This window comes from Lysinibacillus sp. RC46, assembly GCF_041262385.1.
GTDB lineage: Bacteria > Bacillota > Bacilli > Bacillales_A > Planococcaceae > Lysinibacillus.
This window is the reverse complement of record NZ_JBGCCF010000012.1, coordinates 1-57,671: the sequence shown is the minus strand read 5'-3', so window position 1 is coordinate 57,671 and position 57,671 is coordinate 1. Positions and strand designations below refer to the sequence as shown.

At 36.5% G+C, this 57,671-nt stretch carries 64 protein-coding genes, 1 pseudogene and 3 riboswitches (1 of these 68 running past the window's edge); of the genes and pseudogenes, 44 read left to right on the top strand and 21 right to left on the bottom strand.

Annotated features, from left to right (window positions below):
- A protein-coding gene (locus ABH966_RS12735; protein WP_370078947.1) for an ATP-binding protein crosses the window boundary here: on the bottom strand, positions 1-1,438 show its 5' portion. Its footprint begins 755 nt before the window's first position; only the first 1,438 of its 2,193 coding nucleotides appear in the window; the start codon lies at positions 1,436-1,438; its stop codon lies off the left edge, out of view.
- Positions 1,439-1,646: 208 nt separating this feature from the next.
- Here ABH966_RS12735 and ABH966_RS12730 point away from each other — a divergent pair, with 208 nt between their 5' ends.
- Together ABH966_RS12730 and ABH966_RS12725 are read left to right on the top strand one after the other, a co-directional pair.
- The gene (locus ABH966_RS12730) at positions 1,647-2,567 is read left to right on the top strand and encodes a hypothetical protein (protein WP_370078945.1); all 921 of its coding nucleotides are present in this window, start codon (positions 1,647-1,649) and stop codon (positions 2,565-2,567) included.
- A gap of 73 nt (positions 2,568-2,640) precedes the next feature.
- Positions 2,641-3,618, top strand: a complete 978-nt coding sequence (locus ABH966_RS12725) for a thymidylate synthase (protein ID WP_370078943.1) — start codon at positions 2,641-2,643, stop codon at positions 3,616-3,618.
- A 210-nt stretch (positions 3,619-3,828) separates the two neighbouring features.
- Here the strand turns inward: ABH966_RS12725 and ABH966_RS12720 are convergent, their stop codons facing one another.
- The 4 genes from ABH966_RS12720 to ABH966_RS12705 are packed head-to-tail and all read right to left on the bottom strand — an operon-like array spanning position 3,829 to position 5,439.
- Entirely contained in the window at positions 3,829-4,386 is a 558-nt protein-coding gene (locus tag ABH966_RS12720; RefSeq protein WP_370078942.1) for a hypothetical protein, read from the bottom strand.
- Positions 4,319-4,717, bottom strand: a complete 399-nt coding sequence (locus ABH966_RS12715; protein ID WP_370078940.1) for a hypothetical protein — start codon at positions 4,715-4,717, stop codon at positions 4,319-4,321. The genes ABH966_RS12720 and ABH966_RS12715 overlap by 68 nt, the downstream gene beginning before the upstream one ends.
- A gap of 18 nt (positions 4,718-4,735) precedes the next feature.
- Complete coding sequence (locus ABH966_RS12710; protein WP_370078938.1) at positions 4,736-5,068, bottom strand: hypothetical protein; 333 nt, start codon at positions 5,066-5,068, stop codon at positions 4,736-4,738.
- A complete protein-coding gene (locus ABH966_RS12705; RefSeq protein ID WP_370078936.1) occupies positions 5,065-5,439 on the bottom strand; it encodes a hypothetical protein in 375 nt (124 codons plus the stop codon). The genes ABH966_RS12710 and ABH966_RS12705 overlap by 4 nt, the downstream gene beginning before the upstream one ends.
- 295 nt (positions 5,440-5,734) lie before the next feature.
- On the opposite strand from ABH966_RS12705, the gene ABH966_RS12700 reads away from it, so the two are divergent.
- The 6 genes from ABH966_RS12700 to ABH966_RS12675 all read left to right on the top strand — a co-directional run bounded on the left by ABH966_RS12700 (position 5,735) and on the right by ABH966_RS12675 (position 10,745).
- Positions 5,735-5,947: a hypothetical protein gene (locus ABH966_RS12700; protein ID WP_370078934.1), complete on the top strand. Its 213-nt coding sequence runs from the start codon at positions 5,735-5,737 to the stop codon at positions 5,945-5,947.
- Between the two features lie 45 nt (positions 5,948-5,992).
- A complete protein-coding gene (locus ABH966_RS12695; protein ID WP_370078932.1) occupies positions 5,993-6,199 on the top strand; it encodes a thymidylate synthase in 207 nt (68 codons plus the stop codon).
- A gap of 113 nt (positions 6,200-6,312) precedes the next feature.
- Entirely contained in the window at positions 6,313-6,723 is a 411-nt protein-coding gene (locus ABH966_RS12690; protein ID WP_370078930.1) for an Rrf2 family transcriptional regulator, read from the top strand.
- A 76-nt stretch (positions 6,724-6,799) separates the two neighbouring features.
- Positions 6,800-7,429, top strand: coding sequence for an NAD(P)-dependent oxidoreductase (locus tag ABH966_RS12685; protein ID WP_370078928.1), 630 nt, complete (start codon positions 6,800-6,802; stop codon positions 7,427-7,429).
- Positions 7,430-7,877: 448 nt separating this feature from the next.
- A complete protein-coding gene (gene aspA / locus ABH966_RS12680; protein WP_370078926.1) occupies positions 7,878-9,296 on the top strand; it encodes an aspartate ammonia-lyase in 1,419 nt (472 codons plus the stop codon).
- A 198-nt stretch (positions 9,297-9,494) separates the two neighbouring features.
- The gene (locus ABH966_RS12675; protein WP_370078924.1) at positions 9,495-10,745 is read left to right on the top strand and encodes a methyl-accepting chemotaxis protein; all 1,251 of its coding nucleotides are present in this window, start codon (positions 9,495-9,497) and stop codon (positions 10,743-10,745) included.
- A gap of 118 nt (positions 10,746-10,863) precedes the next feature.
- Here ABH966_RS12675 and ABH966_RS12670 read toward each other — a convergent pair whose 3' ends face one another.
- Together ABH966_RS12670 and ABH966_RS12665 are read right to left on the bottom strand one after the other, a co-directional pair.
- Entirely contained in the window at positions 10,864-11,289 is a 426-nt protein-coding gene (locus tag ABH966_RS12670) for a DUF4181 domain-containing protein (RefSeq protein ID WP_370078922.1), read from the bottom strand.
- Between the two features lie 45 nt (positions 11,290-11,334).
- A complete protein-coding gene (locus tag ABH966_RS12665) occupies positions 11,335-12,012 on the bottom strand; it encodes a hypothetical protein (RefSeq protein ID WP_370078920.1) in 678 nt (225 codons plus the stop codon).
- Between the two features lie 201 nt (positions 12,013-12,213).
- On the opposite strand from ABH966_RS12665, the gene ABH966_RS12660 reads away from it, so the two are divergent.
- The 3 genes from ABH966_RS12660 to ABH966_RS12650 all read left to right on the top strand — a co-directional run bounded on the left by ABH966_RS12660 (position 12,214) and on the right by ABH966_RS12650 (position 15,157).
- Positions 12,214-13,686 carry an amidase family protein gene (locus tag ABH966_RS12660; RefSeq protein WP_370078918.1) on the top strand — a complete coding sequence of 491 codons (1,473 nt, stop codon included), beginning with the start codon at positions 12,214-12,216 and terminating at the stop codon, positions 13,684-13,686.
- A gap of 94 nt (positions 13,687-13,780) precedes the next feature.
- Positions 13,781-13,995, top strand: a riboswitch (cobalamin riboswitch).
- A 76-nt stretch (positions 13,996-14,071) separates the two neighbouring features.
- Positions 14,072-14,950 (top strand): hypothetical protein, encoded by an 879-nt coding sequence (locus ABH966_RS12655; RefSeq protein ID WP_370078916.1) that lies wholly within the window; start codon positions 14,072-14,074, stop codon positions 14,948-14,950.
- An 81-nt stretch (positions 14,951-15,031) separates the two neighbouring features.
- Positions 15,032-15,157 (top strand): hypothetical protein, encoded by a 126-nt coding sequence (locus ABH966_RS12650; RefSeq protein WP_370078915.1) that lies wholly within the window; start codon positions 15,032-15,034, stop codon positions 15,155-15,157.
- Between the two features lie 419 nt (positions 15,158-15,576).
- Here the strand turns inward: ABH966_RS12650 and ABH966_RS12645 are convergent, their stop codons facing one another.
- On the bottom strand, positions 15,577-15,696 hold the full coding sequence (locus ABH966_RS12645; protein ID WP_370078913.1) for a YjcZ family sporulation protein: 120 nt from the start codon (positions 15,694-15,696) through the stop codon (positions 15,577-15,579).
- Positions 15,697-15,802: 106 nt separating this feature from the next.
- Between ABH966_RS12645 and ABH966_RS12640 the strand changes: the two genes are divergently transcribed.
- From ABH966_RS12640 to ABH966_RS12600, 9 genes are all read left to right on the top strand, one after another.
- Positions 15,803-16,246 (top strand): hypothetical protein, encoded by a 444-nt coding sequence (locus tag ABH966_RS12640; protein WP_370078911.1) that lies wholly within the window; start codon positions 15,803-15,805, stop codon positions 16,244-16,246.
- Positions 16,247-16,430: 184 nt separating this feature from the next.
- Positions 16,431-16,614: riboswitch (cobalamin riboswitch) on the top strand.
- Between the two features lie 112 nt (positions 16,615-16,726).
- Positions 16,727-17,638 carry a tyrosine-type recombinase/integrase gene (locus ABH966_RS12635; RefSeq protein ID WP_370078909.1) on the top strand — a complete coding sequence of 304 codons (912 nt, stop codon included), beginning with the start codon at positions 16,727-16,729 and terminating at the stop codon, positions 17,636-17,638.
- Between the two features lie 800 nt (positions 17,639-18,438).
- The gene (locus ABH966_RS12630; RefSeq protein WP_370078907.1) at positions 18,439-18,765 is read left to right on the top strand and encodes a hypothetical protein; all 327 of its coding nucleotides are present in this window, start codon (positions 18,439-18,441) and stop codon (positions 18,763-18,765) included.
- A 248-nt stretch (positions 18,766-19,013) separates the two neighbouring features.
- On the top strand, positions 19,014-20,012 hold the full coding sequence (locus ABH966_RS12625) for a hypothetical protein (protein WP_370078905.1): 999 nt from the start codon (positions 19,014-19,016) through the stop codon (positions 20,010-20,012).
- A 12-nt stretch (positions 20,013-20,024) separates the two neighbouring features.
- The gene (locus ABH966_RS12620) at positions 20,025-20,252 is read left to right on the top strand and encodes a hypothetical protein (RefSeq protein WP_370078903.1); all 228 of its coding nucleotides are present in this window, start codon (positions 20,025-20,027) and stop codon (positions 20,250-20,252) included.
- A gap of 75 nt (positions 20,253-20,327) precedes the next feature.
- On the top strand, positions 20,328-20,768 hold the full coding sequence (locus ABH966_RS12615) for a hypothetical protein (RefSeq protein ID WP_370078901.1): 441 nt from the start codon (positions 20,328-20,330) through the stop codon (positions 20,766-20,768).
- Positions 20,769-20,830: 62 nt separating this feature from the next.
- Complete coding sequence (locus tag ABH966_RS12610; RefSeq protein ID WP_370078899.1) at positions 20,831-21,706, top strand: SU10 major capsid protein; 876 nt, start codon at positions 20,831-20,833, stop codon at positions 21,704-21,706.
- Positions 21,707-21,972: 266 nt separating this feature from the next.
- Positions 21,973-22,647 carry a hypothetical protein gene (locus ABH966_RS12605; RefSeq protein WP_370078897.1) on the top strand — a complete coding sequence of 225 codons (675 nt, stop codon included), beginning with the start codon at positions 21,973-21,975 and terminating at the stop codon, positions 22,645-22,647.
- A gap of 956 nt (positions 22,648-23,603) precedes the next feature.
- Positions 23,604-23,870 carry a hypothetical protein gene (locus ABH966_RS12600; RefSeq protein WP_370078895.1) on the top strand — a complete coding sequence of 89 codons (267 nt, stop codon included), beginning with the start codon at positions 23,604-23,606 and terminating at the stop codon, positions 23,868-23,870.
- A gap of 240 nt (positions 23,871-24,110) precedes the next feature.
- Here the strand turns inward: ABH966_RS12600 and ABH966_RS12595 are convergent, their stop codons facing one another.
- On the bottom strand, positions 24,111-24,500 hold the full coding sequence (locus ABH966_RS12595; protein ID WP_370078893.1) for a spore coat protein: 390 nt from the start codon (positions 24,498-24,500) through the stop codon (positions 24,111-24,113).
- Positions 24,501-25,000: 500 nt separating this feature from the next.
- A riboswitch (cobalamin riboswitch) is annotated at positions 25,001-25,184 on the top strand.
- A gap of 30 nt (positions 25,185-25,214) precedes the next feature.
- Between ABH966_RS12595 and ABH966_RS12590 the strand changes: the two genes are divergently transcribed.
- Both ABH966_RS12590 and ABH966_RS12585 read left to right on the top strand, forming a co-directional pair.
- Positions 25,215-25,340, top strand: a complete 126-nt coding sequence (locus tag ABH966_RS12590) for a hypothetical protein (protein WP_370078891.1) — start codon at positions 25,215-25,217, stop codon at positions 25,338-25,340.
- Positions 25,341-25,427: 87 nt separating this feature from the next.
- A complete protein-coding gene (locus tag ABH966_RS12585; protein WP_370078889.1) occupies positions 25,428-26,192 on the top strand; it encodes a hypothetical protein in 765 nt (254 codons plus the stop codon).
- Positions 26,193-26,445: 253 nt separating this feature from the next.
- Here ABH966_RS12585 and ABH966_RS12580 read toward each other — a convergent pair whose 3' ends face one another.
- Positions 26,446-28,386 (bottom strand): GTP-binding protein, encoded by a 1,941-nt coding sequence (locus ABH966_RS12580; protein WP_370078887.1) that lies wholly within the window; start codon positions 28,384-28,386, stop codon positions 26,446-26,448.
- 318 nt (positions 28,387-28,704) lie between these two features.
- Here ABH966_RS12580 and ABH966_RS12575 point away from each other — a divergent pair, with 318 nt between their 5' ends.
- The 10 genes from ABH966_RS12575 (at position 28,705) to ABH966_RS12530 (ending at position 38,533) form a co-directional block, all read left to right on the top strand.
- Complete coding sequence (locus ABH966_RS12575) at positions 28,705-29,706, top strand: LacI family DNA-binding transcriptional regulator (RefSeq protein WP_370078885.1); 1,002 nt, start codon at positions 28,705-28,707, stop codon at positions 29,704-29,706.
- Between the two features lie 39 nt (positions 29,707-29,745).
- On the top strand, positions 29,746-30,708 hold the full coding sequence (locus ABH966_RS12570; RefSeq protein WP_370078883.1) for a nucleoside hydrolase: 963 nt from the start codon (positions 29,746-29,748) through the stop codon (positions 30,706-30,708).
- Positions 30,709-30,730: 22 nt separating this feature from the next.
- The gene (locus ABH966_RS12565; protein WP_370078881.1) at positions 30,731-31,330 is read left to right on the top strand and encodes an ECF transporter S component; all 600 of its coding nucleotides are present in this window, start codon (positions 30,731-30,733) and stop codon (positions 31,328-31,330) included.
- A 59-nt stretch (positions 31,331-31,389) separates the two neighbouring features.
- Positions 31,390-32,133: an energy-coupling factor transporter transmembrane component T family protein gene (locus ABH966_RS12560; protein WP_370078879.1), complete on the top strand. Its 744-nt coding sequence runs from the start codon at positions 31,390-31,392 to the stop codon at positions 32,131-32,133.
- Complete coding sequence (locus tag ABH966_RS12555; RefSeq protein ID WP_370078877.1) at positions 32,130-32,996, top strand: energy-coupling factor ABC transporter ATP-binding protein; 867 nt, start codon at positions 32,130-32,132, stop codon at positions 32,994-32,996. The genes ABH966_RS12560 and ABH966_RS12555 overlap by 4 nt, the downstream gene beginning before the upstream one ends.
- Positions 32,989-33,798, top strand: a complete 810-nt coding sequence (locus ABH966_RS12550) for an energy-coupling factor ABC transporter ATP-binding protein (protein ID WP_370078875.1) — start codon at positions 32,989-32,991, stop codon at positions 33,796-33,798. Before ABH966_RS12555 ends, ABH966_RS12550 begins: the two co-directional genes overlap by 8 nt.
- Positions 33,799-33,816: 18 nt before the next feature.
- Complete coding sequence (gene rbsK / locus ABH966_RS12545; RefSeq protein WP_370078873.1) at positions 33,817-34,704, top strand: ribokinase; 888 nt, start codon at positions 33,817-33,819, stop codon at positions 34,702-34,704.
- Between the two features lie 180 nt (positions 34,705-34,884).
- Positions 34,885-36,873, top strand: coding sequence for a S9 family peptidase (locus ABH966_RS12540; RefSeq protein WP_370078871.1), 1,989 nt, complete (start codon positions 34,885-34,887; stop codon positions 36,871-36,873).
- A gap of 275 nt (positions 36,874-37,148) precedes the next feature.
- The gene (locus ABH966_RS12535; protein WP_370078869.1) at positions 37,149-37,937 is read left to right on the top strand and encodes a hypothetical protein; all 789 of its coding nucleotides are present in this window, start codon (positions 37,149-37,151) and stop codon (positions 37,935-37,937) included.
- Positions 37,938-38,104: 167 nt separating this feature from the next.
- Positions 38,105-38,533 carry a DUF3888 domain-containing protein gene (locus tag ABH966_RS12530; protein ID WP_370078867.1) on the top strand — a complete coding sequence of 143 codons (429 nt, stop codon included), beginning with the start codon at positions 38,105-38,107 and terminating at the stop codon, positions 38,531-38,533.
- Between the two features lie 172 nt (positions 38,534-38,705).
- On the opposite strand, the gene ABH966_RS12525 is transcribed toward ABH966_RS12530, so the two are convergent.
- The 3 genes from ABH966_RS12525 to ABH966_RS12515 form a co-directional block, all read right to left on the bottom strand.
- Complete coding sequence (locus ABH966_RS12525; RefSeq protein ID WP_370078865.1) at positions 38,706-39,248, bottom strand: GNAT family N-acetyltransferase; 543 nt, start codon at positions 39,246-39,248, stop codon at positions 38,706-38,708.
- Positions 39,249-39,658: 410 nt separating this feature from the next.
- Entirely contained in the window at positions 39,659-40,855 is a 1,197-nt protein-coding gene (locus ABH966_RS12520; protein ID WP_370078863.1) for a class I SAM-dependent rRNA methyltransferase, read from the bottom strand.
- Positions 40,856-40,918: 63 nt separating this feature from the next.
- Complete coding sequence (locus ABH966_RS12515) at positions 40,919-41,836, bottom strand: alpha/beta hydrolase (RefSeq protein ID WP_370078861.1); 918 nt, start codon at positions 41,834-41,836, stop codon at positions 40,919-40,921.
- A 177-nt stretch (positions 41,837-42,013) separates the two neighbouring features.
- Between ABH966_RS12515 and ABH966_RS12510 the strand changes: the two genes are divergently transcribed.
- The 3 genes from ABH966_RS12510 to ABH966_RS12500 all read left to right on the top strand — a co-directional run bounded on the left by ABH966_RS12510 (position 42,014) and on the right by ABH966_RS12500 (position 44,038).
- The gene (locus ABH966_RS12510; protein WP_370078859.1) at positions 42,014-42,493 is read left to right on the top strand and encodes a dihydrofolate reductase; all 480 of its coding nucleotides are present in this window, start codon (positions 42,014-42,016) and stop codon (positions 42,491-42,493) included.
- A 169-nt stretch (positions 42,494-42,662) separates the two neighbouring features.
- A complete protein-coding gene (locus tag ABH966_RS12505; protein ID WP_370078857.1) occupies positions 42,663-43,496 on the top strand; it encodes an alpha/beta fold hydrolase in 834 nt (277 codons plus the stop codon).
- Positions 43,497-43,543: 47 nt separating this feature from the next.
- Positions 43,544-44,038 carry an HIT family protein gene (locus ABH966_RS12500; protein WP_370078855.1) on the top strand — a complete coding sequence of 165 codons (495 nt, stop codon included), beginning with the start codon at positions 43,544-43,546 and terminating at the stop codon, positions 44,036-44,038.
- A gap of 43 nt (positions 44,039-44,081) precedes the next feature.
- Here the strand turns inward: ABH966_RS12500 and trhA are convergent, their stop codons facing one another.
- Positions 44,082-44,717, bottom strand: a complete 636-nt coding sequence (gene trhA, locus ABH966_RS12495) for a PAQR family membrane homeostasis protein TrhA (RefSeq protein ID WP_370078853.1) — start codon at positions 44,715-44,717, stop codon at positions 44,082-44,084.
- Between the two features lie 274 nt (positions 44,718-44,991).
- Here trhA and ABH966_RS12490 point away from each other — a divergent pair, with 274 nt between their 5' ends.
- The 5 genes from ABH966_RS12490 to msrB all read left to right on the top strand — a co-directional run bounded on the left by ABH966_RS12490 (position 44,992) and on the right by msrB (position 48,493).
- Positions 44,992-45,834 (top strand): DegV family protein, encoded by an 843-nt coding sequence (locus ABH966_RS12490; RefSeq protein ID WP_370078851.1) that lies wholly within the window; start codon positions 44,992-44,994, stop codon positions 45,832-45,834.
- A gap of 179 nt (positions 45,835-46,013) precedes the next feature.
- Positions 46,014-46,946: a GDSL-type esterase/lipase family protein gene (locus tag ABH966_RS12485; RefSeq protein ID WP_370078849.1), complete on the top strand. Its 933-nt coding sequence runs from the start codon at positions 46,014-46,016 to the stop codon at positions 46,944-46,946.
- A 4-nt stretch (positions 46,947-46,950) separates the two neighbouring features.
- The gene (locus tag ABH966_RS12480) at positions 46,951-47,526 is read left to right on the top strand and encodes a YpmS family protein (protein WP_370078847.1); all 576 of its coding nucleotides are present in this window, start codon (positions 46,951-46,953) and stop codon (positions 47,524-47,526) included.
- A 12-nt stretch (positions 47,527-47,538) separates the two neighbouring features.
- Positions 47,539-48,072: a peptide-methionine (S)-S-oxide reductase MsrA gene (gene msrA, locus ABH966_RS12475; protein ID WP_370078845.1), complete on the top strand. Its 534-nt coding sequence runs from the start codon at positions 47,539-47,541 to the stop codon at positions 48,070-48,072.
- Positions 48,065-48,493, top strand: a complete 429-nt coding sequence (gene msrB, locus ABH966_RS12470) for a peptide-methionine (R)-S-oxide reductase MsrB (protein ID WP_370078843.1) — start codon at positions 48,065-48,067, stop codon at positions 48,491-48,493. The genes msrA and msrB overlap by 8 nt, the downstream gene beginning before the upstream one ends.
- Before the next feature lie 249 nt (positions 48,494-48,742).
- On the opposite strand, the gene ABH966_RS12465 is transcribed toward msrB, so the two are convergent.
- The 4 genes and pseudogenes from ABH966_RS12465 to ABH966_RS12450 all read right to left on the bottom strand — a co-directional run bounded on the left by ABH966_RS12465 (position 48,743) and on the right by ABH966_RS12450 (position 51,265).
- Entirely contained in the window at positions 48,743-48,889 is a 147-nt protein-coding gene (locus tag ABH966_RS12465) for a hypothetical protein (protein WP_370078841.1), read from the bottom strand.
- A 55-nt stretch (positions 48,890-48,944) separates the two neighbouring features.
- Positions 48,945-49,082, bottom strand: a pseudogene (locus ABH966_RS12460) (formylglycine-generating enzyme family protein); the annotation flags it as partial.
- On the bottom strand, positions 49,064-49,282 hold the full coding sequence (locus ABH966_RS12455) for a hypothetical protein (RefSeq protein WP_370078839.1): 219 nt from the start codon (positions 49,280-49,282) through the stop codon (positions 49,064-49,066). The pseudogene ABH966_RS12460 and the gene ABH966_RS12455, both read right to left, overlap by 19 nt.
- A 144-nt stretch (positions 49,283-49,426) precedes the next feature.
- Positions 49,427-51,265, bottom strand: coding sequence for a methyl-accepting chemotaxis protein (locus tag ABH966_RS12450; protein ID WP_370078837.1), 1,839 nt, complete (start codon positions 51,263-51,265; stop codon positions 49,427-49,429).
- 259 nt (positions 51,266-51,524) lie between these two features.
- Between ABH966_RS12450 and ABH966_RS12445 the strand changes: the two genes are divergently transcribed.
- Positions 51,525-51,743 (top strand): YozE family protein, encoded by a 219-nt coding sequence (locus ABH966_RS12445; RefSeq protein WP_370078835.1) that lies wholly within the window; start codon positions 51,525-51,527, stop codon positions 51,741-51,743.
- 113 nt (positions 51,744-51,856) lie between these two features.
- Positions 51,857-52,564, top strand: a complete 708-nt coding sequence (deoD, locus tag ABH966_RS12440) for a purine-nucleoside phosphorylase (protein ID WP_370078833.1) — start codon at positions 51,857-51,859, stop codon at positions 52,562-52,564.
- A 290-nt stretch (positions 52,565-52,854) separates the two neighbouring features.
- Here the strand turns inward: deoD and ABH966_RS12435 are convergent, their stop codons facing one another.
- Positions 52,855-53,304 carry an NUDIX hydrolase gene (locus tag ABH966_RS12435; RefSeq protein ID WP_370078831.1) on the bottom strand — a complete coding sequence of 150 codons (450 nt, stop codon included), beginning with the start codon at positions 53,302-53,304 and terminating at the stop codon, positions 52,855-52,857.
- A 427-nt stretch (positions 53,305-53,731) separates the two neighbouring features.
- Between ABH966_RS12435 and ABH966_RS12430 the strand changes: the two genes are divergently transcribed.
- Positions 53,732-53,872 carry a hypothetical protein gene (locus ABH966_RS12430; RefSeq protein ID WP_370078829.1) on the top strand — a complete coding sequence of 47 codons (141 nt, stop codon included), beginning with the start codon at positions 53,732-53,734 and terminating at the stop codon, positions 53,870-53,872.
- A 63-nt stretch (positions 53,873-53,935) separates the two neighbouring features.
- Here the strand turns inward: ABH966_RS12430 and ABH966_RS12425 are convergent, their stop codons facing one another.
- Positions 53,936-55,108 carry a hypothetical protein gene (locus ABH966_RS12425; protein WP_370078827.1) on the bottom strand — a complete coding sequence of 391 codons (1,173 nt, stop codon included), beginning with the start codon at positions 55,106-55,108 and terminating at the stop codon, positions 53,936-53,938.
- Between the two features lie 393 nt (positions 55,109-55,501).
- On the opposite strand from ABH966_RS12425, the gene ABH966_RS12420 reads away from it, so the two are divergent.
- Entirely contained in the window at positions 55,502-56,284 is a 783-nt protein-coding gene (locus tag ABH966_RS12420) for a hypothetical protein (RefSeq protein ID WP_370078825.1), read from the top strand.
- A gap of 520 nt (positions 56,285-56,804) precedes the next feature.
- Here ABH966_RS12420 and ABH966_RS12415 read toward each other — a convergent pair.
- A complete protein-coding gene (locus tag ABH966_RS12415; protein WP_370079136.1) occupies positions 56,805-57,311 on the bottom strand; it encodes a hypothetical protein in 507 nt (168 codons plus the stop codon).
- Positions 57,312-57,671 lie beyond the last annotated feature (360 nt).

Sequence of the window (57,671 nt, the reverse complement as noted above, 5' to 3'; positions counted from 1 at the left end):
GAAGCTCTTCTTTTTGTAATGCATGTTGAATGTTTAACATGATTTTCTCTTCACCTGTATCATGTAATAACAGGTGAGTCATGTTATTCCCAAAGTTGACTTCACCGCGAGTGAATGGCGTATCTTCCGTTATAGTTGTAATCGTAAAAGCTGTAGTACCAAGCTTTTCTGTTATCTCATATTTAAATTGATCCAGCAATTCTTGCTGATCTTTTGCTTTACCCATTCGATTAACGGCAGCATATAAATTATGTACATAATTGCCAGAAGATGAAAAAATAATTTTTCGATACTTAAAATCAAGCTGCTCTTTTATATAAAAGCTAGCAATAATAACGAGGAATATAAGTATAAAGACGCTCGTAATTTGAATAATCGATAATGTATCAATAAATAATATGGTAATACCTGTAGTTAAGATTAATGCACTAAAAAAAGCAAGTGTTGAATAATAGCGCAAACGAGATAATTGATATTCAATATCGAATAATCGTTCGTTCACTTGAATGAAAATAAAAGAAAAAGGAATAAACAATAAAAATAATGCAGCTACCTCACCATGAAAAATAGGGTTCTGACCTAAAATTACGGGTATAACGAAACATAGTAAAAACGGCAAAAAAGGCGTAATAAATGCAATGGAGATCAGACGGATTTTTGCCAGTTTAGTTCGTAAATAACTCATTAGTAAAATATAGATGGCATAGAGAACAAGTACAGCAAATATGCCTAAATAAATTAATGCTGTTATTACCCTAAAATCAGACTTAACTCTCATTATGAAATTACAGCAAGGTATAAGTAGTAGTAATAAATAAAGCCATTTGGTATTGAGGTACGACCATTTTAGATGGAGGTATCGGAAATAAAATTGTAAAAAGTGAATAAAAAGTAACATGCATAAAACGATACCAATACCTATTACTGCTTCTCCAATTAAATTTCCTCTACTTGAGGCTCCACAACTTATATAAGTCAAAGAACAAGTTAATAAAAATAATGTTAGTAAACTAGTTAGTTGATTATCTTTATTTCTTTGCCATAAATAGATGGCAACTACAAAGGATAGGACAAAATAAAACAGCGGAAAAATAATTTGTAAATAAAATTCTTCCGGAATATCTTTATGCTTAACTTTAACAGTATGAACATCACCATTAGGTTTCATAAACGTCAGTTCTTTAGCACCTCTAACGAAAGAATTGAGTTGGATAGAACGAACATTTTCTGCAGGCTTGCCATCGATTGTCAGTAAAAGATCGCCTTTTTCAATGTTATTTTGCTCGGCCCATATTGAGTAATAGAACTCAGTTATGACCGGTTTTTGACTAGTTGTGTCCACTAAAATACCAATTAAAGGGATTCGCATTGCCACTACAAGCACATAAATACCGAGGAGTAGGTAGGTTATGAAAATACTATATGTCCATTTACTCATCGTTTTCTCTCAAATATTTGCATGATAATATTGCCCCATTTCAATCTTAATTACCTATTTATTATCCATAATTTTTAGTAATTTTGGAATACCGAAATAAGGTGTTTCGGAAAACCACTATTGCTTTTTCGGAAAAACGAAGTGGTTTTTTCGGTATTGCCTATGATAGTGTAAATCTAGCATATGTGTCGAAAAGGGGGATCGTTGCGTGAAAAAGAAAGGATTGCCACTAATCCTTTTTTTTCTAGTCGTCATAATGTCGTACCCGAGTACAATAATCGCTAAGAACTTTGAGAATGATGCGGTGAAAGTTGATATTTGCATTATTGGGGGTGACAATCGTTTTGTCTATAAGATTCCTAAGCATTTACATAATGATACGCCGTATCCTGAAATGAAGAATAATATTGAATCTTCCTTAGAAAGTCATTGGAAGATCGGGGACGCTCGTTATGAAGCTCACCAGACAGATGTTACGTATACTTTTCCCATTAAAGATTTAATTAATGAAAAGCAAAATGGGCAAATGAAGGTAGCGATACCATATACTTTTTTAGTAGGAATGTTTGGTGAAAATGATGCTATTCAACTGCGTATTTTGGCAAGCAAATTAATCGACTGGGAAACCAACTCAAAGGATTGGGCAACGCTCGGCTTTGTGGAACCGCCCACATATTTTAGTAAGCAGGAATATGTTTATGAGGGAGCGGTTAACAAGCTACTACAGCAGCGGGTAGGACATTTTAATGGCACGGTTATGAAAGGGCAAATGGTTTTACATAGTGTTATTTATTTAAGCTTTATTATTGCACAGCTTATCGCCTGTATAGTTTTATCAAGGCGCTTAAAAAAGAGAATTATAGAAGATCCAGAAAACATGCATCAGTTCCGAAAGCTTAACTATATGTACCAAATCATTCCGTTAATGATTATCGGTGTCCAAATTTTATTTTTAGTCATATCAGGGTTACTGACTGCTTTTAGTGTCTATTTTTCCCCAGGGATGGATCTTTTACTGATTATCGTTCCTATTTTATTTAATATTATTTTGTTACCAACGTTTTTTTTCACAATTGAGAGTGAAATCTCAAAAGAGCTAGAAAACAATTTTTTTGGCTCAGAAATGTAAATATTGTTTTTATTTTTGGACGTCCTAGATGTTATAATGGTCAACAGCATACTTGAAGGAGCTGTTGATTAACATGGCGCATCCAGAAATCGCGTACTTAAATTTACTACAACATATACTAGAGAATGGCGTGAAAAGAGAAGATCGTACAGGTACGGGTACATATAGTGTATTTGGCTATCAAATGCGATTTGATTTAAGCAAGGGCTTTCCTCTTTTAACGACTAAACGTGTACCATTTAAACTTGTAGCAAGTGAGCTACTTTGGTTCATTAAAGGGGACACAAATATTCGTTATTTACTGCAAAATAATAATCATATATGGGATGAATGGGCTTTTAAAAAATGGGTCGAGTCTGATGAATATTCAGGTCCTGATATGACAGACTTTGGCCGTCGTTGCTTAGTGGACGAGTCTTTCAATGCTGACTACAAAAAAGAGTTAGCTTCATTTTGTGAGCGTATTTTAACAGACGATGAATTTGCACGTAAATACGGCGAGCTAGGTAATGTTTATGGCAAGCAATGGCGTAATTGGACAACATCAACAGGGGAAAGCATCGATCAATTGCAAGATGTAATCGATCAAATTAAACACAATCCAGATTCACGACGCATTATTGTCAATGCATGGAATCCAGAGGATGTTATCAATGCAGGAGCAAAAGGCAGTAAAGCTGCATTACCTCCTTGTCACGTGATGTTCCAATTTTATGTCGCAAATGGAAAATTAAGCTGTCAGCTAATGCAAAGAAGCCTAGATACATTATTAGGCTGTCCATTTAATATTGCCTCATATGCATTACTGACACATTTAATTGCACATGAATGTGGTTTAGAAGTTGGCGAATTTATTCACAGCATTGGGGATGCTCATATATATTTAAATCACGTGGAGCAAGTAAAAGAACAGCTTTCACGCGAGCCTAAGGACCTACCAACCTTAAAAATTAATCCAAATAAAACGTCAATCTTTGACATAGAACTCGAAGATCTTTCGATTGAGGGCTATGATCCACACCCAACAATTAAAGCTCCAATTGCCGTTTAAACTGAAGCAGCAGCCGTTTTGGTTGCTGTTTTTTTAAAGCGAACTAACTGCGAAGCGTCGAGTAGAAGAGTTGGGACGACGGAAAGAACTGGCGGAGCGAGGGATAGAAGTCAGAGCGATGGAAATTTGAGGCAATGCGAGGGAAGATTTCAGAGCGACGGATAGAATGGCCAAAGTGACGGATAGCGGAGGCAAAGTGATGGAAAGAGATCAGAGCGACGGATAGAATGGCCAAAGCGACGGAAAGCAGAGGCAAAGTGACGGATAGCGGAGGCAAAGTGACGGAAAGAGATCAGAGCGACGGATAGCAGAAGGAAAGTGACGAAAAGATATCAGAGCGACAGATAAAAGGCCAATGTGATGGATAGAAGAGCCGAATTCGTGGATAGAACCGGCAGAATCGTGGATAGAACCGTCAAAGTGACGGAAAGAGATCAGAGCGACGGAAAGAATGGCCAAAGTGACGGAAAGAACAGTCAGAGCGACGGATAGAAGAGTCGAAGTGACGGAAAGAATACAGAGCGACGGATAGAAGGGTCGAAGCGACGGAAAGAATGGCCAAAGTGACGGAAAGCGGAGGCAAAGTGACGAAAAGAATACAGAGCGACGGATAGAATGGCCAAAGTGACGGAAAGAATGGCCAAAATGACGGAAAGAACAGTTCAAGCGACGGATATCGAGGCAAAGTGACTGAAAGATATCAGAGCGACGGATAGAAGGGTCGAAGCGACGGAAAGAATGGCCAAAGTGACGGAAAGAACAGTCCAAGCGACGGATAGCGGACGCGAAGCGACGGATAGCGGACGCAAAGCGACGGAAAGAATACAGAGCGACGGATAGAAGAGTCGAATTCGTGGATAGAACTGGCAGAATCGTGGATAGAAGAACCGAATTCGTGGATAGAACCGGCAAAATCGTGGATAGAATGGCCAAAGTGACGGAAAGAACAGTCAGAGCGACGGATAGAAGAGTCGAAGTGACGGAAAGAACCGGCAGAGCGACGGATAGAAGGGTCGAAGCGACGGAAAGAATCGTCAAAGCGACGGAAAGCAGAGGCAAAGTGACGAAAAGAGATCAGAGCGACGGAAAGCGGAGGCAAAAGTGACGGAAAGAACAGTCAGAACGACGGATAGAAGAGTCGAAGTGACGGAAAGAATACAGAGCGACGGATAGAAGAGTCGAAGTGACGGAAAGAATACAGAGCGACAGATAAAAGGCCAATGTGATGGATAGAAGAGCCGAATTCGTGGATAGAACCGGTAGAATCGTGGATAGAAGAGCCGAATTCGTGGATAGAACCGTCAAAGTGACGGAAAGAGATCAGAGCGACGGAAAGAATGGCCAAAGTGACGGAAAGAACAGTCAGAGCGACGGATAGAAGAGTCGAAGTGACGGAAAGAACCGGCAGAGCGACGGATAGAAGGGTCGAAGCGACGGAAAGAATCGTCAAAGCGACGGAAAGCAGAGGCAAAGTGACGAAAAGAGATCAGAGCGACGGAAAGCGGAGGCAAAAGTGACGGAAAGAACAGTCAGAACGACGGATAGAAGAGTCGAAGTGACGGAAAGAATACAGAGCGACGGATAGAAGAGTCGAATTTGTGGATAGAACCGGCAGAATCGTGGATAGAAGAGCCGAAGTCGTGGATAGAACCGGCAAAATCGTGGATAGAATGGCCAAAGTGACGGAAAGAATACAGAGCGACGGATAGAAGGGTCGAAGCGACGGATAGAACCGGCAGAGCGACGGAAAGAAGGGTCGAAGCGACGGAAAGAACCGTCAAAGTGACGAAAAGAGATCAGAGCGACGGAAAGAACCGTCAAAGTGACGAAAAGAGATCAGAGCGACGGAAAGAATGGCCAAAGTGACGGAAAGAATAGTCCAAGCGACGGATAGCGGACGCGAACCGACGGAAAGAACCAATCAAGCGACGGATAAAAGGCCGAACCGACGAATAGAACCGATCAAATAGCTGGATACTACCGCCAAAAGAGAGAGCTTGATTTATTTAGAGCTAAATCCCCTAGCGCTTTATATGAAGGATATTTAAATACATGAAAATTTTTCCGATATAAGTTTTAATATGGAAGTCCTAATAAAAATTTAGAGGTGAATGATGTGAGGAGATCGTTGATTTTTCAAATAGACGGAAGAGGGTGTGAGCAACGTTTAAGGACGAAATTGCTGACCAGTACTCCTCAACAACAAGAGGAATTTATTCATCAACATGAGCTAGCGCACATCTCTACAAAATTAACACAGGAGCAAATACATAAAATGATGCAAGTCGTTGAGGATATTCGTCTGAAACGTTATAAAGAAAGACTATAAATGTAAGCGCCTTCTGAGCTATAATAGCTGAGGAGGTGTTTTATTATGAACGTGATTTTTGTAGATTCGGTTTTGGGTACAGAGCTTTTGCAAATGGTGTCACATGATGTGGCAGGCATATTGGCTGCGGCACAAGGAGAAAGTGTGACGTTTCCAGTTGGCCATTTTAAGTATGAATTTCATAACTTAGACTTTTATGAGGAAGATGGGGAACTACGACAAGAATTAGTTATTTACGTAAAGAAATTATAATTATCGTATAATACTTTGATAACGGAATAAAATAAATACAGGTGCAAATAGAGCAATTTGCTTGTTTTTATTTAAACCTGTAACTATAATAGTTACAACAGGTGGTGATACATATGGTGAACAGTCGATATTCGGTAGCGATCCATATACTTTCGCTCATTGCAACAACATCTGATAAAAGCCAGCTGACGTCTGATTTCATCGCAGGTAGTGTGAATACAAATCCAGTTGTCGTGCGACGAATGATTGGGGTACTTAAAAAAGCGGGCTTGCTTACGTCACGACCAGGAATTGCAGGGTATGATCTATTAGTGGAGCCAAAAGATTTAACGCTATTAGCCATTTATCATGCGATTGATGGGCCAGAGCAGCTTTTTGCGATTCATGATGAGCCAAATCCAGCATGTGCGGTTGGTCGAAAAATCCAACGGACATTGGAAGGTGTTTATACATCTGTTTGGGATGCAATGGAAGAACAACTACAAGCACAAACTTTGCAGGATGTGCTAGATCAACTTCGTTAACAACAACGAAGTCGGTCTTTTGTATCTAACCTGTAACTAAAGTAGTTACAAATGGAAAATAGGAGGAATTATAAATATGAAAATTGCGGTAATTGGTGCAACAGGGAAAGCGGGACAAAAAATTGTAGAGGAGGCACTACAACGTGGCCATGATGTAACTGCGATTGTGCGTTCAGCCTCGAAAATAACAGCAAATATTCCAGTAATTGAAAAGGCTGTATTTGAATTAGCTCAAGAAGATGTGAAAGGCTTTGACGTAGTCGTAAATGCATTTGGGGCTCCTTTTGGTCAGGAGGAATTACATGTGAAAGCTGGCCGTCATTTAATCGATATTTTCACTGATATTGATACAAAATTATTTGTTGTCGGTGGTGCGGGTAGTCTGTTTGTAGACCCAGAGAAAACTGTACGCGTAATGGATACACCAGATTTTCCTGAAATGTTTTATGCGACAGCTAAAAACCAAGGTGAAAATCTACATGACTTACAACGATCAACTATTACGTGGACATTTTTAAGCCCATCTGCTTTCTTTGATCCAGAAGGTCCACGTACAGGTAGCTATACTGCTGGAGAAGATCATTTATTAGTAAATGCTGCTGGTGAAAGTTATGTTAGCTATGCAGATTATGCCGTTGCGGTATTAGATGAAATTGAAAATCCAAAGCATGTTAACAGTCGTTTTACAGTTTCTTCTAATAAATAAAAGAATTAACACCAGTGTTCCTGGAATAGTACACATTAAAATAGTTTATATTTAGCTGAACTAACACAAACAATTAGTTCAGCTTTTTTATTGTGCTAAATGAACGAATGGGAATATTTATCTTGCATTGGAATAGCCTGATTGGTGAAGATTAATAATTATGAACCGACTTGTTATGAATCGAAAAATAGTTCTTTGAGCAAGCCAAAAGCCGAATCCGTACGCAATTATGCTGAGGCATAATTGTTTAAAAACGAGAAAAACTGCTAACCAAAGTAAAAAGTGTGTAATCTTATATGTCTTAATAGTTTCAAAGTAGCGCTCGGTTTTTAGGGAATAATAATATCTTTTCATGGGATTTTTCATTTTACAGAAAAATGACTGTTTACAATACTGCATTAATTAGCTACTATCAAGTGTGAGGATTACATAAAAGGAGACGACAATTATGTCCACACAACGTATAGAAAAAGACTTTTTAGGTGAACGTGCATTACCAAGCAATGCTTATTACGGGATTCAAACGCTTCGTGCAACTGAAAACTTCCCGATTACAGGATATACAATTCACTCTGCTCTTATTAAAGCAATGGGTATTGTAAAAAAAGCAGCTGCTATGAGTAATATGGAGGTACACCTACTTTCAACAGAAATCGGAGATGCAATTGTCGAGGCTGCACAAGAAGTTATTGACGGCGAGTGGGATGCTGAATTTATCGTTGACCCAATCCAAGGCGGTGCTGGCACATCTATTAATATGAATGCCAACGAGGTTATTGCTAACCGTGCCTTAGAGATTTTGGGCAAAGAAAAAGGGGACTACAAAACAATTAGCCCAAACAGCCATGTTAATATGTCACAATCAACAAACGATGCTTTCCCAACAGCTATTCATATCGCTGTGTTGAATTTGATAGATGAATTACTTCTTACAATGGAAAACATGCAAGCAGTGTTCCACCAAAAAGCAGAGCAATTTGCGCATGTTATTAAAATGGGTCGTACGCATTTACAAGACGCTGTACCGATTCGATTAGGGCAAGAATTCGAAGCATATTGCCGTGTGATCACTCGTGATATTGCGCGCATTCGCCAAACTCGCCCAAATTTATATGATGTAAATATGGGAGCAACAGCTGTTGGTACAGGATTAAATGCATTCCCTGACTATATTCAATCAGTTGATGTTCATCTTGCTGAAATTTCAGGATTGCCGCTTAAAGGCGCTACACACCTTGTGGATGCAACACAAAATACGGATGCTTATACAGAAGTATCAGGCGCACTAAAAATCTGTATGATTAATATGTCGAAAATCGCTAATGACCTTCGCTTAATGGCATCTGGACCACGTGCTGGATTAGGGGAAATCATTTTACCAGCTCGTCAACCTGGATCTTCTATTATGCCAGGGAAAGTAAATCCTGTTATGCCAGAGGTTCTTAATCAAGTGGCATTCCAAGTAATTGGTAATGACCATACGATTTCTTTAGCATCTGAAGCAGGACAATTAGAATTAAACGTTATGGAGCCTGTGCTTGTCTTTAATTTAATTCAATCGATTAGCATTATGAATAACGTGTTCCGAGCATTTACACAAAATTGCTTGAAGGATATTGAAGCAAACGAAGATCGCATGAAAGAATATGTGGAAAAAAGCGTTGGTGTGTTAACAGCAGTGAACCCGCATATTGGCTATGAGGTAGCTGCACGAATTGCGCGTGAAGCAATTTTATCTGGTCGTTCAATTCGTGAGCTTTGCATTGAAGAAGGCGTCCTAACAAAAGAACAATTAGATTTAATTCTAGATCCATATGAGATGACACATCCTGGTATTGCCGGATCAAGTATTATGAAATTAAAATAATTTATGATGAAAGCACTTTGTCTAAAGCAAAGTGCTTTTACTTTTAGAGCACATCTCCATGTATTTTGGATACTACGAAAGTACTTTCTCTTTTATATATCATTCCTCTTACAAAAGTTGGACTTTTTTCTATGAATTTCAGGAGAATTAAACTATAATAACTACGTTGGAATAATATTATAGTTGGAGGAATTTAGTATGAGCTTACGGAAAAAAAGTATAATTTGCTTTTCTACTTTAAATGTTCTCATGGGTGTTATATTAATTGTAGACCTAGCAAATTTAACTTCATTAAAATGGCTATCCACTTTATTAACAGTAATAGGAATTACGATGACATTATCGTGTATTTTCTATGTAAAATTTAAAATTATTAAGCCTATTAAACAATTATCAGAATCTGCACAAGCAATTGCTGGTGGAAATTTAAGTACTGCTCCGATTGAAATTAATTCCAATGATGAGATATCAGACTTAGCTAAAGCGTTTTTAAAGATGAAGGAACAATTACATACGATGACACAAAATATTGCAAGTAGTTCTTCAGATTTATCTGCGAGCATAGAGGAGCTATCAGCAAGTACAAATGAAATTACAGATGCAGTGAACGAAGTTGATTCACAAATGGAGAATACGACTGATGGCCTTAAGAAAGCAGCACAATCTGCAAATGAAAGTGCTATTGCTATGCAGGAAACTGCTGATGGCATTGAACGTATTACCGTGGCAACGCAAGATGTATTTGATCATGCAAAAGAAGCAAATGGCATTGCAGGCAACGGTGCAGAAATTTTACACGTGGCTAAAAATCAGATGGAATTCATTTCAACTTCTACTGAAAAAACAAGTGAATTAATGCAGCAATTATCTGGAAAAATGACAGATATCAAATCTATGACAGACATGATTACGGCTATTACAGATCAAACGAATTTGCTTGCATTAAATGCAGCGATTGAAGCGGCGCGTGCTGGAGAGCATGGAAAAGGCTTTGCCGTAGTCGCAGAGGAAGTTCGAAAATTGGCAGAGCAATCTAAGCATTCGGCTATTCAAATTGTCGAGCTGGTAGTTGGCATTGAAAGTGATACAAAACAAGTAGCTACCTCTGTCGAAGAGGACTTTAAAAACGTTCAACAGGGCGTCTATGTTATTGATGAGGCTACAAAGTCATTCGGTACGATTTCTCAGCATGTTAGCAAAATGACGAACCAACTTGAGGATATTTCCGCAACAGCAGAAGAGCTTTCAAGTAGCGCGAATGAGGTTACAAACTTAGTATCGACAATCGCAAGTGGAATGGACAGTTTGTCTAATTATACAGAGGTCATTCTGCAGTCAGTAGATGAGCAAAGTGCCTCCATGCAAGCGGTCAACATGGTAGTATCACAAGATTTATGTGTACAAGCTGAAAATTTACAAAAGCTGACACAGAGATTTAGTGGACAATAATTGCAAGAAATATAGTATTCATTTAAAAAGGCTATTTTACAGGAATAGATTTTCTGCGAAATAGCCTTTTTTATTTTATATCAAGTGTATTAATTAATCGGTTTAAATAGCTTCGAAATTAAATATTAAATAAGCCAAAAAAATCGGTTGTTATCGTCAAAAATCCTATGCTAATCATTAACACCATTTCTGCGATAGTAGCAACAAAATCTCTTTTATTTTCAGCGTATTTCCATTCCATAAATGCTCGTAGTATTTCAGATGTTATAAAAAAGACAATTAAGATAAACCATGTTTCGAAATACCAAGGAATTCCAAGTGTATCGTTGCCAATCATATAATACGAACTAATTAAAAATAAACTCATAAATATTATTCGTACAGACCAATCTAGTTTTTTATGTCTTTCGTTAATGTGATTATAAGAAAACCATTTCTTTCTTTCAACACCTAACAGCTTTCTAATGGCAAATCCAAAAATACTAATTACTAAAACAAGCGTAATTAGAAAAAGTATAAATGTTCCAAATTCGATATTAATCAATTTTCAATCACCTCGTAGGCAAGCTCTTTTCTTAAATATTGTCGGTCATAAAATACCACCATTCTTATTGCAATAAAATTCTACATCAATTAAATGAGAAGAAGAAACACCACTTTCAGAGTATTTTCCACCAACAGTAATGATATAAGAGCGACCATCATCGTCAATTGTATATTTGTATCCTTTTTGGATCCAGTTACCACTACCATTTTCAATTTTCGAAGATAGAGAGTTCATAGCTGAAAACAACTGCCTACTTTCAGTTGTATTTGAATTTAACTGTGTATCAAAAGAGCCTTCAAAACTAATAATCGCTACCTTTGAAACTGTATGTATTTCCACTGTTTTCGGTACTGAAGTTGGAGCAAACGCATCATTATTTTTTAACACGATAAATGAAGCATCTACCCTTTCTTTTAACATCTTTTTAAAATCAGTAACCTCAACCCAGTATTCATCAGTAAAATTTGATATAGGTTCTATTTCAAAGTTTTCATGATATTCTTCGTTCACTTTCTCTACAAGAGAAATATATTCCTCGTAATACTTTTCTTTTTGTTCCTGCGTTAAATTTAAAGGAGTTGGAGCTACGATTTTTTCTTTTTCTACTGTTTGTTCATCGGTCGATGGTTTGGATGATTTTACATTTTCTGTTTTTTCATTTACACACCCTGTTAAAAAGAAAATTCCCAGTAAAGCTCCTGCAAATATATATTTTTTCAATATCTTCACCTCACAAAAACGAATTAAATAACAGAATAATTAGTTATTTATTTAAACTATAACACATTTACAAATATTGGGGCAGAAAATATATGAAGTAACGAGCCTGAGGGAATGAACTTTGAAATTTCAATAGTTAAAAAAACAATTTAAGCACAAGTTTCCCTTTTTGGTATAATATTGAAAGAGGGGGATTTGAAAATGGGTATAAATTTTAATAGTTTTCTTAAAGAAGAATTGTCAGTAATCGATATTCAAACAGCTATGGTACAAGGTGATATAACATCAAAAGAATTAACTATGTATTATTTGCACAGAATTGCTAAGTATGATCAAGGCGGACAGAAAATTAATTCTATGCTTGAAATTAATCCTGAAGCGATATTTATTGCTGAAGCATTAGATGAGGAAAGACTAACAAAAGGGGCTAGAGGGCCTTTACACGGAATTCCGGTAGTTTTAAAAGATAATATCGAAACGAAAGATTTTATGCACACTAGTGCAGGCGTAATAGCATTGGAAAATTATTTAGCTAAGCAGGATGCATTTCTAGTAAAAAAGCTTCGTGAAGCAGGGGCTGTTATTTTAGGGAAAGCAAATATGACTGAATTAGCAAACGCTATGTCGAGTACGATGTGGGCGGGTTATAGTTCTCGAGGTGGCCAAACACTAAATCCTTATGGCGATCCAGAACTTTATGTGGGAGGATCTAGCTCAGGGTCAGCGGTAGCAGTTGCATCGAACTTTTCAGTTTTATCAATTGGAACTGAGACAGACGCCTCGATTTTAAGTCCAGCTATTACAAATTCAGTAGTTGGCATAAAACCGACTGTTGGGCTCATTAGTCGACAGGGCATTATTCCGTTTACATACTCTCAAGACACAGCAGGGCCAATGGCTAGAACAGTAACAGATGCAGCTATTTTATTGGGCGTGTTAACAGGAGTAGATCAAGACGACGTCGCTACATATAAAAGTGAAAGAAGGTTATATAAGGATTACACCCCTTTTTTAGAGGCCACAGGATTAAATGGCGCTAGAATTGGTGTTTATAATAATGCCTCAAAAGCTTATTATGACTCAGAGGAATATGATGAAACACTTTTTAATAATGCAATTCAGGTTTTAAGAGATCAAGGAGCCGATATTATTGAAGGCATCGAAATCCCTTCTTTTCATAGAGACTGGAAATGGGGAGTACCACAATACGAATTAAAGCATAGTTTAAATAATTTCCTTGTAAATCTACCTTCCCACATGCCTGTGCATTCTATCTCTGAGTTAATTCAATTTAATAAACGTTCAAAAGGAAAGTCGTTAAAATATGGTCAGGATAAATTGGAATTGAGAGAGAAACTATCGAACACATTAAGAGACTCTGACTATTTAAATGCAAAACTAGAGGATTTGTATTTTTCTCAAGAACAAGGAATCGATTATACATTAAAAAAATATGAATTGGATGCGATTATCTTTCCATCATATATAGGTTCGACAATTAGTGCAAAAGCTGGTTATCCGTCTATTGCCGTCCCAGCAGGGTATATGAAAACTGGGAGACCGTTTGGCATAACATTCGCAGGAACTGCATTTAGTGAAGATGTTCTAATAAAACTTGCATTTTCATTCGAACAAGCAACTAAACTACGAAAATCACCGAAGTTGAGTGAGTAGTTTTAAAATATCTAATTGCCTCAATTGACTTTAAAAATACTGTACTTTACTATTAACGGAAAGAAATCTAGTATTTTCCAGTTTCTTGACAACTGAATAGCGTAGAGTAATAGGTGTAAATTGCGTGCAATTTACTGAAAAGGGAAGTCGGTGCAAATCCGACACTGTCCCGCACCTGTAAATTCATAAAGTATAAAAAACGTTTCATTCTTTTAATAAACTCGATCAACAACGTTTCAATTCGTTTGTTGGTCGTTCTTTTTTTGCGTTGAAAGTGAGTGACCCAAAAGCCAGTGATTCTGAATGGCCTTGGCATGTTATAGAAGAAGTTCAAGTAGAGTTATTCAAACAATAACCAAAAAATTCAAGTTGGGGGAAATACATAATGATAATTAAACCGACAAAAAAAGTCTTACTGTCATGGATGAAAAGTTATGTCCCTGAAAGAGATTTATTTTTTCTATCAGAAGAACATCTTAATGAAATTGACTTTACAGATGTATTGTTAATGCCCATAGATGAGTTTTATACTCACAGCACATATCAGCATTTAAATTATGTTAATAGTTATGAATACTGGAATATAAAGAACGCACAATATGTAATTATTGCTGAAAAAGAATGGATTGAGAGCAAATCGAAAGAGGACCAACAATTGATTTTAAGTTTTCAAGTGCAATGTGAAAGAGGGCTTGTACTCCCCGTTAAATTTATAAAGGAGATAGAAAAAGTACCTTCGAGTTATGTACAGAATGGGCACGTTATCATACAGCGTTCAATGTGGGAAGGTCTTGACGAATCATTTAAAGAACAGTTACTTACAACAATGGTTTATGAATGGTGGGATAAGGGAGAATGTGAGGAACCTCCAAAATCATTACCTAGTTTTCTACAGCAATTTGCTAATACTTTTGGGCATCGTCAAGGTGCAAATTGTTTAGCAGCGGTTTTGTTTGCAATTTCAAAAGGGAAACAAAAGTGGTTTATTTATGAATGGATATATCAAAAAACATTTCTTGAAAAATTAAGTCAGTATAACTATGAAGAGGTCCTAGGTGAAGGGATACAACAAGGCGACATTGTGATTTGGAAGGATGAAAATGGTATTATTCAACATGCAGCTTATCATATTGGTGAAGAACTATATTTTAATAAGCATGGACAAACGATGTTTAATCCTTGGAAGATACTTTCGAAAAAGCAACTATATAAAGAGTGGGAGCACCTAACACCTGTGAAAATGAGAAAGAGGATAACGAAATAATAAAAGAGTATCTACAATCCGAGTTAAAAACTAATAAGAACTGGAATATATTATGTTATTCAGACTTTACAGCAGATGCAAATGTTTGAAGAGACACATGGAAAGTTAGGTAATAAGCGAGGAAATACAGAAAAAAATCACGATAATCTAGTTATTGCAGGAGCATTATCCGTACAGGGAATGAAGGCGAATAAGTGGTATGCATAGCAAAATCCTATTACTGATTAGTTAAGTGTAATGTATTACAATTATTGGTATATGGGAGGTGACTAGATGGAACATATATTAGTCTATAATAGTAAAGAATATTAATTACAATATGAAACAATTCAATAAATCATTCAAACAAGGAATATATTTGTAGACGGAAAATCGTTAAATATTACATCAGTGACTGTAGATTTAGATGGTAAGGTATATATTCGCATATAATTATAAATACATAAAGGTCACATCTAACAAGGTGTGGCTTTTTATTATGCCTTAGGCGGTTGAGTATGAAATTGAAAGAGGAGAATTTAAAAGGATCACCCGGAGGATAGTGACCCTTAGTAAAGATTTGGAGGTGTAAGGTTAAATTAGTATTACCTTACAATAGTTATGAGCATTTTAGGAGATATAGGGTATTAATAACCTCTATTCATGAAAGTAGCGCCGACAATAATTAGAAGAATGAACAGAACAACGACAAAAGCGAATGGGTTTCGTTCGCGACGCTCTTCGCGAAATTCTCCGCAGTATTCCATACAATATCCCTCCTTTCTATAATCTATAATCTATAATATGTATAGTTTTCAAAAGGGATTGCGGTATTTATCTTAGGATGCGTTAGAAAAATGTTTAAAAATAAATATGTTAAAAATAGGTATACACTATCAAGAAAAAATAATAGATGTTGATCCTGGCAAGCAGTATGCTACTGAATATGTCGAACCAAGTGAAGATGAGAAATTTATTGATAGGTATTTGCTTGACTTAACAGGTAAAGAAGTTCAATATGATTTAGCAAATAATTTAGATAAAGATTTCTACTTAAATGGAACTGCTAAGTTATGTAGTTATTATAATTACGGATACACTAATGAAAAGGATTTCTTTTGCGGAGAATTAACACCTATTGACGGAGGATATTCAGATTCGTGGTATTTATATTTCAGTAGAGATACATTTAAAGACGTATATCAAGAATTATTAAAAGGTGATGTTAATATGAGAATTTCAGCAATTATACCGTCTAAATCATATAAACGTGGTCAAGGTAATATGGCTGGTGTTCGGAGAATGGAAACATACTGACTATAGAGGGGATAATCTCCCTCTTTTTTTATTTGCAAAAATATGAAGAAAAAAGAAAAATTTACTTTTAAACTAACATTAATTGACTTTCAATCCACACACCTTTACAATTAATTTTAATAATTCAACAGGAATGTGGAGTATTTTAATAATCTAATAGGAATACTAGATTCCTTTGACAACTGAATAGCGTGGATTAATAGGTGTAAATTGCGTGCAATTTACTTAAAAGGGAAGTCGGTGCAAATCCGACACTGTCCCGCAACTGTAAATGTGAGCGACTTTTCATAGACCACTGTTTAACGACGGGAAGGAGAAAAGTAGCGATGATCATGAGTCAGGATACCTGCTTATTATGAGTACACACCATAACCCTACGAGGAATCACCTAAGTTACTGATTGTGTAAGTCAGATATATCAAGGGTTTGAAGCACTCTAAGGAATATGTAGTAGTAGATTCCACTTTAGGAGGAATCGCTATGACATTAGTTAAATTTGCTGTACAAGATTTTATGGATGAAAGAGAATTGATGAATGTTAGTAAACACACTATCACCAATTACAGAAGTTTCTTTAAGGGATGGTTAGAATGGTTGAGGGAGAATAACATTCAAGATATAGAAGAGGTCTCTACGAATACACTACGATTATATTTATCATATTGTAAAAATGAACTAGGTAATGGTTCAAATACAATCAATAACAAAATTAAACATCTAAGAGCATTCTTTAATCATCTTATGGAAAATGAATTTATAGAACACAATCCATGCCTCAAACTAAAGAAACAACAGACAGATGAACGTATAGAAGTTTTTAATGATTTCCATATTCGTATGATGCTCCGATACTTGAGACGTATAAAACGTAAAGACCACGAATTTACAAGTGTGAGGAATACCTGTGCCATCAAACTCTTGCTAGGGACAGGTATACGCTTGGGAGAGATGCAGGGACTTCGGTGGTCTGATGTAACTAATAGTTATATCACAGTATTTGGGAAAGGTCGAAAGAGTGAAACAGTGCTATTGTCTAAAAAAGTGTATGAAGAATTAATGGATTGGAAGAAGTACCAAGAGAAATATTTTAATTCTAATATAGAGTATATATTCGTAGACAGGTCTGGAGTTCAATTGTCATATGAAGCATGTAAAGGTATCTTCAAGGGTTTACAAAGTGCGCTAGGATTTAAAGACGTGAGATTATCAGCGCACACATTTAGACATACATTTGCACAGCGTTATCTTCTTGCGGGAGGCGACCCATTTAGTTTGCAACGCATTTTGCGTCATACTAATATCAGCATGACCGAAAAGTATACCTCAATGTGGGGAATGGCTTTACAGGAACAAAACGAGAAATACAATCCATTGAATAACATAGAAATATAGAAGGGGGTAGCATAACGCTACCTCCTTTATTTGTGTCTAAATTTTTATGTTTAAAAATTGTGGTAAGAAAGCCATACATTATATAAAGGTTGCTCCCTATGGTAGTAGATGGTTAAAAATAAGTTGTCAAAACAGGTCAACTTTTTGGCTTCCCAACGCCTTATATAGTAGAAGGTATTTTTTTGATACCCACTCAAATATTTGAATGGTAGTTTTTGACTCGAAATTGTCGCAATAGTGTTGATGAACCGTTGATACTACTGGGTTCCTATCTTCGGCTATAGGAAGAGTTACAGTGTGTTGTTATTGCTTGCCATGTTTTAGTTTCCCACTGGCTACCTATTCAAATTGTTACGCTTTCGGATTCTACAGACCTCAGTCATACCAAGGGTTGAGACGGTACTTTTTTTAAAATGCTCGCATCCCTTGTGGCTCTAAGGGGTGTAAATCTGCAATAAGGGAACCCGATTATTAATCGGATGTGCAATTCAGTGTATATGTTTATGTGCCAATAAACCCCTAGTTATACACTGATAGTAATGTCTGATTGTTTTTATTTTCATAATAATTTCTCCTCGTACTAGTTTATTTCTCCTAGTTTTCTAGTACGGTCGGTTGTGAGACCGATAAGGCATACTTTCGTGGTTGTAAGTGTGTCTTTAGGATATGATTGGTTGTCATATTATAGGTTCCTCTTAAGGGGCTAGTGCTTGTCACACTGGCTCCTTTTTCTAATACATATAAACGTAATACAAAATATATACATACCACCAATATAAAAATGAAATGGAGTGTTTTTAATGGCTGAAATTACAAGTTATGCATACGGTGATTTACGAGAGTACATGAAGAATACCTATAAAGCGGTTGCAATCGCTAACGCTACAGCAGAAGTTAAACGATATACAAATGTTGATATCACTGTTGAAGGCGGAAAGGTTAAATATAAGGTCTTAGCAGACAATACAGACGGTTCACTAACTGGTAAGAAAGTAGACCGATTCAAGATTTACAAAACTGGTACTTCTACAGATGTTATTGCAGAAGATACGTTTGCAGTATTCACTTATGAGAACAATAACGACACATTAACTATTGAAATTGAACTAATCATTCCTTCTGTGTAAGGGGTGGTTAGATGTTAGGTCAAGGAACTTTACAAGACCCATATATCATTTCTACTCCAGATGATTACAAGGAGATATTCCTACAACTGGATAAGCATTTTAAGTTAGGTAATGATATAGATTTCACTGGCTACGATTTGTCATCGTTCAATATCACAAGACAATTTACTGGTTCTATTAATGGTAATGGATTCACCGTTAAGAACGTCAACTATCAACATCTTAGTAATGTTGGTATGGTGCCTCATTTGTATCCTAACGCAGTATTAAAGAATATCAGTTTTCAAGATATCAATCTATCAACTGCTACTGGTGCTACATCTCGTGCCGTTGCTATTGTTGGCGATGTAAGAAGTGCCACACTAGAAAACGTAGAATTTGTTAACTGCTCTGTAGACGTTGGAGAGAATACTCCTATTGCTTCTATAGTTCGTAATCTTACAGGAACATTCAAGGTTAAGAACATTAGGATGATTAATGTAACAGTTAAAGGCGGTACTGGTAATACTGGCTTCTTCTCATCTGTCAATACTGCTGTAGCAGGTTATTCTTTCTCAGATGGTGTATTCACTGGTAAGTTTACAGGACAATCAGCAGGCGTTAAGTCAGACGGTATATTCGGTCATATTCCAGATGGTTCGCTATTCTTCTACAAGGTTTATGTACTTGATAAGGATTTGCCACAATTTGACCATTCAAAAGGGTGTGCTACTTATGTTACAGATGCACAGTTAAAAGACCCAAACCAGATACCTTTATCAACTGATTGGAATCACAGTTCTGGACAGTATCCAACGTTAAAAATCTTTAGCGGTGACACTGGTAAACAGATTACTGTTAGAGGCACTATCAAAGCGAAAAAAGGTACTGTATCCGCTACTAGAGGTAGAGGAAAGGCAATATCTAAAACTGTAACAGCAAGGAAAGCAGTTACAAAGGATTCACTACATTATTCTACTAGAATGTTCGTTACTGCTAAGAAAACTATCGTCACAGTTAATACGTATAAAGTTAGATTGAAGAAGGTTAACTCTACTTTCAAGTTAGGTAAAGCGACAACGAACTATAAGTTGCTGAGAAATGTTTTAAGGTCGTTTCCAATTGACTTAGGACGTGTAACGCTACTCAGTAATGTTGTCTATCCTTCATTGGGTAACGTGCCTGTTTATGCTTATACGGGTATTATAACAGGTCGCTCAAATACCGAGTGCAGAACAACACAATCTAGTATCTATAGAATATTGTAAGGAGTTGATAGTATGTCGAGAGTTTTCAGAAATGATACAGCGAGATTAATAGTTGAGTTTAGAGATTACAAAGGCAATACAATCAAGCCAATGAATATATCTTTAACTATATATGATGAACGTGAGAATGTGATTGTCACAATCGAGTCATCTGGGATTAAGCAAGAAGACAATATTTACTTTTACGACTACACGCATAGTAGTAGGGACAATTACATTTTTGAGTTCAAAGGGATGTAAGAGAACTTACCAGTGCTGTGTAGACAATTTGTAGAAGTAGCATTTGTTTAACTATACGAAAGGGGAATCTATCCTATGGAAAACCAAGAAGAGTTAGAAGTAGTAAATACAGAAGGTGAACAAACACCAGAGCAGGCGACTAATGAACCTGTTGAGGAAAATGTTGCTGAGAATTTAGAAGAGCAAGCGAAGGCACAAGAGGGACTAGATAATGACCTAGAAACTCAGAAGCAGGAAATTGCACAAATTAAGGCACAGTTAGAAAAACAACTATTCGATGCTCAGTTAAAAGAGCGTGGTCTAGAAGTATTCGCAGATATTAACCGTTTAGGCGAGTTAGAAGGTACTGACAAGTTAGATTATCTACAGTCGGTTGTTGACGCATTACTTGCTAAACACTCATATAAGCCATTAGCAATGAATGGTGAAGCGGTTGACGCTGTACAAGAGGCATTATCAAAAGGTGACGTTCAAACTTCGATTGGTCACAAGTTTAAAAACTGGTTCGGCAAATAAGAACTAGTTAAATATAATCACACAAATATAATGGCTATTATGCCCAAAGGAGAAATACATTTATGTTTAAAAGTAATGATTTCCAAGCAGTAGAAACTATTAGCGTATCAGCAGAATTAGCAGTATTAGCACCACAACAAACGCCACTTACAACTCTATTAATGAGTAAAGGTAACTTCGAGAATGCGTCTTCTACACTATTCCAATGGTTAGAGAAAAAGTTATCAGCAGATACAGATTTTGACCTATTAGAAGGGGCGGACATTACTAAGTTCCAAGAATCTCGCCGTCGTACATTAAGCAATGTTCAACAAATCTTTGCTCGTGCGGTTGCTATCTCTGGTACAGCGGACGCTATGAAAAATGGTCGCTTCACTGAGGAAATTCAAGACCGTTTACTAGAAATGAAGTTAGAAATTGAGCGCGTATTAATCAAAGGTATCTTTGACGATGGCTCGACTGGTAACCCTCGTAAAATGAAAGGTTTAATTAATTGGATTGAAGCAGGTAACAAGATTACTTACACAAACAATCCTACTAAATTAATCAAAGAGGGTATGGAGAAATTATTCACAGCAGGCGTTAACGGTGGAGAGTTCTATCTATTAGCATCTCCTGCTTATAAAGAAATGCTTGACGATGCATTAGCAGGCGTTACAACTTACATACAAAAAGAAACTACTTTCGGTTCTCTAGTGTCTGTATACGTAACTAACTACGGCAATGTTAACATCATGGTTTCTCGTGACGTAGGTAAGCAAGAAGCGATTCTATTCAACGATTCTTACATTTCACTGGCTCCATTACGTGAAGCACAAGTTGAGGCACTTGCTAAAACAGGTGACTCTAACAAAGCAATGGTAATCGCTGAAACTACATTACGTGTAGGTTCTCCAGATGCTCTTGTATTACTAACTGAGGAAGCAATTCAAGAATAACTAAGGTATGAGGGGGTTTATCCCTCTCTTACTTTTATTTTTTGATTCAAATATTTGAGTGAAAGGATACCTCTACATGGAACTACTAATTATGAGACGTAAAAAGAAAATCACGCTTAAGGAATTGTCGGAGTATATAGGTTGCTCAATTTCACTACTATCATTACATGAAAATGAAAAGGTAGCACTAGACACAATCAAACTACAGAAATATAGACAATACATCCTAAACAAATAATAGAAGAAGAAAGAGGAACTCAATTAATATGATGGACACAACTTTATACAACCAGTTTCCAAGATGGAGTAAAGAAAAACAAGAAGGTTACTTCGTAGTAGGAACTGATGACCTCGACTCACAAGCAAGTATATCTATACTCAACCAAGTATTCGGGTATGAGCAAAATTGCTATGTAACTAGAGAGGGATTCTATATGATTAATAGAGATATACGTAAGCATATCGCTGTTGATTTAGCGTTGCATGGTGACAGAAAATGTTATGATAATCATGTCACTATGAGCGATTGTAACAGTCCTATTAACCCTAACAAACGTCATAGCAAATACAAATCAACTGCTGAGTATTGTAATGCTCCGCTAGAGTATTGGTTATTAGAGAAAAAGGAAACAGGTAGGGATGACTTAGACCGTCCTATCTATAAGGAAGAATGGAAATTGAAGCGGTTAGAGTATGCAGTACAGCGCAAGGAAACTAATATCAGTGTCGATTCAAACCAAGCAATTAACTTATTCGATTATAGATATGAATTTAGAATTAGGGATATAAAAGAGAATGTGGAAATCTATACGACAAATACAGAGATACGTGTTAATGGTCACTGGTTCAAAGTAATAGAGGCGAGACGGCTTAAGAATGGACTCTTGAATGTTTCCGTAAAAGATTCGAGTGCGCCTAATGGATTCCCAAAGGACAGATAATTATATTCGTAGTGAAATCCCAAATTAGAAGCGGTTGTTGAGCAATTACCCCAATTAAAAAAATCGTCAAATTACCTATTTTGATTACACACACGCGAAAAAATTGGACTATTTCGGACTCTCTACTTATTAAATGTTAATCAGAATACCTGACCGCCATAATTGGTCGGTGGCTGAACGTACTAATAGTACATGCAGATAGGAATAATTTTCCCGACAGATTAGGAAAACTTCCACGACTAACTGAGGGAAACAATCCTTACCTCAGACCTAAACAATGTTTAGGTGCCTTATCTGATGCAAACATTGTATGCATGAGGTCTCCACAAGTGGGGAAAGGTAGTAGCAAATCACGACCACCTTACAAGGGTATCTAAATTAAAGACACCAGATATGAATCATGCGTAAACAATCCTTACGCATTGAAGGCGATACTATCGCACTCAGGTCAAAATCGTGAAATGTAGATGCTGACGAAAAGATGAACTCAACAATCCTTAGTGCAGGTCAAATGTAAGTAAGATGTTAAACTCAGTAGATGAAGAAGAAAAAGGTCTCCGCTTAATAAGCGGTGATAATCGTCCGAAGAATTTCCTTACAGAAGATGGACTATATGAATGCAAGTAGAATGATTAAAAATGTAGACGTAGACGAATGTATTACCACTCGTCATAATAAGACGACTACCTCATCCTTACATTATAAGGGTCAGATTCGAGAAACAATTTTTGACGACTAGCAATATTAGTCGTGAAATGTGGTTCCTTACAGTAGACGAGAGCGAAAAGGCACTATATACAATGTATAGAGTGGACGGAAGTACTCATGCAATTACGTAAAAAATAGTAGAAAATGTACTCTACTTATCAGGTGTTTAGATATGGTTATTCTCCACTAGTATAGGTTTATGTTTCCATATATAATGGATTATGGAGAAAGGTGTGGAGAAATTGAAAGTGTCTAATAAAATGAAAGTAAATATTATTATTTGTCTAATAGGTGTTATCTTTATAGGTTACTTTACAGCAAAACAGTATATTAAAGTGAGTAATTGTATGGAATCATCCGGAGATGGGCTGTTAGAGCAGGAAAGATGTTACCGCAATCAGAGTAATAAACACGAGGTAGAAGATTGGGAGCAATACAAGCGAGATATGAAAGAAGCAGAGTTTAAACATGACCTATACAAAGAAGCAGAAAGATTACAAAGAGAAGGGCGCTAAGTAGCCCTTTTTTTATTTTGGGTGTTTTCGTAAAGACTGTTGCTCTTCAGCGGAGCAGTTTAGTTGAACAAGAAAAAGTAGAAGGTGACTTTAAACAGAAATACCAAAGTGAAACTATAAATTTCATAACTATTATTTAATGAATATCTTAAAGAAAATGTTCAGCAAGGAAGGAGGAATCTTGCTGAACATTAATTTAAATATGATGAATAATAATTTTATTAAAGGTTGGATATTTTATTAATTAATGAAATCTTGAGGAACACATTCACGAACACCAGCATTTCTCAAGGAGTTAAATAATGCTGCACCGATTCTTAATAAAACATTGTTATCTGTTCCATTTTCTAAATCATAAATTACGTAGTATGCATTATCTACTGTAAAAATACATTTTCGTTCTAATTTAAATCCAGGTGGTACAGTTGGAAGTTTAATAACTGGTCGAATCACAGGTGTATCTCCTTCATCTCTGATAAAGTTGAAAGTTTGTTGGTCAATCTCATAGATATTAACTGGGTCAATCTCTACACCTTGGGCTGGAATTGTAATTTCATCTTCAACTAATAGGAAAAAGCGTTCGTTTCGAAAGTTGAAAAGACTTCTTGCTCCAATTTCAAATGATGCCATTTTATATTCACCTCCTCTTCTAACAACATTTTATTCATATCGAATATAGTTGTTTGGACAAAAAGGAAGGTGGAGTGAAGATATAGTAAATATTATTTTTTCAATACGTATAATTAGACATGTTGTTTCTAGACCGAAGTCAATCCTATAGGGTACTTTTAAGTAAAGAAACTATAAAAAGGGTCACTTGGGATAGGAGTGACCCTTAGTAACAAGATTCGGAGTGTAATGCTATGGTTTATGCATAGATAACCTCCGTATCCAATTTGCATACGCAGATTCACACAAGGGTTAATTTTTGCCTTACAAAAAAAACTACCTAACCGAAACATTTTACAGCGGTCATGTTCGGGAAAATTAGAATAATTAATAGGGTTATCTCATTAATTTGGGATAGCCCTTTTTGTCTTTTGACAAATACTAGAATACATATTACAATTTAAACCAGAAATACAAAAGGAATATCTACTCTACATGAATTAGTGTGTTAAATTACAATTTAATATTAATAAATAATAGGTGCGTTTATCTCTTGATAACGCCAAAAGGGAAGTCGGTGCAAATCCGACACTGTCCCGCAACTGTAAATGTGAGCGACTTTTCATAGACCACTGTTTAACGACGGGAAGGAGAAAAGTAGCGATGATCATGAGTCAGGATACCTGCCTATTATGAGTACACACCATAACCCTACGAGGAATAGGAGGTGGCATGTTGACAAAACAGAATGCTCTGTTCGTCACTGTACGTCAAACGCCTAGAAAAGAAGGTATTAGACATCGAGCTAATTCTTTCATATTTGGGCATTGTTTGACATTATATGATGAACGAAAAAGATAGAATGAAGGATTTCCTCGCGTTAATGGGAAATCCTTTTTTTACTGATGACTTCCGTTTTGAAAATATGTACGAAAAGAGGATGCACATATGACGAATATTCATGTATGTACAGCACAGGAATCACAATATTTAGATATGAAAATTTGTAAGCAGCCCCGCACTGAAGTTACTAAAAAAGCTACAACAAGAATGGTTATAGAATCACTTGTTGATCAATTAATAGCTAGCAAACTAATTAGTAATGAACGATTATTTGAGCAAATTTTATATAACAAAGATATTATTTGGATACAAAATGAAAGTTTTAATGGGCACCTTTTTGCAAAGGCGAATATAACAGATCAGCTTAAAACAAAAACAAATAGTTTTATGATGTATATGCCGACAAATCCAATTGTCTATGAGGTGAATGATGAGCATTATCATTTAATTACACGCATTGACTCGACTCGTGCAAAACCAAATTTAGAGCGACTTTCCCATGCTCCTAATCCAATATTAAGTGCTGCCCGGGTCAATGATTTATTGTGCACGATAGTAATGCGCTTTTATGAAACATATTTAGAGGATTTATCACAGGTAGCTCATAAAAACAAACAACTGATTAATTTTGTAGAGCGCGAGTATCATCAATTTTTAAAAGCTGTGAAAGAACTAAATGAATATCATTTAAACTGGCACCCACGTGGTAACGGTCATGAACTATTGCTGGAATTAATTGATAATTTACAACTTTTGAAAAGTCGACCTGGCAAGGTTTTAATTGATTTTTCTAATTCCCATAGCTACATTGTTGTGGACCCTTCATATCACATTGTCAAGCCAGCGCAGAAAACAGTACAAGCTTTGTGAATTAAATTCGTGCTGGGTGAAGATGGATACTCGCGGAAGGGAGTGGAATACTCGCGGAAGGAGAGCAAATACCCGCGCGGAGCAAGAATACTAGCGGAAGGAGAGTAAATACTCGCGAAAGGGAGTAGAATACCCGCGGAAGCCAGAATACCCGCTGAAGGAAGTCAAATCCCCGCAATAGTATAGTAAATCCCCAAGAAACATAAAAAAACAGGACAATGATTCTAACAAATCATGTCCTGTTTTTATGATTTCAGTCAATACAATGCATCGCCGCCTCTGCCTCATGCCATGGGACGGAGTAACCCTTGCCTTTTGCACAAAAAATACTAGAAGATGTATATTCGGGGTCGGCGTTTTTATCGTAGCCAATTTGTGCAATAATGTCTTCTGTATTGTGACACACATCATAGCCATCAAATTGTAGAGAAAGTACGCCTTTACCATTAGTGTAGGCGGCAAAGGTTGTGCTGTAGCTCATGAATGTTGCGACAGGGGCACGACCAGTTATAATCGCATCATGTTCAGTTAAGATTGGCGCATCAAATGTACCAGCAGCTTGTTGAATATCGGTCATCATGCGGCCAATAAAATCACTTGGAGCTTTAAGTTTAAAGCGGTAATACGGCTCCAGTAATACATTTTCTGCTTGCTCCAGCCCTTGCCGTAATGCACGGAATGTTGCTTCTCGGAAATCGCCACCATCTGTATGTTTAATATGGGCGCGTCCTGTTAAGAGAGTGAAGCGAATATCTGTCACGGGGAATCCTGTTAATAGCCCATGATGATCGCGCTCGAATAGATGTTTTTCAATGAGTCGTTGGTGCCCAACCGATAAATCATCCGCATGACATGCATTAACAAATGTGTTGCCAGTACCGCGGGTATTTGGCTCCATCAATAAATGTACTTCTGCATAATGCTTTAAAGGTTCAAAATGACCATAGCCGGTCACGGTTGTTGCAATCGTTTCCATATATAAAATCTGTGGTTCGCTAAATGAAATGTCTAGTGAGAAGCGTTTGTTAAGCACATCGATAAGAACCTCGAGTTGGATGACACCCATAATATGTACATGAATTTCTTGGAATTTTTCATGCCATAGCACATGTAATGATGGTTCTTCTGCTTCAAGTGTGCGGAAAACTTTTAAAACTTCCTTTATATGCTGATCGCCTTCATATTTTACTTTTGCCTGCAAAGTCGGTACTAACTCATAGGGCTGCGGGTTACCTGAATAACCAATGATATCGCCGATGTTTGCTTCGCTTATCCCTTTTACTGCGAAAATCTCTCCAGCCTCGACCTCTTGTGCTGTTACATAACGGCTGCCATTGTATAGCCGAATCTCAGTCACTTTCTCGGTTTCATCTCCAAAAGAAATTTCATCACGCACATGTAACGTCCCTTGCAATGCCTTAATAAAGGTTAGGCGTTGATGACCATCATGACGAATTTTAAAAACTTCACCTTGGAACGGAGCATTGTAATTAAAATGTGTTTTTGTAAGTAGAGGGAGCTGTGCTAAGAATTCCTTTATCCCAATATCTTTTAAAGCAGAGCCAGAAAAACATAGAAAGGCCTTTTCCTGTTTAACCATCGCTTGTAAATGAGTAAGGCAGCTAGAGCTATCCAAAGTCTCATTAAGAAAAGCATCGAGAAGCTGCTCATCACGTTCAGCAAGCCACTCCATCATGTGAGTTGAAACATAGTCCGAACGGAGCGGTTCATCTACGAATAGGACATCCTCAGAACAATCCTTATGAAGCTGTGTCATAACGGCCTCAACATTTGCCCCTTCACGATCAATTTTGTTAATAAAGAAGAAGGTTGGGACGTGATATTGGCGTAAAAGTTGCCACACTGTTTCCGTATGACCCTGTAGTCCTTCAACCGCACTAACAATAATTATGGCATAATCCATAACCCGAATGGCACGTTCCATCTCTGGAGAGAAATCTACGTGTCCGGGTGTATCGATTAACGTATATGTATCATTCCCAATCGTCATGCGACCTTGCTCTGCAAAAATCGTAATGCCTCGCTGACGCTCCAGCTCATGATTATCTAGAAATGTATCCTGGTGATCCACTCGTCCACGTGCTTGAATACTGTTTGTATGAAAAAGTAACTGCTCAGAAAATGTTGTTTTTCCTGCATCCACGTGAGCGAGTACCCCGATTGTTACATGCATAAAAAAATCCTCGTTTCTATTAATTCGTATATCAATATTGTAACAGAATTGGGTAGAAAAATATTTCGAATAAAGTGTTTATGTACTAGGCTATCAATATTATTTGCAACAAAATTAAATACGACGTATGGGTGCAAATTCGATGCTGTGCAGCAACTGTAAATGGGGAGTCCATAAAGATGCCACTGAAACTATAATTTTCTGATTTTTCTGAAAAAATAATGACAATAAATCTATGCCGTGATATGGTAATTAAGAAAACGTTTTCGTAAAACGTTTTCTTAAAGTGTGATCTTATAGTAATGGTAGGTGAAGATTATGAAACGATGGACCATTAAAGATATTGCGAAAAAAGCGGGTGTTTCCATTACCACTGTTTCGCGAGTGTTGAATGAAAAAGAGGAGGGAATGTCCCTAAAGACACGTGAAAAGGTACTTAAGGTAATGGAAGAGGTAGATTTCCAGCCAAACCAATTTGCTCGTGGTCTAGTTACGAAGCGATCGAAGATATTCGGATTAATCATTCCGAATATTTCTAATCCATATTTTCCTGAATTATGTCGGGGGGTGGAAGATGAAGCGAATGAAAGAGAATATAGCTTAATCATCTGTAATTCTGATGATCAATCTGATAAAGAAAAGCGATACTTACGATTATTAGAGGAACAGCAGGTAGATGGTATCATTTTTTCGGCAAAAGATTATTTGGAGCCATCGGATGAAGAGCAATTATCACGTGCAAAGATTCCTTTTGTTCTCGTTGATAGAGGAAAGAATGAAAAAAAACATTCCAGTGTTTATATAGATAATGATAAAGGTGGATATTTAGCAGGAATACATTTAGTAGAACTCGGTCATAGGAAGATAGCATGCATGATTGGACCAAGCTCTCTTTCTTTGTCTAATGAACGTTTAGCAGGTTTCAAAAGAGCGCTGTCTGAATCAGGCGTTGAACTTTTACCATCACATATTATTGAAGGGGATTTTCAGATGGAAAAGGCATACCAAAAGTCCAAAGATCTCCTGAGGAAAAAAGAAGTGACGGCTATATTTGCCTTTAATGATGTAATGGCATTCGGTATTTACCGAATGGCTCACGAGCTTGGAATTCATATACCAAAGGATTTATCCATCATAGGCTTTGACGACATTCCGTTAGTATCCGCATTAATGCCAAAGCTTACTACAATTCGTCAGGATACTTATCTTATGGGGAGGGAGGCAGTAAAGCTATTAATACAAAAACTTGAAAATAACGAAACGCAATCTGTTATGTTTAACCCGACTCTGGTAGTACGTGAAAGCACTACAGCACCATAAAATATCAAGAAATGTAGATGAACTAGAGGAGTGAAATTGATGAAAAAAATACCAGTGATTATTGATTGTGACCCAGGAATTGACGATGTTATGGCGTTATTATTAGCCTTTTCCCGAGATGATCTGGATATAAAATTAATTACAACGGAACCAGGAAATCAAACGCAAGATAAAACGGTCTACAATGCTAGAGCATTCACAAGCTACATGAAACAAAATATTGAAATCGCAAGGGGGTTTGATCATCCTTTCTTCCGTGAATTGGAGGTTGCTGATGATGTTCATGGGGAAAGTGGGTTAGGAGAAGTCATTTTACCGAAGCCGGATTTACTCGAAAGTGATAGAACAGCCATAAATGCTTTAATAGATGTTTTAACTGAAAGTGAGGAACCGATTGTTTTAATCGCAACTGGACCACTTACAAATATCGGAGCATTGCTGCTTGCTCATCCAGAAGTAAAAGAAAAAATCAGCTATATTTCGTATATGGGTGGTGCAGCTATAGCTGGCAATATGAGTCCTTTTGCAGAATTTAATGTATATGTTGATCCACATGCAGCCGATATCGTTTATCGTTCAGGAATTCCTATTATCATGAGCGGACTTGATGTTACTCATAAAGCGTATGTCAATATGGAAGAGTTACATCAAATTGAAAGTATGGGGACAGATTTATCACAAAAAATTGGCGCAATGCTTCGCTTCTATATACAAAATGCAAAAAATAATGATTTCCAAGAAACTGATTTCGAAAATGGGTTTCGTTTGCATGATCTATGTGCTGTGTCATATGTTGTCACGCCAGAACTTTTTGAAGGAGAAGATTGCTTTGTAGCGGTTGAGACAGAAGGGCGCCACACTGCTGGTGCGACCGTTGTAGATTATATGCACCGTTCCGGAAAACCTCGTAATGTAAAAGTATTGCACTCGGTCAATCGTGAAGCCTTTGTTAATCAATTTATGGAAGCGGTTGCAAAAATGGGCCGTCAAATCAGTCAATAATTAAAAAAGGTGGGAAACCAAGATGAAACGTAGTTTTAAAGATGACTTTAATATGATGTCTATGCTTCTTATTCCTATTGGTGTAGCAGTGAATATTGTCGGTTTTCAAATTGCTAACGTTTTAAGGCTCCCTATTTTTCTTGATACGATTGGAACCATATTAATCGGGGTCGTTGCTGGTCCTTGGGTTGCATTACTTGCTGGATTAATTACAAACCTTATAAATGGTATTTTTAATCCTACGTATTTTCCATATGCCATTACATCTGTGGCGATTGGAATAGGGGTAGGATACTTGTCTAAAGGAGGAATGTTTAAAAATATTCCTAAAACGATTATTTCCGGTATTGTGATTACTTTTATTGCTGTTATTGTATCTGCTCCAATTACGGTGTTAGTTTTTGGAGGAGCTACTGGAGGTACAGGATCTATTCTTACAGCTACATTCCTTGCTTCAGGACAAAAAATTTGGAGTGCCGTATTCGCTTCATCCTTTATCTTTGAAATTGCGGACAAAGTTGTATCGGCTCTAATCGTTTACTTTATTGTAAGAAAAATGTCTGATCGTTATTTATCAAAAATGAATTATGGGACTCTGTATATGAAACGTGAAGACCGATAATTGAACTCTTTCCGTTCTGCCTGAGCGGAAAGATCTACTTTTTTTGAGGAGGGTTCGTCGTGCAGAAAAATTTCATTCAGCGGTTGCATCCAATGACTAAATTCTTCTTTGCATTACTTGTATCAGCTGCCGTTCTTATTATTCCCGAGTTTATATTCTCATTTCTAGTTTTCCCAATTTTACTTCTTATAGCTGCCGCTGCAGGCATTGTGAAAGAATTTTTGGGTACTGTCATGAAGGCTTTGTTATTTTTACTAATCATCATTTTCTTCATGCAGCTCTTGTTCTATCCAGGTGATCATGTGATGGGACAATGGGGAATATTTAAGTGGACTGAGGAAGGCTTGGATTATGGATTAACGCTTACGTCTCGCATTCTGGCGATGGGTTCTGCCTTTATATTATTTTTCCGTTTGACAGATGTTCGTGACTTCGTAAAATCGCTAGAAGATGCAGGCCTCCCTCCAATGGGAGCTTATGTAGTTTTATCAACATTGCAAATTATTCCTGAAATGCGACGCCATGCGAACACAATTATGGATGCCCAAAAAACACGTGGGGTAGAAACGGAAGGATCATTGTTAACGAGAGCGAAAGCATTTATCCCAACCTTAACTCCTCTCATATTATCATCTATATCAAGTACTGAAGAACGAGCAATTACTTTAGAGTCGAGAGCTTTTTCTGCTCCAACAAAGAAGACTAGCTTGCATAAGCTAACAAAAAGTACAGCTGATCGAATTTTGCCATTCGTCTACATGATCATTTTAGTAGGTTTGGTGTTCTGGAGGGTCCTCACATGAATTTTATCATTGAAATGAAAAATGTCTCATATCGATATCCAGTTAGTGATGATTGGAACATAAAAAATGCGTCTTTTAAAATTGAAAAGGGGAAATTTACAGCCATTATTGGCAATAATGGCTCCGGTAAAACGACCCTATGTAATATCATACGAGGATTCATTCCACACTTTTATAAAGGAGACCTTGAAGGGGACGTTATTGTCGATGATAAAAGAATAGTAGAATATCAATTAGGACAATTAGGAGGAAAAATTGGATATGTCTTTCAAAACCCTTTCATCCAAGTATCAGGTGTAAAAGATACTGTCTTTGACGAAGTAGCGTTTGGTCTCGAAAATTTAGGTGTAGAAGAAAATGAAATTATTGACAGAGTAAATGAAATATTAAAGCTTATAAAAATCGAACATTTACGAGGAAAGCATCCAATGGGACTTTCAGGTGGTCAACGTCAACGTGTTGCACTTGCTTCGATCATCGTCATGAATCCCGATATTCTTGTCATTGACGAGCCAACATCTCAGTTAGATCCAATTGGAACAGAGCATGTATTTGATATCATTCGTCTCATGAAAGAACAGGGAAAAACTATTATCCTAGTAGAACATAAAATGGACTTAATTGCTGAATATGCGGACAATCTAATTGTCCTCAATAATGGAGAAATAGTATTACAAGGTCCGACTCGAGGAGTTTTTGCGGACCCACGATATGGGGAATATAACATTCAATATCCTCATGTAACCGAGGTCGCTCTAAATTTACAAAAAGACGGAGTTCATTTAAAATATGTTCCAATTCGCGATGAGGAATTACCTGAAAGCATAAGTTGGGCAAGTGTAGGGGAGAGTGCTTATGACTGAACTTCAACTGAAAAACGTTAGTTTCGCTTATCCCGATGGAACAAAAGCATTAGAAAATTTGACACTTACGGTTCCGGCTGGTCAACGTCTAGCGATTATTGGACAAAACGGGGCCGGAAAAACAACCGCAGTAAAATTGATGAACGGCCTCTTAAAGCCAACTGAAGGTGAGGTATATGTTGCGGATTGGAATACAAAAGATTATACGACAGCTCAAGTATCTCGAAAGGTTGGTTATGTATTTCAAAACCCGGACGATCAAATTTTCCACAATAATGTAGAATTAGAAGTACAGTTTGGACCTAAAAATATGGGCTTTGATCCAGAACGTGTAGCAATGCTAACGGATTGGGCTATGGAATTATGCGGAATTAGTAATGTTTCGCAAGAAAATCCTTATAATCTCCCATATTCTGTACGTAAATTTGTTACAATTGCTTCGGTTTTAGCAATGGATTCCGATGTGATTATTTTAGATGAGCCGACAGCTGGACAGGATCGTGTCGGATTAGATTTATTAAGTGTGCTCTTAGACGAATTGGAGAGAAAGGGAAAGACTGTTATTGCGATTACACACGATATGGAATTTGTCACGAATTATTTCTCTCGAATTGTAGTAATGGCAAATCGTAGGATTATTGCAGATGATGTTTGGGAACATATTTTTTATAATCATGCGATATTAGAAGAAAGTATGCTAAAGCCACCTGCAGTTGCTAAAATGGCCAACATATTGGGTTTGGAGAAAGGAATCATGACAAAAGGTCAATTATTATCCGTATTAAAGAAAAAGAGATTTTAAGAAAGGATGATAGCTGGCATGGATATTTCATTAGTCGGAAGCATTAATATAGATCTTGTCTATCGTGTTCCCTACATTGTAAATAAAGGTGAAACACTTCACAGTGCGTCTCATAGTGTTCATTTCGGTGGAAAAGGTGCAAACCAAGCAGTAACAGCAAGCCAGCTAGGAGCAAATGTTCATTTTATTGGGAAAGTAGGAAAAGATGATTTCGGGGAACAAGCGATAAACAATTTAAAAGATAGAGGCGTTTATATTGATTCCGTTCAAAAGGAAGGAGCTACTGGGCAAGCGATGATCCAAGTGACAGATGCCGGTGGTAATGCGATTGTTTTGTTTCCTGGTGCAAACTTTTTAGTTACTCCTAAACAAATTGAACAGGAAGCTACTATCATTTCTTCAAGTAAGGTACTCCTTCTTCAGCTTGAAATACCGCTTGATGCAGTTGAAAAGGCAGTGGAAATCGCATCTCAACATGGGAAAATCGTAATCCTTAATCCAGCTCCATCTCAAAAATTACCAGATTCTTTATTGAAGAACATTACATTATTAACACCGAATGAAACAGAACTTGCGCAGTTGACGGGTATTGAAACGACAACGGAAGAAGATATTCGCTCTGCATGTAAGTTATTGCTAGATAAAGGAGTCGGAACAGTAATCGTTACACTTGGATCTAAAGGTTCTTTTTATATAAACCATGTAGAAAGTGGCTGGGTTCAAGCGTTGAGCGTTGACACGATCGATACAACTGGTGCGGGAGATGCATTTAATGGAGCTTTAGCAGTAGGACTATGCAGGGGTGATTCGCTTCGAAGTTCGATCGATTTTGCCACGAAAGTTGCGGCATATGTCGTTACTCAAATGGGCGCACAGCCTCTTATCCTACAATCAGTCTTGAAATAAATTCTATCCGTAGCTCTTCGTAATTATTGCGAAGCAGCTACGTTTTTTTAGATGTATTCTTGCTATTGTAAAATCTTCGCTAGGTAAAAAAACAAATTCTTCTTAAAAGGAGGAATAATACTTAGGGTGTCGAAATATTGTACTAAGTAATGAAATTTCAACACAAAGGGGAAATAAAATATGACATTGAAACAAGGGATAAAACCAGAAAATCTATATCAATTAAAATCAGTGGCAGATCCACAAGTATCACCTGACGGAACAGAAGTTGTGTATGTAGAGACGCATATTGATGAGAAGAAAAAGGACTACGTATCTAATTTATTTTACATAAACTTGCATGAAAAAAAGCCACAACAATGGACATTTGGAGAAGATAAAACGAATTCACCAGTATGGTCTCCTGATGGCAGTAAAATCGCATTTGTATCAACGAGACATGGCAAGCCGCAAATTTTTGTGCTTTCTAAAGAAGGTGGGGAAGCGAAACAACTTACTAATTGTAAAAATGGTGCGACATCACCTGTATGGTCTCCGTGTGGTAAGAATATTGCATTCTCAGTAAAGCTAGGTGAAAATGAAAGTATTTATGATAAAGCTGATAATGATAAGAAAGATGACAAAGAACTAAAACCACTTGAAATAGAAAACATGAAATATAAATCAGATTCAGCCGGTTTTATTGATATGGAACAATTTTCTCAAATTGCCATCGTCAATCTTGAATCTGGAGAATTAGAGCTAGTTACGGAAGGAAAACATAATTTACAACTTTGTTCATGGTCTCCAAATGGAAAATATCTTTCTTACATTGCTGACTTAGCAGAGGATTTAGATTTTTCATTCGTGGTTGATATTTACTTATTGGACTTAGAAACAAAACATGGCCGCAAGCTCACGGAAGGAACCGGGGTGTTTTACCAACCTTCATGGTCCCCGAATAGCCGTTACGTATCTTATGTTGGAAGTGAACGAGAATTTGAAAATGCAACACAAGCAAAGTTATGGATTTATGATTTGGAAAATAACAATACGACGTGTGTAACGAGTGAATTTGATGCGCCAGTCGGTGATTTTGTTGTCGGTGATTTCCTTCAAGGTGTCGTTGCTCCGAGTGTACAATGGTTGGAGGATAATAAAAGCTTTTACTTCCAAGTGACAGATCACGGAAATACTGCGATTTATTTTGGTAATCTTTCTGGAGAATTATATCCGGCTATTAATGATGATCAATACGTATATGGTTTTTCGCTTGATCAAAAAAATGATAAAGCGGTAGTCGCAATCAGCACTACTACAAATCCTGGCGATCTATTTTACGTGAATTTAAATACTGGTGAAAAGGAACAGCTGACGAAAGTTAATGAAGAATTTTTAAAGTCGAGAGAATTATCTGTTCCAGAAGCAGTTGAATATGAAGGGGCAGATGGCTGGAAAGTAAACGGTTGGATGATGAAGCCTATTGGCTATGAAGAAGGGGAGAAATATCCACTTATTCTTGAAATCCATGGTGGACCACACGCTATGTATGCCAACTCATATTTTAACGAATTCCAAATCCTTGCCGCACAAGGTTATGCGGTTCTCTTTACGAATCCTCGCGGAAGCCATGGATATGGTCAAAAATTTGTTGATGCAGTCCGTGGTGATTATGGAGGCAATGATTATAATGATCTTATGGCTGCTGTTGATTATGCATTGGAGCATTATGATTTCATTGACAAAAACCGTCTCGGTGTTACAGGTGGGAGCTATGGGGGCTTCATGACAAACTGGATTGTCGGACATACAAATCGCTTTAAAGCAGCTGTTACGCAACGTTGTATTTCTAACTGGATTAGCTTTTACGGTGTAAGTGATATCGGCTATTACTTTAATGACTGGCAAATCCAAGCGGGACTAGACGATATAGAGAAGCTATGGAACCATTCGCCACTTAAATATGTGGACAATGTGGAGACGCCACTGTTAATTTTACACAGCGAAAAAGACTATCGCTGTCCGATTGAACAAGCAGAGCAATTATTTATTGCCTTGAAACATCGTAAAAAAGAAACTAAATTTGTTCGCTTCCCAGAATCCAATCACGAACTTTCTAGGAGCGGAAAACCAACGTTAAGAATCAATAGACTAGAATATATTAGGGATTGGTTTGTGAAATATCTATAAAATAAATATAGGTGGCAAAAGAAGTGAAGATACTTCTTTGGCCACCTTTATTTTATAGTAATTTTGAGAGAGAGAATGCTTTGTAATAATCAACATAGATGTAAAGTGATAATAAAGTTATTTAATTTTGCTATAAAAATAGGAGAGCCTTGTTACATTTTGTTGTAGTCAGACCCTTTAAGGTTGTTTAATTCTTATGCAATTAACGCATTTAATAACTAATCTTATGCATAGCTCACTCGTAAAAGCAGAAAATATGGTGAGGTGATTAGAATATGTTAAAAACAAAGATTGGTTATATTATCTGTTTTTTGATTATTTTAAGCTTATTTGTTTACAGTAAGTCCATAAATGCAAAATCTTTGGAGTTATCCTTCTCGCAATCGAATAGTGACAAAAGTGAACATAAACGAATTCAGGAATTGGAACAACGTTTAGATAGACTCGAACCACCTGAACCTACCACTATTCTTGACTCACCTTTCCCTTTTGAAAAAGTAACAGAGGTGCAATTTCCTACCGATGACATCCCCATTTCAGAAGTGGAAAAAGAAGGAGCGAAAATTCCGTTCAAAGTAATAAAAAGCGAACCGAACTATATTAGACCACTATTTAAAGAACAATGGCATAGCACATATGCGGGTGGGAGATGGAGTTATATTCCTTCTCGAATACACTATGCTCTCCACCGTATATTCCCTTTTTATGCCATTGGGTTATCTGCTGAATTTAATTTTCAACAGGAAGTAGGTATTATTTTTCCAACTGATGCAAATGAAGCAGACCTTGACCTGTATATAGTTGTGTTTCAAACAAATATTACAGATGTTTATACAAAAGGAAATCAAGTTGTTGTTGTTGGAACACCTAAACGAACAGGAGTAGAGGTTATAAGTATTAAAACAGCAGATATACACCCGAGTAATAAGGAGAAGTTTTTGTTAATTCAGTTAGCAACGAATGGGGCTGAACTTGATTATTCTTTAATTAGTTATCAACCACCCGATTTTTGGTTAAAACAAAAACAAAAATTAAATGAACGTGAAAAATCTAAAAAAGAGTGAACCTTTGCCTTATTAAGTAAGTTGAATAGCTGTTATTTTATATAATCATTCTTCTTCAACTAACCAGCACTGTCAGCACAAAAAGTGATTGCTCTAATTGAACAATAACCCCATTAGCTTGAAAACTCTTTTACGAACAAAGTACACATTAAAAAGGAGGTGCAAGTATGAAAAAAATTATTCTAGTTCCTTGTTTTTTACTGTTATTTCTATTTTCAACAACATTAACTTATGCTGAATCAGATTATTATCAGCCAGCTAAAGGGTCAAAAGAAGAAATAGTAATGGACTCGTTTTTTTCACTACTATTACCCAAAATCCAAGAAGCAGTTTCTAATTACTATTCGGATTATCTTACAGAGAGTCCTTTGGTGTATCCATATCAAATAAAAATTTTGGATTTGGAAAGAATAGGAACAAGTTTTATGTTTTCAGTAACCCTTGAAGTCACTCCAGTTTTGGGTGCACATAACCCAGTTGGAAGAGACCAGCTAACGTTTTCTATAACTCCAAATGAAGCCAAGCTTAAAGAATTTAAACACATGGAAACTTTTGAACTTCCACCGCATTTGCAAAATATCATAAAGAAAAAATAAATGATTGTAATGTTTAAAATTTGAATTTGGTCCCTAATTTCGGAATTTTTTTATACTTAACCTTAAAATAATCTAGTCAATATCTTCGGCTTTTTTGGCAGCTAGTCCAATAAGAGTTACTTTATTGTCACTAAGGAACTACAAGGTCGAAAACACCTTTTGAGAAACTGGTCTAATCATTAATTATTCCATAATACACCAAATCCTCATATTTACCATCTTTCATGATATGATCCTTTAAAATTCCTTCTTGTTTCATGCCAATCTTCTCCATTACTTTTCCTGAAGCAGGGTTTGTTGAAAAATATCGGGCAAACACTTTGTGCAGTTTCTTTTCTTCAAAAGCAAATTGTACAATCGATTGTGCTGCCTCCGTTGCATAGCCTTTTCCCCAATATTCCTCGCCAATCCAATAGGCTATTTCACCTTGATTAAAATGTTTATTATTCGATAATGCAATGGCTCCAAATAATTCACCAGTTTCCTTATCTGTAACAGCAAACTCGTACGAAATATCCTCCATAAAATGATCGTAATGATGTTCCATCCATGATAATGCATCATTTAAACTATATGGATAAGGTAGGTACATGGTACTTTTATAAATATTATAGTTATTGCAAAGCTTTGCAACCGTTTCTGCATCGGATGTTTGAAATAATCTAAGAACGAGTCTTTCTGTAGTAATCATTAATTTTTCATGAACATATCCCATTCAATCATCTCCTCTATCGATATTTTATAAATTACGTGACATATCACCAAAGCGTGGGGTTCTATTTGAATTTGAGTGTTCGATCCACGACTTTTGGTGCTCTATCCACGACTTTGGGTGAATTCCGTTACGACTGGGCGCTTTGTAGCTGCCGCTTTGCTTTCGCTACAGAAAACATTTGTTGTTTCGCACAGGGAAAAGCTTCCTGGGGCGTCAGATGAGCGGCTGCGCTTCATTCAACTCATTTACATGGCAAAGGCAAACAATAAAAAATGTCATCCTAAATTTTGGAATGAGATGAATTTATTATATAGTAAACGGAAAATTCTAACAATATAAATAGGGGGAATCTAAATATTTCTCCCAAACAAAAAGACAGAATCACCAGGAAGTGATTCTGTCTAGGTTCATTAGTTAAGTTTTTTAATAAAAACAACCTTTAAGTAATTAAATTCTGGATATTCACGTGAGGCGCGGAAATCCTTTGGTAAGTTGTATTCTTCAACAATTTTATAGGCTGTTTTAGTTGTTTTAAATGCTTGGTCAATAAAGCTCTTGAATTTTTTCATACCAAAGCTTGAATTGTTCGTGGAAGCAACAATGACACCGTTTTTCTCCGTAATGGCGATTGTATCTACGAGTAATTTAGGATAGTCTTTCGCTGTTGAGAATGTTCTTTCTTTCGTACGTGCAAAGCTAGGTGGATCTAAAACGACAAGGTCAAATTTTAAATTATGGCGCTGAGCATATTTAAAGTAGTTGAAGACATCCATTACTTTAATATCTTGTGATTCGTAGTCGACGCTATTAACACTAAATTGCTCAATTGTTTTGGCCAAACTACGCTTCGCAACATCTACACTAGTTGTTTTTATTGCTCCACCAAGTGCCGCTGCAACAGAAAATGCCCCCGTATAGGAGAACGTATTTAGCACATTTTGACCGTCTGAATAACGTTCACGAATGGCAAGTCTTACATCTCGTTGGTCAAGGAAAATACCTGTCATGGCTCCATCGTTTAAATTGAGAGCGTATTTCATACTATTTTCCGTTACGATAATCGGAAATTCACCAGGTGTTCCCATGACGAAATCGTCCTGTTCCATATACTGTCCTTTCGTATCGAAACGTTTTTTCTCATAAATGGCTTTGTAATCTACTGTCTCTGCAAGTGCTTCATATACCATTTCTTTAAATGAATAAATGCCTGCGCTATACCAGCTCACCATATAATAAGATTCGAAAAAGTCGATGGTTAAACCGCCGATACCATCACCTTCACCATTAAAGATTCGAAAGGCTGTTGTGTGAGGATTGTTGAAAAATGCTTCACGATTTTGTAGGGCTTTTTTTAATTTTTTCATAAAAAAGGCTTTGTCTATTTTTTCGTTAGCATCGGTTGTTAGCACCCAACCAATACCTTTGTTTTGTAAGCCGTAGTATCCTGTGCCAATAAAACGGTTATGAATATCCGTGAGTCTCAGTATTGCACCTTCCTCATTTGGAAGATGACGTGCATCAACTGCATCTTTTGAAATGAGAGGATAGCCTTTTTTTAATTGATTAGAAAATGGATTGTTAATTTGTAAAGCAATAGTTTGTGTCATGTTGTCATCCTTTAAAAAAACATTTTGCTCTATTATCGCATTATTTTATGCTGATAGACAAACTTATTTTACGAAATTAGCAATTTTTTCAGCTGTTTCAATCGTTGCTTGTTCGAAAAAATTCATTTTACTAAAGTAACTATGGATTAAACCAGGCATATTTACATGCTCAACAGTCACTCCGGCATCTGTAAGCTTTTGTGCGTATGCAATACCTTCATCGTAAAGGACATCCGCCTCTGCAGCTATAATGATCGTTTTCGGTAAAACACTTAAGTCGTCAATCTGAAGTGGGGATACAAGTGGATCCATATAGTTTTCTTTATCTGTATAATGACCTGCAAACCACTGCATTCCTTGTTTGTCTAAGCCAAAGTGTTCTCCGTAAGCATTGTAAGAAGCTGTTGTAAAATCTACATTAACTACAGGATAAATAAGTGCCTGCGCTTTAATCGCTGGTCCATTTAATGTTGCAGCTAAGTAGGCAACAACTGTTGCTAAATTTCCGCCTGCGCTATCACCAGCAACAGTAAGATTTACTCGATCTCCACCGAAACTTTCGATGTTTTCGTAAACCCACATGAAACTGTCATAGGCATCGTAGAGCGGTGTAGGGAATGGATATTCTGGTGCTAGACGATAATCAACCGATACAACGATTGCTTGCGCTTTTGCTGCTAATAGTTGACAGCCTGCATCCGTAGAGTCACAATTTCCAAATACCCAACCGCCTCCATGATAATAAACAATGACTGGAAGTTTTTTGTTTAAAACAGGTCTATAAATGCGCACATTAATTTGTGCGCCATCTCGAACTGATATTTTTTTATTTTCGATAGCCGCAAGCTGTGGGCTATGAGGTGATGTCCATTTTGGCACTATTCGAACGGCTCTCGCTTCATGTGGTGTTAAATCATAATATTGTTTAGAAGAATCACTTACTTTTATATAACGGACTGCTTCGTCTCTTAATTTTGTCATCTTCATCAATCCTTTAAATTTCTTTTGTACATCTCATTATAAACTATTCATATAAAATTACTAGGATTTAATATCGGAATAGAAAATAATTTACTTTCTAAGCAGAAATAATCTGATTGTAAAGTAAAATTATGTTTATAATATAATGAACGAAAGTATTTGGAGGTACGTGACAATATGATTTCTTTAATTGTGGCACATGATACTAATTATGTGATTGGCTATGAAAATGGCATGCCATGGCATTTGCCTGGGGATTTAAAATATTTTAAGGAGAAAACGATGGGGAAGCCAATGATTATGGGGCGTAAAACATTCGAATCCATCGGTAGACCGCTTCCTGGTCGACGTAATATTGTAATTACGCGTGATGAAAACTATCAAGCGGATGGGATTGAAGTGGTGACAAGCTTAGAGGATGCCCTCGCCCTTGCTGGGGATGTCCCGGAAATTATGATTATTGGCGGCGAGCAAATTTTCCGCTTATCCATGGATATCGCAGATCGCTTGTACATTACAAAAATCAATCATTCGTTTAATGGGGATACATACTTCCCGAATTATGAGCAGGATTTTGTACAAGTATCCTCAGTGGAGCCAGAAACAGCACCAGAGGGTTACACATTCCAATATGAGATTTTTGAACGTAAGAACTAAATAAAATAGCAACTAATAAGCACGGTGATGAATGACTGTGCTTATTTGGCGTTATTAAAAACATTGTTAAAGGTATTTGGGAATATTTGTAGAATTAATAAATACTATATCCATCTTAAGGCCTGATGAGTGCAGACATTATTATTTTTTTTGAGAGGAGTCATTGACAATGTGGAAACAATACTTTATCGAAACAAGCAGAGGACGATTTGAATACTTTGTACGTGGAGAAGGTGAACCATTAGGTATTACACATCTTTACATGGGCTTTGATGAACGAGGTCATTTATTTGCGAATCCTTTTACCGAACAATACAAAGTGTACTTAATCAATGTTAGAGGTGCTGGGAATTCAGCAGATATAGAGGTTGATGAGCAATTAAGGTTCACAGAAATTGTAAAAGATTTAGAGGCGATTCGAGAAGCATTAAAGCTTAAAGAATGGGCTTTTGCAGGTCATTCAACGGGTGGAATGCTTGCACTTCAATATGCAATAGATTCACCACACTCTTTAACAAAAATAGTAGCTGGATGTACAGCAGCAAGCAAAGAATACGGAAGTCACCCAAATAGTATCTATTGCGCTGAAAATAAACATTTCAATCGCATAATTGAAATAATGGATTTACTGAATAATCCGGATACAGTTCGAGAAGAGCGTCAGAAGTTAAGCTATGAATGGGCTTTAATGTCATATCATTCTGAGGAAAAATTAAAAGTAGCAATAACTCGTCCAAATAGTGGTCGCACAATAGGAAAAAATCTTGATTATTTTAGAAAAGTAGAAGTAAAAAGCTTTGATATTCGAGAACAATTGAAATCAATACATATACCAACCTATGTGTTTGCAGGTAGACATGACGCACAATGCCCTATTGAATTCGGTATTGAAATTGCCGATTTAATTCCTAATGCAACATTAACGATTTTTGAACAATCTAATCATAACCCGTTTATCGAGGAAGAGGAAGAATTTAAAGAATTTGTCCAATTAACCTTATAATAGGGCTGTTAATTCCAATATTAGAATCAAACAAAAGGGGAACATCTATGAGAAAAATAACCTTATCAAATGGAGAAACAGTAGAAGTTGAATGTTTGAGCTGTGCAATAACGAGTGGGCTCATTAAACCTGATGGAGGTGTGGTCATTGAAACAGACTATTTTCATGCCCATCAAGATGTTGCTTATCCGATAAAGGGACTAATCATTTTAGCTTCCAAGCGCCATATAAAATGCTTTGATGAGCTAAACGATGAGGAAAAAATAGATTATATAAACCTCTTATCAAAAATCAGAAAGGCTCAAAGGGATGTATTAGGTATAGAGTACGTTTATTATTTTTATAATGAAGATACGACACATCATTTTCATACGTGGATGGTGCCTCGCTATGAATGGATGAACGAATTTGGACGTTCCGTAGAATCGATTAGACCGGTTCTACTTCATGCGAGAAATAAAATGAATAATGAAGTAAATAAACTAGAAGTGATGCATGCAATAAACGCATTAACGAGGCAATTAAAAGTTAGTACCCTATAAACAAAAAAATCGCTCCTTTGCATAAGAGAGCGATTTTTTATATTTATAAGTAAAAATAAACACAAGCATACATCGAGGCACAACCAGCTAACACAAATAGATGCCAAATCGTATGGTTATATGGAAGTGAACGCCAGGCGTAAAAGATAGCACCAATCGTATAGAAAAGCCCACCTGCTAACAGTAAAGCAAAACCATGAAAACCTAAGAAAAGATAAATAGGCTTGATGGCAAAAATAATTAACCAGCCCATAGCGATGTAAAAAATTAAAGAAAGCTTCTCAAATCGATTAATAAAAAAACATTTAAAAATAACGCCTAGTATGGCCAGTGACCAAATTATACATAATAAAGTAATACCTAGCGTGCCACCAATTGAAATTAAAAGGAAAGGTGTATACGTTCCTGCAATTAAAATATAAATAGAAGAATGGTCAAGAATAGCGAAAAAGTGCTTGTATTTTTCTGGCATACTATGTAGCAGTGTTGACATTAAAAATAAAACGATCACAGAGACACCAAAAATAGCAAACGTTGTAATTTGGAGTGCACTACCGGTTTGTACAGCTGCTAAAATAAGAACAACTAGTGCTGGAATACTTGCGATAAATCCAATGCCATGTGTAATGGCATTCCACAATTCTTCCTTCCATGTTTTATAGTCAAAAGAATCAATCATTTCGAACACTCCTTTCGTGTATACATTTACTATACCCCGATAATTTTCATCCTGGTATTTACATTTGTCATGTTTTCGACATCAAAAGTGTCATATAAATGTTTCTGTGCTAGAGGGACTTTGTTAGACAAGGATGCAACAAAGCGCTATAGTATCCAAGGTATCGGTTTAAAAATGGACTGAAATGAATGAAACCTAATGACAAATGTCATGTTTACATAATGATTCATTAGTCTATATAATAAATTTTAATGAAGTAAAAGGATGTGTCGAAGTGGGACGAATTCATATAGTAACGGACTCAACTTGTGATTTAACAAAAGAAGAAATAGCGCAGCACGGTATACATATTGTGCCTTTAACGATTCAAATTGATGATAAAACTTATATAGATGGTATTGATTTAGAGCCACAACCTTTTTTAAGTTTAATGAAAAATGCTAAAAACTTACCGAAAAGCTCTCAGCCTGCGCCGGGAAAATTTAAAGAATTATACGATGAGCTTGGTAAAGACGGAGATCAAATTATTTCCATTCATATGACAGGTAGTATGAGCGGAACAGTGGAATCAGCTCGTCAGGCAGCGCAAATGTCAGACTCCGATGTAACTGTGATCGATTCACGTTTTATTACCACAGGTCTAGCTATTCAAATTCGAGAGGCTATTAAAATGCGCGATGCAGGTGCTACTGTCGAGGAAATTATTAAACGTCTTGAGAAAGTGCGCGAAAATACGTATTTATATGTTATTGTCGATACACTTGAAAATTTAATTAAAGGCGGACGAATTGGGAAAGGAACTGGTTTTATCGGTTCTTTACTGAACATAAAAGTAATTGCAAACTTAGAAGGTGGCGCATATAATCCCGTATCCAAAGTACGTAGCCATAAACAGGTTGTGAACTACTTATTTAAACAATTCCAAGCTGACACTGCTGGTAAAACAGTAAAAACAGTTGGGATTTCTCACGCTGAGGGTATGACAACAATGGGTGGACCTTTAAAAGAATTAATCGAGGGCACAGGTTTTAATGAAGTAGAAATTAACTTTACTTCACCAATCATCTCGACACACACTGGCCCAGGTGCCATCGGTTTTATTTATTTTGCAGAATAATTTAAGAGGGCTACTACATAAATAATTGTAGTGGCTTTTTATTGTTGAAAAGTGTCATGCCATTTATACGAAAAACCGTTGTAAACACACTTTTTTACTCAATACCTAGGTATAGTCACTTTTCATTGCAGCATGAACTATTCTATAATAGAAGTAAGCAAATGATGGAAGGTGGTCAAATGAGCATTTGGCGAATGATAGTTTTGTCATGTTTGACCGTCTTAGTACTAAGTGGTTGTGCAATATCAATAGATGAACCGAATCCGCAAGCAGAACCAGAAGGGGAGCACGCAGGGACGGAGCAAGATATGAAACAGGATGAGCAACAAACAGAAAATGAGGAAAAAACCTCAAAGAATGTATTGACGCAAATTTTTGAACATTTTTTTGAACCATCACCAGAGGATTTACGGAAAATTGATGATAAAAGCGCAAAGCAACTACAGTACCTAGCACTCGGCGATTCTTTAACGGCCGGTGTTGGTGATGAGTATAATAAAGACGGTTTTGTTGGAAGATTAGCAGATTCATTGGTAGCTTGGCCTTCGATTTCTGATGTTGAAGTCGATAATCGAGGAAAAAGAGGAAGACGTAGTGATCAGCTATTAAAATTAGTGGAAAAAGGGCATTATGATGAAGAGTTGCAAAAAGCACAGCTCATTTCAATTACAATGGGTGGAAATGATGTCATGAAGATTGTCAGGCAAGATCTGTTTAATTTGAAACGAGATGCTTTTGATAAGGAATTGAAGGCTTATAAGAAACGTTATAGTAAAATTGTTGAAGGCATACGAGAAAAAAATCCAACAGTGCCTTTATTACTTATCGGTTCTTATAATCCATTCTCAATCGTCACAAATGAAGCGAATGAATTTGATACGATTATTACAGAGTGGAATAAAGTCATTGAAAACATAGCAAAGAAAGATACTAATGCGTGCTATATATCAGTGGAGGACTTGTTTGATTCAAATAAAGAGCTCGTGTATCATACGGATTTCTTCCACCCAAATGCAAAAGGCTATGACAAAATGACAGAGCGAATTAAAAAAGCAATGGAGAAATGTAACATGGAACAAAAGATTAACAAGGAAATAGGCTTCGAGGAGTGACGAAATGAATAAATGGAAATTCGCATTTTTTGCTTTAGCGGGCACAGTGCTTTTTGCAATCCTCCTCGTCGTTTTTTTAGCAACTAGACCAGTAGACGGAGTAAATTTAGCAGAGAGTTCAAAAGGTGAAAGTGAAGTAAAAGGAAATGTACTCGTTGTCCAAACAACAACGAAGGAATTAGAATCTATATCGAAGAAGTATTTAAAAGATGCGGGGTCACCATTACCGTTGGACTTTACGATTGGTGATGATATTCAATTAAAAAGTACATTAAAGGTGTTCTACACTGAAATTCCTATTTCAATGAACTTTGATCCGATAGTGGATGAGAAAGGGAATATCATTTTAAAACAGACAGGAATGAATGTGGGGCTGTTAAATATTCCACCTGAGACAACGATGAAAATGATGCGAGACACGGTGGAATTCCCTTCTTGGATTTCAATCGATCCTAATAAGGCAGAAATCTATATTGATTTATCGCGCATTAACATTGCTTCTGGATCTCGTATTAAAGCAAAGGAATTAGACTTACCAAAGGATAAGATTCTACTGGAAATTATTGTACCTGGTGAATAAGGAGTGAGATAAATGGCAAAGCAATTTGCAACGTTTGCAGGTGGTTGTTTTTGGTGTATGGTCAAGCCCTTTGACGAAACACCTGGCATTGAATCGGTAATTTCCGGCTATACGGGTGGACATGTTGTCAATCCAACATATGAACAAGTATGCTCTGAAACGACAGGGCATGTTGAAGCGGTTCAAATAACGTTTGTTGATGAGTTATATTCTTACGAGCAATTACTCGCGACATTTTGGACACTAATTGATCCAACAGATGCTGGAGGACAATTTTATGATCGTGGGGAGTCCTACACAACGGCGATTTTTTACCACAATGATGAGCAGCGTGATTTAGCTGAACGTGCTAAGGCAGATTTACAGGCATCTGGTAAATTCGATAAGCCAATTGCAGTGAAAATTTTACCGGCAAGTTCGTTTTATCCAGCTGAAGACTATCATCAATATTATTATAAGAAAAATCCAATGCACTACGAGCGCTATGCTGTCGGGTCTGGTCGTAAAGCATTTCAGGAGACAAACTGGGGGCTGAAAAATGAATAAAGAACAACGTTTAAAAGAGTTAACGGACATGCAATATTATGTGACACAGGAAAATGGAACAGAGCCACCGTTCCGCAATGAATTTGATAAGCACTTTGAAGAGGGTATTTATGTAGATATCGTTTCAGGGAAGCCGTTATTTAGCTCATTAGATAAATTCGATTCAGGCTGTGGTTGGCCAGCATTTGCAAAGCCAATTGAAAAGGAAGAAGTAGCAGAGCATTTCGATACATCTCATGGGATGCGTCGCGTAGAGGTTCGTAGCAAAGAAGCTGATTCCCACTTAGGACATGTCTTCCCAGATGGACCAAGTGAACTTGGAGGCTTACGCTATTGTATTAACTCCGCAGCACTCCGCTTTGTACCAAAAGAAGATTTAGAAAAAGAAGGCTACGCAGAGTATCTTTCATTATTTAAATAACAGCAACTCCTAGCAGGATAGATCGTGCTAGGAGTTTTTTATGGTTTTAAAATGTTTTTGAATCGGTAGCGACGGAAAGAACCATCGAAGAGACAGAAAGAAACGTCGAAGAGACGGAAAGAGCCATCGAAGCGACGGAAAGAGTCATCGGAACGACGGAAGAACAATCAAGCGACGGAAATAGCCATCGAAGTGACGGAAAGAAACGTCGAAGCGACGGAAGGAGTCATCGGAACGACGGAAGACTAATCAAGCGACGGAAAGAGTCATTGAAACGACGGAAAGAAACGTCGAAGCGACGGAAAGAGTCATCGGAACGACGGAAGAGCAATCAAGCGACGGAAAGCCCCTTCGAAGTGACGGAAAAAGCCATCGAATCGCCGTTAGAACCGACAAAGCGACGGAGAGCCCGTCGAATCGCCGGATAGAACGTCATAATTGTTTAGAGCTATTAAATGATGGAACGAGCAATTCTAAATCCGATATCATCAAAAAAGAAATCAGGCATACTCTTACGGCGACAGGTAGCTCCACAACCACGTTCTTCTTCAGCCCAACTACCGCCTCGGATTATTCTGTAATGGCCAAATGTCTCTTCAACGTATATGTTAATGGCTGTATCTCAACGTTCCAATTAACTTCCTTTAAATTTTTCCTTTTCCCCGGCATTCCAAATTTATAGTTTGAACTAATCCATTTTTGTTCGTTTCGAAAATCTCGTAGGCGAATTTCTCCTTCAGGAATATACACCATTAATTCTTTTAAGTAAGGATTTAAATTCGTTAACATTGTCCTCTCCAAATTTTAACCTACTGTTTTTAGACACTACGATCTCCATTAATATTCGGCGCTAGATCATGTATCTGCTTCATTAAAAATGAACATCTTTCAAACGATTTTTTAAAACTATAATAATAGCGATTCTGAGATATTTTAAACTTTAAATTCACTAACAAGATTACGCAGACTATCTGCTTGTTGAGCAAGCTCTGTGGCAGAGGCATTGATTTCCTGCATGGAAGCAGATCCTTGAGTGGCTGCAGCGGCAGAAGTGACTGTGTTGGCAGCTGATTGTTCTGCATAGGCATTCACATGGACAAAATCATTCGCTACAGCATTGCTATAATCAAGTGTTAAGGCAATTTTCTCTACCATAGTCGCGATAATTGTCGTCGTTTCTTGAGTGTGCGTCAAAATATTGGCTAAAGATTGATTTGTTTCATTCGTTACTTCAACGCCGCGAATAACGGAAGATACACCCTCGTGGTTTTGAGAGATGATGGATGTTACTTCGTCTTGAATGGACGTTACAATGGATGTTACTTCTTTTGCGGCATTTTGTGATTGCACGGCTAGCTTTCGAACTTCATCAGCGACAACCGCAAAGCCTCGTCCGTGCTCACCGGCGCGTGCTGCCTCAATCGCTGCATTTAAGGCGAGTAAATTCGTTTGCTCAGAAATAGCAGTAATCGTCCCGATAATTGATGTTATGTCGGCGGATTTTCGACCGAGTGCTTCGACTGTGGTAGTCGTTGTGGCCATCGTTTCTTCTATAGCTTGCATGACTAATGAAGATTGTTGAACGGAGCGACTACCTTCATCAGCGGCTTGCTGCATAGCTAAGGATGCACGCTGAACAGCATTTGCTTGCTCATTTAAATGGTGCACAGAATGCTCAAGATCACTCATTTTTTGTTGTGCGCTAGTCATACTAAAAATGGTATTCTCACTATCACTTGCGATATCAGCTGTAGCATCAGCAATATTCTGTATAGTGCGGGCATTTTCATCGGCTAAAGACATTAGCTCTTGGCTACTGCTTGAAACATGGTCCGCCAGATTACTGACACGTTTAATCAAATTAGATATCGATTCAATAAGAGTATTGGTTGAAGCAGCAATAGTTGAGAATTCGTCATGATTACGAACTTTAACACGCCTTGTTAAATCGCCACCAGCCTGTGCAATATCGAGAATGGAATGGTTAATGGCCTGTGTATTGTTTCTTAATGATTTAAATAACATATAACCAAAAATAATAATTGCAATAAATCCAAGTATTGAAATGAAGAAGAAAGAAGTAATAGATAGTGTAACTTGCTTATTAAGCTTATCTAATTTTGCTTTATTAGCATCATCCATAACCGCATTAATGGATTCGATATTTTTATCAATATAATTCTTCATCGTTTCTCCAGTACCGCCCATCATAAGTTTACGAGCTTGTTCAAGACCAAGTTCATCACGCATTGTCATGACCTTTTTAGAATATTCAAGGTAATTTTCGTAATATTGATCAATCGCCTGTATATGACTTAACTCTAACTCTCTTGCTGTAAACTGCTCTTCTAAGGCTTTCATTTTTTTATCGATCGTATCAATTTTCATTTTATAAGAAGTAGCATAATTCCCGTCCCCGGTAATTAAATAAGCTTGTTCTAAATTGGTGAGCCTCGAAATTTCATAAGCAAGTTGGTTGACAGTTAATTGTTCCTGGACGTTCTTCTCAGTAAAGTCCTTCATTTGTCTTTGCAGATTCTGAATATTGATATACGATAATAAACCCATTGTGCCATTTATAACAATAAGGAGAGAAAAAATAATAAGGACTTTGCCTCGTATTAAATGGTAAAAACGTTGTCGTTTTTCTTTAGTGGGAGGGAGATTACGACTATCTTCTTCCAAATTACTTACTTTCTTTTTTAAAAAGCTAGTTTTAAAGAGAGACGGGCGTTTCTGTACGGAAATCCTGGATTTATGAGAGTTTTTCATCGCCATCACCTTCCTATTTTTGAATATTTGGTTTAAATTTTACCTTATTTTACTAGGTATTTCTATCCTTTTTTCTAAAAATTTTCATTTTTCAGATAAAAAATACATATTATTTTTCTGTGACGAAAGTCCAAAGATTTTGAGAGAATAGTACTGTTAGTGTGAATAGGAGAAAATGCTTAATAGATATTTTTGTGACGAAGAAGATATTTTTTGATAAACTAGCGGAAAGCAGAAGAGTAAAGAGGGGATTTCTAGTATGAAAAAGAGCTTTTATTTATATGTACTGACATTTAGAGGTGGAGATTGGTCAGATCCGAAGGTGCGATTTGCAGAGGAAGTGTTTAATGAGCATAATTTTCCGAAGCAGAGCTCAGAATTTGATGAGCTTTCTTCGTACATTGAATCCTACGCCACTGACAACTTAAAAACAGAAGTATTTGACGAGTTGTGGGCATTATACGTAGATCATGCATAATATAAGTTAAAATAATATAATTTAATTTAAGTTGCTAGACGTCTAGCGTTGCGAAAATATGAGAAACACAGTATTATTTATAGTGATAACTGACAGAAAAGAGGGATTGCAGTATGAGTATTCATATTAATGCAAAAAAAGGCGAAATCGCTGACACAATTTTACTTCCAGGAGATCCATTACGTGCAAAGTATATTGCTGAAACGTTTTTAGAAGATGTTACTTGTTATAACGAAGTTCGTAATATGTTTGGTTATACAGGTACGTATAAAGGTAAACGTATTTCTGTACAAGGTACTGGTATGGGTGTGCCTTCAATCTCGATTTACGCTACAGAATTAATGCAAGAATATGATGTACAAAAATTAATCCGCGTAGGTACTTGTGGTGCAATTCAAAAAGATGTAAAAGTTCGTGACGTAATTTTAGCGCAAGCAGCAACATCTGATACACGTATGAACCAAATCATTTGGAACGGAGCTATCGACTTCGCACCGATTTCAGACTTTGATTTACTATTAAAAGCATACAATGCAGGTAAAGAAGCTGGTTTAAACTTACAAGTGGGTAATATCTTTACAGCGGATATGTTCTATTCTGATGAAAATCAAAACGAAAAATTAGCTCAATATGGCGTCCTTGCTGTAGAAATGGAATCAGCAGCACTTTACACATTAGCTGCAAAACACGGCCGTAAAGCACTTTCTATCCTAACAGTAAGTGACCACATTCTAACTGGTGAAGTAACAACATCAGAAGAACGTCAAACTACATTCAACGATATGATCGTTGTTGCACTTGAAGCTGCTATTCAAGAGTAGTCTTTTCAAGGGTTTGAAGTTTGGAATAAATTTCAAAGGGACTAACATTTAAAGTTATAAATAAATTGCCTGTTAGGTGACTGAATAACTCAGAGCCTAATGGGCTTTTTAATTTAATACAGAATCTTCTAAAAGTACACTTACTTGAATCTGTTGGTCATCAGAGTGATGAAGGAGGGCTTAAAAGTGGTTGAGGAAGCATAACAAAAGGGCTTGTGTGTAATTTTATGCACAAGCACAGATTGATGGTTAGCTTTTTGTTTTGGATAACGAAATGTTGCCCGCCGTATCTAATCAGTTGAAATATAACCAACCTTTTCTAGTAATTTTAATGTTGTATAATTTAAATTTGGAAGCTTTTCTAAAGGGAAATATTTTAAATCTTTACTCTCCTCATTTTGCTTAATAATGCCTTTAACCGCAGTTGCTTTAAAAATTGCCGTCGCGTTATAAATTTCATCCCCATGTGGAAATTTGTAATATAACTCTTTCCCTGAAGCTAATCCAACCAATTTCAATTCTTGTGCAATTAATCCTGTTTCCTCATACAACTCCTTTTGTGCAGTTTCTTCAAAACTATCTCCTATTTCCATTCCGCCGCCTGGAAGCCCCCAATCATCTGTATCTGAACGTAATTGCAATAGTATTTCATTCTTTCCGTTTAAAACAATGATTGCTGATCCTGGTGCAATAATAGGACTTGTTCCAACATATTGGCGTAAAGATTTTATATAATTCATGTTTCCACCTACATTTAACCATATTTCTGTTCTTTTAAATGGAAAATTTTATCTGTAAAGTATCATAACATAGCAAAGTTATAGTTGGAAGAGAAATGGTAACATACATGTTCATCCAACGTTCAGTAAATTGTTCAAAAGTTATTTTCTCTAAACTGACTATTCAAAATCACAATTGATATAAAAGATGGTGTACTAACAGTTACAAGCACATTAAGAGCTGTATTTGTATGGGCATATAGTAAAGCTGTAGAGCGTTTGAGTAATAAATCGAATAAATCATCATATATAGAAGAGAAGAAACAGTGAGTAGAGAACTACCAGTACCGTTTTATAACTGGCTTAATAAACGTGATGATCGTACACAAATAAATAGCAGACCAAACTTAGAAAATTGACTGAAATAGTAGAGAGGGGAATATAAGATATGGAAGAACAAAAACAAATGAATATGTATGATTTTATAAAACAACCAATTAAAACACCTTCCAAAGATGTTAATAAAACTGTTGATAAGAAGAACGCCGTAATAGTGCCTCGTGTAATAGGGTATATTGTCCGGAGATAAGAAAGGGGTTAATCCCTAAAACATTGTTTAATAATTTTTAGGATAACCCCGAATTTTTACTGGTTAATGTTGTGAAAGATAGTCTTGGCCGTTTATCGTTATTTTAGAAGCAGAGATAAGAATTTCTTCATTTGCTTTAATATATGGGGCTAAAATATTGTAAAAAGCTTCCCATGTTTCTTCGCTTTTTTCTTGTTCTCTCTTTTTATCAAGTGCTTCGTATTCTTCATAAAGTTGTTTTAATTTCTTGCTATCTGCTTCACTAACTTTGAATTCAAAGTTAGCCATGAATTCTTCAAATGTTTGAGGCTTTTCGAACTGATTAAGGAGTTCATTGAATTCTTCGTGTAACTTATCATACAACTCATCATTTTTTTCTTCTAATGCTTTTTGTAAATCCCCATGAAGAGTTTTTAGTTTGGCTAAAGTTTCAGCGGGGATATCAAAAAATTCCGTGACTTTCTTTAAGCTATCCATAAATTCTTCAAATGTTTCTGGTGCATTTAGCGCATCAAAATAAGGTTCAAGGATTTTATAAAACTCTTCATATTTTTTGTTAGCTTTTTCCTCATCACCACTTTTTTTAAGCTTTATCCATTCTTCATAAATAGCTTTGAGCTGTACGTTATCGTTTTCTTTAATAATAATATTTTTCCTATTAAATCCGTAGTCTTCCATATATTCTTCAAATGACTGAGGTTGCCAATTAGCTAATATATACGGCTTTGTGATTTGATGCATTTCTTCGTGAATTTTTTGTAGTTCCTCACGTTTCTTTTCTATCTCTTCATCTGTTAGTTTTTCCACTCCTTTTTTAATTTCATTTTGTACGTGTTTCATTTCATTAAACAATTTTTCTAATTTTGTTAGATCTTCTTTTGTTATCTCTTCAGGTATGCCTTTTTTAAATACTTCAAACGTGAAGAAGTCGGAAAAACTCTCAGCAGTATAACCTTCTATAGAGACCTCTTGTCCTTCTACTAATTTCATTTTTTCTATTTGTTCATCAGAAAATTTGTGGAAACTGATAAAATAATTTTTACCATCTTTTCCTTTGAGTTTCATTCCATTATCGTAGATGTTTTTAATAGTTCCTGTAATTTTTTGTTCAAGTTGAACATTAATACTACTATTAGTTTCTACAGATGCAGCTCCTGCTTGAAGTGGTGTCAGAACAGCCATTCCTATTGTAAGTGCTGAAGCAATCATCCAAGTTTTTTTAATCGTATTTTTCATTTGTATTTCTCCTTGTATTTTTAAAATTAGTTTTTACTAATAATTGGACGATTTACCATATAAAAAAGTTCGTTGTTTTAAAAAATAAAATGGAGAATGGGTGAAAAGATCACTCCTTGGCGGGTGTTTTTTGTTAGATAATATAGTGAACGTCCTGTGCATTTCTATAATTGGTTAAATGAGCATGATGGCCTTCCACAACCAATAAGTAGTAGACCATAAAATTTAGAGTATTGAGTAGAATGGTAGATGGGTGAAATTTTTAATAGAAAAACACTCTACTTTTGTTGGATATTTTACATCATTATATTTTTATTAGCAGAATAATGGATTATTAGTATATAATACTAAGAAATTATGTTTTCTAAAATAAAGCTGAGTAGGGGGAGAATAGTGAAAAAGCTTTTTATTATGTTACTAGCCACATTAGTATTAGCAGTAACATATCCAACAAAATCAGAAGCGAAAGTGATGTATGATGGAGCAGAAGTTGTAAAAGTGCAAACAGGAAAAATGACCTTTAAAAAAGACATCAAGGTATATAAGAAAAATCCAGATGGTACGTTTGATTCGCTAGTGGTTAAGCGAAATAACTTCCTTAGAACGTATGATATTGAAAAGTATGATGGCAAAACATTCTACCAGATGGGGCAATATCGCGTACAAGCGACTGATTTGGTAGTGTTCAACGAAGTACCAATCGATATTCGTACATCTTTCTATAACAATCCAGTCTACGTCATGATTAATCATCAGGGTGTGAAAATTCCTTACCAATATCAAGACATCGCATATGGTCAACCTTTAATAGTCGGAAAACGAGATGAGGTTTGTACTGGTCCAAAATCAAGTTTAGTTTCTATGGAGAAAGGCAAATTAAATTACCATTATTGTGCTGGAGATATTGAAGGAGGGCCTGTAATTAAAACAGCCATTATTGATGGTACTGATGTTCGTATTTTCGAAAAGATAAATAAAGGTTCTTATGTATTAACAGAAGATACAGAACTTTTAAGTGCTCCGATGAAGGGGGCTCCTAGTCATACAAAAATGGTGAAGGGAACTATCTTCCAGTTATCAGGGATTGAGATCGATGGTTTTGTAGAGGTGGGTCTCGATAAATATTATTTCAATTACATTCCAGCAAATCTACTGAAACCAGTGAATGGCAAGTAAGGAACTAGGAATCAAACCTTAAAAAGAGAAATTGTACTTGCGTTCTGAGCTAACAGAGGATACACGAGTGTAACTTAGTCTAATAGAAGGATACGTTCTAGCTGATGATAACAGAATGTATTCAAAGGAAAGTGCTTTTTCATCGTTAGGAACTGATCTTTATGTAAAGAATGAATCGGATTCGAAAGTTAGCTATTTTCCAGTAAATTTATTAAAGTCTGTTGGAGATAGGTGAAGGACTATGCATTATATAAAGCCCTCTTATTTATTTGATAAGGGGGCTTATTATACGGTTGTTTGTCGATGTCTTGAGCTTACCTAAATAAACTATAACTTTAAGGGGTCACTACCTGGGTGGTCTTAATTATTTAAAATAAAGCGGAATTATATAAAATTCTGAAGATGCTTCTAAAAAATCTATAATGTGCTGTGCTTAAAGATAAAAATAATCTGAATTGAAGTGGTAGTCTAGGTAAACAATAGGAATGTAATAACGTAAACACCCGGCTGTTAGGCTTGCTTAAAAAGAGCTTACATCGGGATCAGCGGTATTAAATTGTTTGGAGAATAGAAATCCTGTGGTATATGGTGAAAATTGACCTTTTAATCGGAAAGCTTTTTCGATTTCGGTTGCAGCATGACGAGCGTCTTCTACGGACCGCTTTCCGGTAACGATGTCGTTCATTAAGTTTAAAGCCATAAAATTCGCTGCTTCTTGATCGCATTTTGCCGTAGCTTCACCAGCCGTTCGGTCCGGATATAAGCTACCATCAAACCGTGCTAAATTATCAAAAAAATGAACAGGCACTTTATAATCTATTGTTTGTTCCAAATAATCAAGATGGGGAGTAGGAGTGTTATGAGGTACTATATCAAGATGAACAATCGTACGTTTCCAAGGACCATTGTTATACCAGATGATTCTTCTAGAACTTGCTTCATTTGGTAAACCATATTTATTTATTAACAAATAAACAGTATTTTTTGGTTCTCCAGTCCAGCCCTCTAAAAATAGTTTTTTTATTATATGCCGAGCATTTGTACATAGTTACAGGTGTAAATAGGAGGGTAACAAACAAAAAAGTATGTTTAAAGTTACTTAGAATTAGTGAAAAAGACCGCTCTAAGATGGAGGGATCTTTATTGCTAAACAAACGACCAATTTAACTGGCTAAAAGTTTGTAGACAATTAAATACTGATATATCAAGCTTTTGTCTACCAGTGATTTTCTATGTTAGTTCGGATAATTCAACGATATGAGGCAACAATTCAATAAAGGTATCAAGGGTTTCTGACTACTCCCACAGCTAAAGCAGTGGGGTTCTTATGTACTTAAGAGAAGCGTTACAAAGCTCTCCACAGATGGTGTTGCCATGTCCTGTGTAC

Bases quoted from the DNA above. Each gene is read 5' to 3' on its own strand.
- ABH966_RS12520 (WP_370078863.1), bottom strand. From the start codon at position 40,855: ATGACACAAACTATTGCTTTACAAATTAACAATCCATTTTCTAATCAA.
- ABH966_RS12555 (WP_370078877.1), top strand. From the start codon at position 32,130: ATGAATTTTATCATTGAAATGAAAAATGTCTCATATCGATATCCAGTT.
- ABH966_RS12480 (WP_370078847.1), top strand. From the start codon at position 46,951: ATGAATAAATGGAAATTCGCATTTTTTGCTTTAGCGGGCACAGTGCTT.
- ABH966_RS12675 (WP_370078924.1), top strand. From the start codon at position 9,495: ATGAGCTTACGGAAAAAAAGTATAATTTGCTTTTCTACTTTAAATGTT.
- ABH966_RS12505 (WP_370078857.1), top strand. From the start codon at position 42,663: ATGTGGAAACAATACTTTATCGAAACAAGCAGAGGACGATTTGAATAC.
- ABH966_RS12685 (WP_370078928.1), top strand. From the start codon at position 6,800: ATGAAAATTGCGGTAATTGGTGCAACAGGGAAAGCGGGACAAAAAATT.
- ABH966_RS12535 (WP_370078869.1), top strand. From the start codon at position 37,149: ATGTTAAAAACAAAGATTGGTTATATTATCTGTTTTTTGATTATTTTA.
- deoD (WP_370078833.1), top strand. From the start codon at position 51,857: ATGAGTATTCATATTAATGCAAAAAAAGGCGAAATCGCTGACACAATT.
- ABH966_RS12580 (WP_370078887.1), bottom strand. From the start codon at position 28,386: ATGCATGTAACAATCGGGGTACTCGCTCACGTGGATGCAGGAAAAACA.
- aspA (WP_370078926.1), top strand. From the start codon at position 7,878: ATGTCCACACAACGTATAGAAAAAGACTTTTTAGGTGAACGTGCATTA.
- ABH966_RS12430 (WP_370078829.1), top strand. From the start codon at position 53,732: ATGGAAGAACAAAAACAAATGAATATGTATGATTTTATAAAACAACCA.
- ABH966_RS12445 (WP_370078835.1), top strand. From the start codon at position 51,525: ATGAAAAAGAGCTTTTATTTATATGTACTGACATTTAGAGGTGGAGAT.
- ABH966_RS12450 (WP_370078837.1), bottom strand. From the start codon at position 51,265: ATGAAAAACTCTCATAAATCCAGGATTTCCGTACAGAAACGCCCGTCT.
- ABH966_RS12525 (WP_370078865.1), bottom strand. From the start codon at position 39,248: ATGGGATATGTTCATGAAAAATTAATGATTACTACAGAAAGACTCGTT.
- ABH966_RS12515 (WP_370078861.1), bottom strand. From the start codon at position 41,836: ATGACAAAATTAAGAGACGAAGCAGTCCGTTATATAAAAGTAAGTGAT.
- ABH966_RS12650 (WP_370078915.1), top strand. From the start codon at position 15,032: ATGTTTGAAGAGACACATGGAAAGTTAGGTAATAAGCGAGGAAATACA.
- ABH966_RS12690 (WP_370078930.1), top strand. From the start codon at position 6,313: ATGGTGAACAGTCGATATTCGGTAGCGATCCATATACTTTCGCTCATT.
- ABH966_RS12550 (WP_370078875.1), top strand. From the start codon at position 32,989: ATGACTGAACTTCAACTGAAAAACGTTAGTTTCGCTTATCCCGATGGA.
- ABH966_RS12655 (WP_370078916.1), top strand. From the start codon at position 14,072: ATGATAATTAAACCGACAAAAAAAGTCTTACTGTCATGGATGAAAAGT.
- ABH966_RS12660 (WP_370078918.1), top strand. From the start codon at position 12,214: ATGGGTATAAATTTTAATAGTTTTCTTAAAGAAGAATTGTCAGTAATC.
- ABH966_RS12645 (WP_370078913.1), bottom strand. From the start codon at position 15,696: ATGGAATACTGCGGAGAATTTCGCGAAGAGCGTCGCGAACGAAACCCA.
- ABH966_RS12500 (WP_370078855.1), top strand. From the start codon at position 43,544: ATGAGAAAAATAACCTTATCAAATGGAGAAACAGTAGAAGTTGAATGT.
- ABH966_RS12605 (WP_370078897.1), top strand. From the start codon at position 21,973: ATGATGGACACAACTTTATACAACCAGTTTCCAAGATGGAGTAAAGAA.
- ABH966_RS12630 (WP_370078907.1), top strand. From the start codon at position 18,439: ATGGCTGAAATTACAAGTTATGCATACGGTGATTTACGAGAGTACATG.
- ABH966_RS12485 (WP_370078849.1), top strand. From the start codon at position 46,014: ATGAGCATTTGGCGAATGATAGTTTTGTCATGTTTGACCGTCTTAGTA.
- ABH966_RS12540 (WP_370078871.1), top strand. From the start codon at position 34,885: ATGACATTGAAACAAGGGATAAAACCAGAAAATCTATATCAATTAAAA.
- ABH966_RS12435 (WP_370078831.1), bottom strand. From the start codon at position 53,304: ATGAATTATATAAAATCTTTACGCCAATATGTTGGAACAAGTCCTATT.
- ABH966_RS12530 (WP_370078867.1), top strand. From the start codon at position 38,105: ATGAAAAAAATTATTCTAGTTCCTTGTTTTTTACTGTTATTTCTATTT.
- rbsK (WP_370078873.1), top strand. From the start codon at position 33,817: ATGGATATTTCATTAGTCGGAAGCATTAATATAGATCTTGTCTATCGT.
- ABH966_RS12640 (WP_370078911.1), top strand. From the start codon at position 15,803: ATGTTAAAAATAGGTATACACTATCAAGAAAAAATAATAGATGTTGAT.
- ABH966_RS12615 (WP_370078901.1), top strand. From the start codon at position 20,328: ATGGAAAACCAAGAAGAGTTAGAAGTAGTAAATACAGAAGGTGAACAA.
- ABH966_RS12585 (WP_370078889.1), top strand. From the start codon at position 25,428: ATGACGAATATTCATGTATGTACAGCACAGGAATCACAATATTTAGAT.
- ABH966_RS12610 (WP_370078899.1), top strand. From the start codon at position 20,831: ATGTTTAAAAGTAATGATTTCCAAGCAGTAGAAACTATTAGCGTATCA.
- ABH966_RS12570 (WP_370078883.1), top strand. From the start codon at position 29,746: ATGAAAAAAATACCAGTGATTATTGATTGTGACCCAGGAATTGACGAT.
- ABH966_RS12595 (WP_370078893.1), bottom strand. From the start codon at position 24,500: ATGGCATCATTTGAAATTGGAGCAAGAAGTCTTTTCAACTTTCGAAAC.
- ABH966_RS12725 (WP_370078943.1), top strand. From the start codon at position 2,641: ATGGCGCATCCAGAAATCGCGTACTTAAATTTACTACAACATATACTA.
- ABH966_RS12565 (WP_370078881.1), top strand. From the start codon at position 30,731: ATGAAACGTAGTTTTAAAGATGACTTTAATATGATGTCTATGCTTCTT.
- ABH966_RS12425 (WP_370078827.1), bottom strand. From the start codon at position 55,108: ATGAAAAATACGATTAAAAAAACTTGGATGATTGCTTCAGCACTTACA.
- msrB (WP_370078843.1), top strand. From the start codon at position 48,065: ATGAATAAAGAACAACGTTTAAAAGAGTTAACGGACATGCAATATTAT.
- msrA (WP_370078845.1), top strand. From the start codon at position 47,539: ATGGCAAAGCAATTTGCAACGTTTGCAGGTGGTTGTTTTTGGTGTATG.
- ABH966_RS12635 (WP_370078909.1), top strand. From the start codon at position 16,727: ATGACATTAGTTAAATTTGCTGTACAAGATTTTATGGATGAAAGAGAA.
- ABH966_RS12510 (WP_370078859.1), top strand. From the start codon at position 42,014: ATGATTTCTTTAATTGTGGCACATGATACTAATTATGTGATTGGCTAT.
- trhA (WP_370078853.1), bottom strand. From the start codon at position 44,717: ATGATTGATTCTTTTGACTATAAAACATGGAAGGAAGAATTGTGGAAT.
- ABH966_RS12695 (WP_370078932.1), top strand. From the start codon at position 5,993: ATGAACGTGATTTTTGTAGATTCGGTTTTGGGTACAGAGCTTTTGCAA.
- ABH966_RS12575 (WP_370078885.1), top strand. From the start codon at position 28,705: ATGAAACGATGGACCATTAAAGATATTGCGAAAAAAGCGGGTGTTTCC.
- ABH966_RS12620 (WP_370078903.1), top strand. From the start codon at position 20,025: ATGTCGAGAGTTTTCAGAAATGATACAGCGAGATTAATAGTTGAGTTT.
- ABH966_RS12455 (WP_370078839.1), bottom strand. From the start codon at position 49,282: ATGTTAACGAATTTAAATCCTTACTTAAAAGAATTAATGGTGTATATT.